Source organism: Pseudomonas sp. VE 267-6A (assembly GCF_024126555.1).
Taxonomy (GTDB): domain Bacteria; phylum Pseudomonadota; class Gammaproteobacteria; order Pseudomonadales; family Pseudomonadaceae; genus Aquipseudomonas; species Aquipseudomonas palmensis.
Map to the genome: position 1 here is coordinate 1 of NZ_JAMYBY010000022.1, position 55608 is coordinate 55608.

The 55608-nt window shown below is 64.8% G+C and carries 49 protein-coding genes, 2 tRNA genes and 1 pseudogene (1 of these 52 only partly in view); 25 read left to right on the top strand and 27 right to left on the bottom strand.

What is annotated here, in order from left to right:
* Both NJH59_RS22050 and NJH59_RS22055 read right to left on the bottom strand, forming a co-directional pair.
* Window positions 1-84 (bottom strand) — tRNA-Leu (locus NJH59_RS22050).
* Between the two features lie 83 nt (window positions 85-167).
* Window positions 168-254 (bottom strand) — tRNA-Leu (locus tag NJH59_RS22055).
* 264 nt (window positions 255-518) lie between these two features.
* Between NJH59_RS22055 and rnr the strand changes: the two genes are divergently transcribed.
* From rnr to azu, 11 genes are all read left to right on the top strand, one after another.
* Window positions 519-3158 (top strand): ribonuclease R, encoded by a 2640-nt coding sequence (rnr, locus tag NJH59_RS22060; RefSeq protein WP_253087314.1) that lies wholly within the window; start codon window positions 519-521, stop codon window positions 3156-3158.
* Window positions 3155-3907, top strand: a complete 753-nt coding sequence (rlmB, locus tag NJH59_RS22065) for a 23S rRNA (guanosine(2251)-2'-O)-methyltransferase RlmB (protein WP_043863525.1) — start codon at window positions 3155-3157, stop codon at window positions 3905-3907. Before rnr ends, rlmB begins: the two co-directional genes overlap by 4 nt.
* Before the next feature lie 264 nt (window positions 3908-4171).
* Window positions 4172-4597: a 30S ribosomal protein S6 gene (rpsF, locus tag NJH59_RS22070; RefSeq protein ID WP_043863524.1), complete on the top strand. Its 426-nt coding sequence runs from the start codon at window positions 4172-4174 to the stop codon at window positions 4595-4597.
* Window positions 4598-4625: 28 nt separating this feature from the next.
* Window positions 4626-4856, top strand: coding sequence for a 30S ribosomal protein S18 (rpsR, locus tag NJH59_RS22075; protein ID WP_003171373.1), 231 nt, complete (start codon window positions 4626-4628; stop codon window positions 4854-4856).
* Between the two features lie 36 nt (window positions 4857-4892).
* Entirely contained in the window at window positions 4893-5783 is an 891-nt protein-coding gene (locus NJH59_RS22080; RefSeq protein WP_043863523.1) for a hypothetical protein, read from the top strand.
* Between the two features lie 21 nt (window positions 5784-5804).
* Window positions 5805-6251 (top strand): 50S ribosomal protein L9, encoded by a 447-nt coding sequence (rplI, locus tag NJH59_RS22085; RefSeq protein ID WP_043863522.1) that lies wholly within the window; start codon window positions 5805-5807, stop codon window positions 6249-6251.
* 110 nt (window positions 6252-6361) lie between these two features.
* Window positions 6362-7759 carry a replicative DNA helicase gene (gene dnaB / locus NJH59_RS22090; RefSeq protein WP_043863521.1) on the top strand — a complete coding sequence of 466 codons (1398 nt, stop codon included), beginning with the start codon at window positions 6362-6364 and terminating at the stop codon, window positions 7757-7759.
* A 101-nt stretch (window positions 7760-7860) separates the two neighbouring features.
* Entirely contained in the window at window positions 7861-10164 is a 2304-nt protein-coding gene (locus NJH59_RS22095; RefSeq protein WP_043863520.1) for a YgiQ family radical SAM protein, read from the top strand.
* Window positions 10165-10344: 180 nt separating this feature from the next.
* The gene (locus NJH59_RS22100; RefSeq protein ID WP_253087315.1) at window positions 10345-12816 is read left to right on the top strand and encodes a circularly permuted type 2 ATP-grasp protein; all 2472 of its coding nucleotides are present in this window, start codon (window positions 10345-10347) and stop codon (window positions 12814-12816) included.
* Entirely contained in the window at window positions 12816-13718 is a 903-nt protein-coding gene (locus tag NJH59_RS22105; RefSeq protein WP_100632902.1) for a transglutaminase family protein, read from the top strand. The genes NJH59_RS22100 and NJH59_RS22105 overlap by 1 nt, the downstream gene beginning before the upstream one ends.
* A 295-nt stretch (window positions 13719-14013) precedes the next feature.
* Complete coding sequence (gene azu, locus NJH59_RS22110) at window positions 14014-14460, top strand: azurin (protein WP_043863517.1); 447 nt, start codon at window positions 14014-14016, stop codon at window positions 14458-14460.
* 101 nt (window positions 14461-14561) lie between these two features.
* Here azu and nadE read toward each other — a convergent pair whose 3' ends face one another.
* Entirely contained in the window at window positions 14562-15389 is an 828-nt protein-coding gene (gene nadE / locus NJH59_RS22115) for an ammonia-dependent NAD(+) synthetase (RefSeq protein WP_043863516.1), read from the bottom strand.
* A gap of 3 nt (window positions 15390-15392) precedes the next feature.
* Window positions 15393-16595 carry a nicotinate phosphoribosyltransferase gene (gene pncB / locus NJH59_RS22120; RefSeq protein WP_043863515.1) on the bottom strand — a complete coding sequence of 401 codons (1203 nt, stop codon included), beginning with the start codon at window positions 16593-16595 and terminating at the stop codon, window positions 15393-15395.
* A gap of 458 nt (window positions 16596-17053) precedes the next feature.
* On the opposite strand from pncB, the gene NJH59_RS22125 reads away from it, so the two are divergent.
* The 6 genes from NJH59_RS22125 to NJH59_RS22150 all read left to right on the top strand — a co-directional run bounded on the left by NJH59_RS22125 (window position 17054) and on the right by NJH59_RS22150 (window position 23706).
* The gene (locus tag NJH59_RS22125; protein WP_253087316.1) at window positions 17054-18190 is read left to right on the top strand and encodes a branched-chain amino acid ABC transporter substrate-binding protein; all 1137 of its coding nucleotides are present in this window, start codon (window positions 17054-17056) and stop codon (window positions 18188-18190) included.
* 162 nt (window positions 18191-18352) lie between these two features.
* Window positions 18353-19267, top strand: a complete 915-nt coding sequence (locus tag NJH59_RS22130; protein ID WP_043863513.1) for a branched-chain amino acid ABC transporter permease — start codon at window positions 18353-18355, stop codon at window positions 19265-19267.
* A gap of 2 nt (window positions 19268-19269) precedes the next feature.
* Window positions 19270-20553: a high-affinity branched-chain amino acid ABC transporter permease LivM gene (gene livM, locus NJH59_RS22135; protein ID WP_043863512.1), complete on the top strand. Its 1284-nt coding sequence runs from the start codon at window positions 19270-19272 to the stop codon at window positions 20551-20553.
* Window positions 20550-21425, top strand: a complete 876-nt coding sequence (locus NJH59_RS22140; protein WP_054916169.1) for an ATP-binding cassette domain-containing protein — start codon at window positions 20550-20552, stop codon at window positions 21423-21425. Before livM ends, NJH59_RS22140 begins: the two co-directional genes overlap by 4 nt.
* Window positions 21422-22138 (top strand): ABC transporter ATP-binding protein, encoded by a 717-nt coding sequence (locus tag NJH59_RS22145; RefSeq protein ID WP_043863511.1) that lies wholly within the window; start codon window positions 21422-21424, stop codon window positions 22136-22138. The genes NJH59_RS22140 and NJH59_RS22145 overlap by 4 nt, the downstream gene beginning before the upstream one ends.
* Before the next feature lie 803 nt (window positions 22139-22941).
* On the top strand, window positions 22942-23706 hold the full coding sequence (locus NJH59_RS22150) for an SDR family oxidoreductase (RefSeq protein WP_043863510.1): 765 nt from the start codon (window positions 22942-22944) through the stop codon (window positions 23704-23706).
* A gap of 66 nt (window positions 23707-23772) precedes the next feature.
* Here NJH59_RS22150 and NJH59_RS22155 read toward each other — a convergent pair whose 3' ends face one another.
* The 3 genes and pseudogenes from NJH59_RS22155 to NJH59_RS22165 all read right to left on the bottom strand — a co-directional run.
* Window positions 23773-24882, bottom strand: coding sequence for an AGE family epimerase/isomerase (locus NJH59_RS22155; protein ID WP_253087317.1), 1110 nt, complete (start codon window positions 24880-24882; stop codon window positions 23773-23775).
* Between the two features lie 90 nt (window positions 24883-24972).
* Entirely contained in the window at window positions 24973-25605 is a 633-nt protein-coding gene (locus NJH59_RS22160; RefSeq protein ID WP_043863508.1) for a TetR family transcriptional regulator, read from the bottom strand.
* Window positions 25606-25729: 124 nt separating this feature from the next.
* Window positions 25730-25993: pseudogene (locus NJH59_RS22165) on the bottom strand (phage infection protein); the annotation flags it as partial.
* Window positions 25994-26170: 177 nt separating this feature from the next.
* On the opposite strand from NJH59_RS22165, the gene NJH59_RS22170 reads away from it, so the two are divergent.
* Complete coding sequence (locus NJH59_RS22170; RefSeq protein WP_058541582.1) at window positions 26171-28243, top strand: AsmA family protein; 2073 nt, start codon at window positions 26171-26173, stop codon at window positions 28241-28243.
* A gap of 85 nt (window positions 28244-28328) precedes the next feature.
* Here the strand turns inward: NJH59_RS22170 and NJH59_RS22175 are convergent, their stop codons facing one another.
* Together NJH59_RS22175 and osmE are read right to left on the bottom strand one after the other, a co-directional pair.
* Window positions 28329-28859, bottom strand: a complete 531-nt coding sequence (locus NJH59_RS22175) for a ferritin-like domain-containing protein (RefSeq protein WP_043863506.1) — start codon at window positions 28857-28859, stop codon at window positions 28329-28331.
* A gap of 85 nt (window positions 28860-28944) precedes the next feature.
* Window positions 28945-29289 carry an osmotically-inducible lipoprotein OsmE gene (gene osmE / locus NJH59_RS22180; protein ID WP_043863505.1) on the bottom strand — a complete coding sequence of 115 codons (345 nt, stop codon included), beginning with the start codon at window positions 29287-29289 and terminating at the stop codon, window positions 28945-28947.
* A 134-nt stretch (window positions 29290-29423) separates the two neighbouring features.
* On the opposite strand from osmE, the gene NJH59_RS22185 reads away from it, so the two are divergent.
* Window positions 29424-30314 (top strand): triacylglycerol lipase, encoded by an 891-nt coding sequence (locus NJH59_RS22185; RefSeq protein ID WP_054916166.1) that lies wholly within the window; start codon window positions 29424-29426, stop codon window positions 30312-30314.
* On the opposite strand, the gene NJH59_RS22190 is transcribed toward NJH59_RS22185, so the two are convergent.
* Entirely contained in the window at window positions 30274-31185 is a 912-nt protein-coding gene (locus NJH59_RS22190) for a DMT family transporter (protein WP_043863503.1), read from the bottom strand. The genes NJH59_RS22185 and NJH59_RS22190 overlap by 41 nt on opposite strands.
* Window positions 31186-31298: 113 nt before the next feature.
* On the opposite strand from NJH59_RS22190, the gene NJH59_RS22195 reads away from it, so the two are divergent.
* Window positions 31299-32084 carry a helix-turn-helix domain-containing protein gene (locus NJH59_RS22195; protein ID WP_253087318.1) on the top strand — a complete coding sequence of 262 codons (786 nt, stop codon included), beginning with the start codon at window positions 31299-31301 and terminating at the stop codon, window positions 32082-32084.
* A gap of 75 nt (window positions 32085-32159) precedes the next feature.
* Window positions 32160-32444 carry a PsiF family protein gene (locus NJH59_RS22200; protein ID WP_043863501.1) on the top strand — a complete coding sequence of 95 codons (285 nt, stop codon included), beginning with the start codon at window positions 32160-32162 and terminating at the stop codon, window positions 32442-32444.
* A 14-nt stretch (window positions 32445-32458) separates the two neighbouring features.
* On the opposite strand, the gene NJH59_RS22205 is transcribed toward NJH59_RS22200, so the two are convergent.
* Both NJH59_RS22205 and NJH59_RS22210 read right to left on the bottom strand, forming a co-directional pair.
* Complete coding sequence (locus tag NJH59_RS22205; RefSeq protein WP_253087319.1) at window positions 32459-33403, bottom strand: hypothetical protein; 945 nt, start codon at window positions 33401-33403, stop codon at window positions 32459-32461.
* Window positions 33396-33947, bottom strand: coding sequence for a hypothetical protein (locus NJH59_RS22210; protein WP_253087320.1), 552 nt, complete (start codon window positions 33945-33947; stop codon window positions 33396-33398). Before NJH59_RS22210 ends, NJH59_RS22205 begins: the two co-directional genes overlap by 8 nt.
* 166 nt (window positions 33948-34113) lie before the next feature.
* Between NJH59_RS22210 and NJH59_RS22215 the strand changes: the two genes are divergently transcribed.
* Complete coding sequence (locus tag NJH59_RS22215) at window positions 34114-35121, top strand: AI-2E family transporter (RefSeq protein WP_054916161.1); 1008 nt, start codon at window positions 34114-34116, stop codon at window positions 35119-35121.
* A 44-nt stretch (window positions 35122-35165) separates the two neighbouring features.
* Here NJH59_RS22215 and NJH59_RS22220 read toward each other — a convergent pair whose 3' ends face one another.
* From NJH59_RS22220 to NJH59_RS22230, 3 genes are read right to left on the bottom strand one after another with little or no spacing between them, the layout of a single operon-like run.
* On the bottom strand, window positions 35166-36104 hold the full coding sequence (locus tag NJH59_RS22220; RefSeq protein ID WP_043863497.1) for a hypothetical protein: 939 nt from the start codon (window positions 36102-36104) through the stop codon (window positions 35166-35168).
* Window positions 36101-37015 carry a hypothetical protein gene (locus tag NJH59_RS22225; protein WP_253087321.1) on the bottom strand — a complete coding sequence of 305 codons (915 nt, stop codon included), beginning with the start codon at window positions 37013-37015 and terminating at the stop codon, window positions 36101-36103. Before NJH59_RS22225 ends, NJH59_RS22220 begins: the two co-directional genes overlap by 4 nt.
* A gap of 27 nt (window positions 37016-37042) precedes the next feature.
* Complete coding sequence (locus tag NJH59_RS22230; protein WP_043863495.1) at window positions 37043-38308, bottom strand: Hsp70 family protein; 1266 nt, start codon at window positions 38306-38308, stop codon at window positions 37043-37045.
* A gap of 166 nt (window positions 38309-38474) precedes the next feature.
* Between NJH59_RS22230 and cbpA the strand changes: the two genes are divergently transcribed.
* A complete protein-coding gene (gene cbpA, locus NJH59_RS22235; protein ID WP_043863494.1) occupies window positions 38475-39437 on the top strand; it encodes a curved DNA-binding protein in 963 nt (320 codons plus the stop codon).
* Between the two features lie 2 nt (window positions 39438-39439).
* Window positions 39440-39745: a chaperone modulator CbpM gene (locus NJH59_RS22240; protein WP_043863493.1), complete on the top strand. Its 306-nt coding sequence runs from the start codon at window positions 39440-39442 to the stop codon at window positions 39743-39745.
* Window positions 39746-39844: 99 nt separating this feature from the next.
* Here the strand turns inward: NJH59_RS22240 and NJH59_RS22245 are convergent, their stop codons facing one another.
* The 6 genes from NJH59_RS22245 to urtA form a co-directional block, all read right to left on the bottom strand.
* A complete protein-coding gene (locus NJH59_RS22245) occupies window positions 39845-40366 on the bottom strand; it encodes a GNAT family N-acetyltransferase (protein WP_058541576.1) in 522 nt (173 codons plus the stop codon).
* 32 nt (window positions 40367-40398) lie between these two features.
* Window positions 40399-41097 (bottom strand): urea ABC transporter ATP-binding subunit UrtE, encoded by a 699-nt coding sequence (gene urtE, locus NJH59_RS22250; protein ID WP_043863491.1) that lies wholly within the window; start codon window positions 41095-41097, stop codon window positions 40399-40401.
* A 103-nt stretch (window positions 41098-41200) separates the two neighbouring features.
* A complete protein-coding gene (gene urtD / locus NJH59_RS22255; RefSeq protein ID WP_167400197.1) occupies window positions 41201-42061 on the bottom strand; it encodes an urea ABC transporter ATP-binding protein UrtD in 861 nt (286 codons plus the stop codon).
* Window positions 42058-43137, bottom strand: coding sequence for an urea ABC transporter permease subunit UrtC (gene urtC, locus NJH59_RS22260; RefSeq protein ID WP_043863489.1), 1080 nt, complete (start codon window positions 43135-43137; stop codon window positions 42058-42060). Before urtC ends, urtD begins: the two co-directional genes overlap by 4 nt.
* On the bottom strand, window positions 43137-44639 hold the full coding sequence (gene urtB, locus NJH59_RS22265) for an urea ABC transporter permease subunit UrtB (RefSeq protein ID WP_229589705.1): 1503 nt from the start codon (window positions 44637-44639) through the stop codon (window positions 43137-43139). The genes urtC and urtB overlap by 1 nt, the downstream gene beginning before the upstream one ends.
* Before the next feature lie 127 nt (window positions 44640-44766).
* The gene (urtA, locus tag NJH59_RS22270; RefSeq protein WP_253087322.1) at window positions 44767-46032 is read right to left on the bottom strand and encodes an urea ABC transporter substrate-binding protein; all 1266 of its coding nucleotides are present in this window, start codon (window positions 46030-46032) and stop codon (window positions 44767-44769) included.
* A gap of 247 nt (window positions 46033-46279) precedes the next feature.
* Here urtA and NJH59_RS22275 point away from each other — a divergent pair, with 247 nt between their 5' ends.
* Window positions 46280-46810, top strand: a complete 531-nt coding sequence (locus tag NJH59_RS22275; protein WP_043863486.1) for a hypothetical protein — start codon at window positions 46280-46282, stop codon at window positions 46808-46810.
* Here the strand turns inward: NJH59_RS22275 and cycA are convergent.
* The 6 genes from cycA to NJH59_RS22305 all read right to left on the bottom strand — a co-directional run.
* Window positions 46801-48222, bottom strand: coding sequence for a D-serine/D-alanine/glycine transporter (gene cycA, locus NJH59_RS22280; RefSeq protein ID WP_054916158.1), 1422 nt, complete (start codon window positions 48220-48222; stop codon window positions 46801-46803). The genes NJH59_RS22275 and cycA overlap by 10 nt on opposite strands.
* A gap of 178 nt (window positions 48223-48400) precedes the next feature.
* Window positions 48401-49414 (bottom strand): iron ABC transporter permease, encoded by a 1014-nt coding sequence (locus NJH59_RS22285; RefSeq protein ID WP_043863484.1) that lies wholly within the window; start codon window positions 49412-49414, stop codon window positions 48401-48403.
* Window positions 49411-50355 (bottom strand): ABC transporter substrate-binding protein, encoded by a 945-nt coding sequence (locus NJH59_RS22290; RefSeq protein WP_253087323.1) that lies wholly within the window; start codon window positions 50353-50355, stop codon window positions 49411-49413. The genes NJH59_RS22285 and NJH59_RS22290 overlap by 4 nt, the downstream gene beginning before the upstream one ends.
* Window positions 50352-51140, bottom strand: coding sequence for an ABC transporter ATP-binding protein (locus NJH59_RS22295; RefSeq protein ID WP_253087324.1), 789 nt, complete (start codon window positions 51138-51140; stop codon window positions 50352-50354). The genes NJH59_RS22290 and NJH59_RS22295 overlap by 4 nt, the downstream gene beginning before the upstream one ends.
* Window positions 51141-51237: 97 nt before the next feature.
* A complete protein-coding gene (locus tag NJH59_RS22300) occupies window positions 51238-53376 on the bottom strand; it encodes a TonB-dependent receptor (protein WP_253087325.1) in 2139 nt (712 codons plus the stop codon).
* Between the two features lie 198 nt (window positions 53377-53574).
* Window positions 53575-55608: the 3' portion of a TonB-dependent copper receptor gene (locus tag NJH59_RS22305; RefSeq protein ID WP_253087326.1), read on the bottom strand. 27 nt of this gene lie beyond the right edge of the window; only the last 2034 of its 2061 coding nucleotides appear in the window; the start codon falls outside the window, past its right edge — the gene reads right to left on this strand; the stop codon is at window positions 53575-53577.

A 55608-nucleotide genomic window follows, 5' to 3' on the forward strand; every position in this document is an offset into this window, starting at 1 on the left:
TGCCCAGAAGAAGACTCGAACTTCCACGACCGTAAGGTCACCAGCACCTGAAGCTGGCGTGTCTACCAATTTCACCATCTGGGCAAAGTTGAAGCATTGAAACATGAAACGGTGTAGCGTGTGTTGCGTAAATTCCAGACAGGCAAGCTAATCTGAAACTTGAAAATTGGTGCCCAGAAGAAGACTCGAACTTCCACGACCGTAAGGTCACCAGCACCTGAAGCTGGCGTGTCTACCAATTTCACCATCTGGGCATATCGTCGAGGCTTCATGATGCTTCACATCGCGCCGCTTCTCAACTATAACGACGCTGTCCGTCGTTGTGGTGCGCACTATACGGATGCCCTCGAAGGCTGTAAAGCCCCGTTCAGAAAAAATCTCAAAAATTTCAAGTCGTTGTTCCTTGGGCTGTTTTGGCATCACTCAAGGGCCCTGACGGGGCTGTCAAAGCCTCGGATTTCCGGTTTCAATACGGCTATGCCAAACTAACCCTATATAGACAAGGTGAACCCCTACTAATGGCCGATTGGCAGACCCTCGACCCCGAGGCCGCTCGTGAAGCGGAAAAATACGAAAACCCCATTCCTAGCCGTGAGCTGATCCTCCAGCGCCTTGACGAGCGCGGCTCTCCCGCCGCCCGCGAGCAACTGGTGGAAGAGTTCGGCCTGCAGACCGAGGACCAGATCGAGGCCTTGCGTCGCCGCCTGCGCGCCATGGAGCGCGACGGCCAGCTGATCTACACCCGGCGCGGCACCTATGCCCCGGTAGACAAGCTGGACCTGATCCTGGGTCGCATCTCGGGCCACCGCGACGGTTTCGGTTTTCTCGTCCCCGACGATGGCAGCGACGACCTGTTCCTGAGCCCGGCGCAGATGCGCCTGGTGTTCGATGGCGACCGAGCGCTGGCGCGCGTGTCCGGGCTTGACCGGCGCGGCCGGCGTGAAGGCGTGGTGGTCGAAGTGATCTCCCGTGCCCACGAAAGCATCGTGGGGCGCTACTTCGAGGAAGGCGGGGTGGGCTTCGTGACCCCCGACAACCCCAAGGTCCAGCAGGAAGTGCTGGTGACCCCGGGCCGCAATGCCGGCGCCAAGGTCGGCCAGTTCGTCGAGGTGAAGATCACCCACTGGCCGACCCAGCGCTTCCAGCCGCAGGGCGATATCGTCGAAGTGATCGGCAACTACATGGCGCCGGGCATGGAAATCGACGTGGCGCTGCGCAGCTACGACATTCCCCATGTATGGCCCGAGGCGGTCATCAAGGAAGCGCGCAAGCTCAAGCCTGAAGTCGAAGAGAAGGACAAGGAACACCGCATCGACCTGCGTCACCTGCCGTTCGTCACCATCGACGGCGAAGACGCACGGGACTTCGACGATGCCGTGTACTGCGAAAGCCTGGGCAAGTTGCGCCTGTTCTCCGGTGGCTGGCGCCTGTTCGTGGCGATTGCCGACGTGTCCAGCTACGTGCGCCTGGGCTCTGCCCTGGACAACGAAGCCCAGGTGCGCGGCAACTCGGTGTACTTCCCCGAGCGGGTGATCCCGATGCTGCCCGAGGAACTTTCCAACGGCCTGTGCTCGCTGAACCCGAACGTCGACCGGCTGGCGATGGTCTGTGAAATGACCATCAACAAGTCCGGCCAGATGGTCGATTACCAGTTCTACGAAGCGGTCATCCACTCCCACGCGCGCCTGACCTACAACAAGGTCAGCAGCATGCTCGAACATGCCCGTACCCGTGAAGGCAAGGCGCTGCGCGAGCAGTACAGCCACGTGGTGCCGGACCTCAAGCAGCTGTATGCGCTGTACAAGGTGTTGCTGGCGGCCCGTCACACCCGTGGCGCGATCGACTTCGAAACCCAGGAAACCCGCATCATCTTCGGTGCCGAGCGCAAGATCGCGGAAATTCGCCCGACCGTGCGCAACGATGCGCACAAGTTGATCGAAGAATGCATGCTCGCGGCCAACGTGGCGACGGCCGAGTTCCTCAAGAAGCACGAGATCCCTGCGTTGTACCGCGTGCACGACGGTCCGCCGCCGGAGCGCCTGGAAAAACTGCGCGCCTTCCTCGGCGAGCTGGGGCTTTCGCTGCACAAGGGCAAGGATGGTCCGTCGCCCAAGGACTACCAGGCGCTGCTGTCGCAGATCGCCGGTCGCCCTGACTTCCACCTGATCCAGACCGTGATGCTGCGCTCGCTGAGCCAGGCGGTGTACAGCGCCGACAACAACGGCCACTTCGGCCTGAACTACGAGGCGTACACCCACTTCACCTCGCCGATCCGGCGTTACCCCGACCTGCTGACCCACCGTGCCATCCGCAGCGTGATCCGTTCGCGCCAGGAAACCCCGCACGTCAAGCGGGCCGGCGCGATGAGCATTCCCAAGGCGCGCATCTACCCGTACGACGAGGCGGCCCTGGAGCAGCTGGGCGAGCAGTGCTCGATGAGCGAGCGACGCGCCGACGAAGCCACCCGCGACGTGACCAACTGGCTCAAGTGCGAGTACATGAAGGATCGCGTGGGCGAAAGCTTCCCGGGTGTGATCACCGCGGTGACCGGTTTCGGCCTGTTCATCGAGCTGACCGACATCTACGTCGAAGGCATGGTGCACGTCAGTGCCTTGCCGGGTGACTACTACCACTTCGACCCGGTACACCACCGCCTGGCGGGCGAGCGCACCGGTCGCAGCTTCCGCCTGGGCGACACGGTCGAAGTGCGCGTGATGCGCGTGGACCTCGAACAGCGCAAGATCGATTTCGAGATGGCCGAAAACACCCTGAATGCGCCGATCGGTCGCAAGCAGCGTGGTGCCGAGCCTGCCGCCAAGGGCAAGACGGGCGCTGCCTCGGCCAAGTCCAATGGTGCCGCCAAGCCCTACAGCGCGCCGGCCAAGGCCGCCAAGGTCGAGGCGGCGCCGGCCGAGCCGCCGCGCCGCAGCCGCAAGAACGAAACCTCCGAAGCCTATTTCCCGGCCGATGCCGCAGCCAAGAACGCCGAAGTGCGCAAGAGCCGGGAAATGAAGAAGGCGTTGCTGTCCGATGCCGAGAACGCCGTGGGCAAGCCTGCGGCCAAGGGCTCGAAGACGTCTTCGGAGAAACCGAGCAAGCACCGCAAGGGGCCGCCAAAAGCCGGTTCCGCTTCACGTAAACCCAAGGGCAAGTCATGAGTCAGCTGGAAAAGATCTACGGTGTGCATGCGGTGGAGGCCCTGTTGCGCCACCACCCCAAGCGGGTCAAGCAGATCTGGCTGGCCGACAGCCGCAGTGAACCGCGGGTGCAGGCCCTGCTGGAGCTGGCCGCACAGAACCGAGTGACGGTCGGCCAGGCTGAACGCCGCGAGATGGACGCCTGGGTCGAGGGCGTGCACCAGGGCGTGGTCGCCGAGGTCAGCCCGAGCCAGGTGTGGGGCGAGGCGATGCTCGAAGAGCTGCTGGACCGCACCGAAGGCGCGCCGCTGATTCTGGTGCTGGACGGTGTGACCGACCCGCACAACCTGGGCGCCTGCCTGCGCACCGCCGATGCGGCCGGTGCGCTGGCGGTGGTGGTGCCCAAGGACAAGTCGGCGACCCTGACCCCGGCGGTACGCAAGGTGGCGTGTGGCGCTGCCGAGGTGATTCCGCTGGTGGCCGTGACCAACCTGGCGCGTACCCTGGAGAAGCTCCAGCAGCGCGGCCTGTGGGTGGTGGGCACGGCGGGGGAGGCCGAGCAGGAGCTGTATCAGCAGGACCTGACCGGCCCGACCATCCTGATCATGGGCGCCGAGGGCAAGGGCATGCGCCGCCTGACCCGCGAGCACTGCGATTTTCTGGTGAAGCTGCCGATGGCCGGCAGCGTCAGCAGCCTGAACGTGTCGGTGGCCACGGGCGTGTGCCTGTTCGAGGCGGTGCGTCAGCGTCAGGCCAAGCGCAAGGCCTGATAAGGCGTTGCCACTTTCGCGGGTCAAGCCCGCTCCCACAGGGCTTTCGGTGGCCTGTGTGGGGGCGGGCCTGGCCCGCGATGCTTTCAAGGCTGTTCAAATAATCACCAATTGCCTTGCGTGCGCCCCGGCGCTTCTCTACAATTGCGCCCCTTGCCCCGCTGGCAGGCGCGCATGCGCCCACCGCACAAGGCAAGACAAACAGTGTCATTCACTCCTTGTCTGACCACCCTGGTGGCAGACTACAACCCGTAAGGAGCATTCATGCGTCATTACGAAATCATCTTTCTGGTCCACCCTGACCAGAGCGAGCAAGTCGGCGGCATGGTTGAGCGTTACACCAAGCTGATCGAAGAAGACGGCGGCAAGATCCACCGTCTGGAAGACTGGGGCCGTCGTCAACTGGCCTATGCAATCAACAATGTTCACAAGGCTCACTACGTGATGCTGAACGTTGAGTGCACCGGCAAGGCCCTGGCCGAGCTGGAAGACAACTTCCGCTACAACGATGCCGTGATCCGTAACCTGGTCATCCGTCGCGACGAAGCCGTTACCGGCCAGTCCGAGATGCTCAAGGCTGAAGAAAACCGCAGTGAGCGCCGTGAGCGTCGCGACCGTCCTGAGCACGCTGACAACGCCGAAGGCGATGACAGCGACAACAGCGACAACAGCGATAACGCTGACGAGTAATCCACGGACCTTTTGAGGAGCCTATTACATGGCACGTTTCTTCCGTCGTCGTAAATTCTGCCGCTTCACTGCTGAAGAAGTGAAAGAGATCGATTACAAAGATCTCAACACCCTGAAAGCTTATGTATCCGAAACCGGCAAGATCGTTCCAAGCCGTATCACCGGTACCAAAGCTCGTTATCAGCGTCAGCTGGCTACCGCTATCAAGCGCGCCCGCTTCCTGGCCCTGCTGGCCTACACCGACAGCCACGGCCGCTGAGACCGGGTCGTCGACAGGTAGCAAGGGATAAAGTGCATGCGAGCGTTAGCTGATTTCATCATGCGCGGTCGCGTGCAGGCCACTCTGGTAGTGGTCGGTTGTGCGGCATTGCCGCTGTTGTTCTGGTTGAGTGCCGCCGCCGGGAGCCTGGTGTTCCTGCGGCGCGGTTTCAAGGACGCCTCCGGGATCCTCGCCTGGGCATTGCTGCCCGCGCTGGTCTGGTGGTTCTTCGGTGAACCGCGCACCTTGATGGTGTTGCTGGGAACCTTCGGTCTGGCTGCGTTGCTACGCGCCGGACAGTCCTGGAGCCGGGTGCTGTTGTTCAGCATCGCCTGGGGCCTGGTGTATGGCGTCATCCTGGGTTCGGTGTTCCGCGAACCGATCGAAGCGCTGGCGCAGGTGCTTGAAAAAGCCCTGCCGCAGATGCTCGACGGTCTCTACCAGCAGTTGACGGTAGAAGAGCGGGCCCGACTGGGGAGCGTGATCGCACCGGTGCTTACCGGCCTGATTGCGGCATTGCTGCAGGCAGTCAGTCTGCTGGCCCTGATGTTGGGTCGCTACTGGCAAGCCGCGTTGTACAACCCGGGAGGCTTTGGCAGCGAGTTTCGCGCCATACGGCTCCCGCTGGTACCGGCGCTGTTGCTGCTGGTGTGCATGCTGATAGCGCCGAATTTCGGCAGCGAACTGGCGATGTTGACACCGTTGTGCAGCGTACCGCTGGTGTTCGCCGGGCTGGCCCTGATTCACGGGCTGGTCGCGCAGAAGCGCCTGGCCAGGTTCTGGCTGGTGGGGATGTACGTGACGCTGGTGCTGTTCATGCAGCTGATTTATCCGTTGCTCGTGGTTCTGGCCATTGTCGACAGCCTGATTGATTTTCGCGGTCGTTCTGCATCGAAAGATGCCGGTGACGCGAACGGTGAAGGTTAAAAGTTAAGAGGTTTATACCTAATGGAACTGATCCTGCTGGAAAAAGTCGCCAACCTGGGCAACCTGGGCGACAAGGTAAATGTTAAGGCCGGTTACGGTCGTAACTTCCTGCTGCCATTCGGCAAGGCTACCGCTGCGACCGCTGCCAACCTGGCTGCGTTCGAAGAGCGTCGCGCCGAGCTGGAAAAACTGGCTGCTGACAAGAAAGCTTCGGCTGAAACCCGCGCTGCCCAACTGGCCGAGCTGGAAGTGACCATCACTGCCACCGCCGGTGACGAAGGCAAGCTGTTCGGTTCGATCGGCACCCACGACATCGCTGACGCCCTGACCGCCTCCGGCGTTGAAGTGGCCAAGTCTGAAGTGCGTCTGCCGAACGGCACCATCCGCAACGTTGGCGAATTCGACGTAGCCGTGCACCTGCACAGCGACGTAGAAGCCACCGTTCGCGTGGTTGTCGTCGCAGCCTAAGCTGGACCAATCGACTGGCACCCTGGGTGCCAGCCGGTTAACATCGGGCACGATCCTGCATTGCAGGTCGTGCCCTTTGTCTTTTTCAACACCCTGATTCCCAAGTGGCCATGAACGAGATAACCGCCCCCGAGCAATATGATCTGCAAACCGCTGCCCTGAAGGTGCCGCCGCATTCCATCGAGGCCGAACAGGCCGTACTCGGTGGCCTGATGCTGGACAACAACGCCTGGGAGCGCGTGCTCGATCAAGTCTCCGACGGCGACTTCTACCGGCATGACCATCGCCTGATCTTCCGCGCCATCTACAAGCTCGCCGACCTCAACACCCCGTTCGACGTGGTGACGCTGCACGAGCAGCTCGACAAGGAAGGCCTGAGCTCCCAGGTCGGTGGCCTGGGTTACCTGGGCGAGCTGGCCAAGAACACCCCGTCGGTGGCCAACATCAAGGCCTATGCGCAGATCATTCGCGAGCGCGCCACACTGCGCCAGCTGATCAGTATCAGCAGCGAGATCGCCGACAGCGCGTTCAACCCCCAGGGCCGCAACGCCGCCGAGATCCTCGACGAGGCCGAACGGCAGATCTTCCAGATCGCCGAAGCACGGCCCAAGACCGGTGGCCCGGTAGGGGTCAACGAACTGCTGACCAAGGCCATCGACCGCATCGACACGCTGTTCAACTCCGACAGCGCCATCACCGGTATTTCCACCGGCTACACCGACCTGGACGAGAAGACCAGCGGCCTGCAACCGGCCGACCTGATCATCGTGGCCGGCCGTCCGTCGATGGGTAAGACCACCTTCGCCATGAACCTGGTGGAGAACGCCGTGTTGCGCAGCGACAAGGCGGTGCTGGTGTACTCCCTGGAGATGCCAGGCGAATCGCTGATCATGCGTATGCTCTCCTCGCTGGGGCGCATCGACCAGACCAAGGTGCGTTCCGGCCAGCTGGACGACGACGACTGGCCGCGCCTGACTTCGGCGGTCAACCTGCTCAATGACCGCAAGCTGTTCATCGACGACACCGCCGGCATCAGCCCGTCGGAAATGCGCGCACGTACCCGGCGCCTGGTGCGTGAGCATGGCGAGATCGCCATGATCATGATCGACTACCTGCAACTGATGCAGATCCCGGGCTCCAGCGGTGACAACCGTACCAACGAGATTTCCGAGATCTCGCGCTCGCTCAAGGCCCTGGCCAAGGAATTCAACTGCCCGGTCATCGCCCTGTCGCAGCTCAACCGCTCCCTCGAGCAGCGCCCCAACAAGCGCCCGGTGAACTCCGACTTGCGTGAATCGGGTGCGATCGAGCAGGACGCCGACGTGATCATGTTCGTGTACCGCGACGAGGTGTACCACCCCGAGACCGAGCACAAGGGCATCGCCGAGATCATCATCGGCAAGCAGCGTAACGGCCCCATCGGCTTCGTGCGCCTGGCGTTCATCGGCAAGTACACGCGCTTCGAGAACCTGGCACCGGGCAGCTACAACTTCGACGACGACGAATAAGGTACCGATGGCCAATTCCGACTTCTGACGTCGGAATTGGTCAAAATTTGTGCTATATTCCGCGCCCGCGATTTCCCTGATACCAAGAACCGGTCACTGACATGCAAGCAGCCAAACCACTTTTCGACTATCCCAAGTACTGGGCCGAATGCTTCGGGCCAGCGCCATTCCTGCCGATGAGCAGGGAGGAGATGGATCAGCTCGGCTGGGATTCCTGCGACATCATCATCGTGACCGGTGACGCCTACGTCGACCACCCGTCGTTCGGCATGGCCATCATCGGCCGGCTGCTCGAAGCCCAGGGCTTCCGGGTGGGCATCATTGCCCAGCCGAACTGGCAGAGCAAAGACGACTTCATGAAGCTGGGCGAGCCGAACCTGTTCTTCGGTGTCGCGGCCGGCAACATGGACTCGATGATCAACCGCTACACCGCCGACAAGAAGATCCGCTCGGACGACGCCTACACCCCGGGCGGCCTGGCCGGCAAGCGCCCCGACCGTGCCAGCCTGGTCTACAGCCAGCGCTGCAAGGAAGCCTACAAGCACGTGCCGATCGTGCTGGGTGGCATCGAGGCCTCGCTGCGCCGCATCGCGCACTACGACTACTGGCAGGACAAGGTGCGGCACTCGATCCTGATCGACGCCTGCGCCGACATCCTGCTGTACGGCAACGCCGAACGCGCGATCGTCGAAGTCGCCCAGCGCCTGTCCTACGGCCACAAGATCGAAGATATCACCGACATCCGCGGTACCGCCTTCGTGCGCCGCGACACCCCGCAGGGCTGGTACGAAGTGGACTCCACGCGTATCGACCGGCCGGGCAAGGTCGACAAGATCATCAACCCGTACGTGAACACCCAGGACACCCAGGCCTGCGCCATCGAGCAGGAGAAGGGCCCGGTCGAAGACCCGCAGGAAGCCAAGGTGGTGCAGATTCTGGCCAGCCCGCGCATGACCCGCGACAAGACTGTGATCCGCCTGCCGTCCTACGAGAAGGTGCGCAGCGATGCGGTGCTGTACGCCCACGCCAACCGCGTGCTGCACCTGGAAACCAACCCGGGCAACGCCCGTGCGCTGGTGCAGAAGCACGGCGAGGTGGACGTGTGGTTCAACCCGCCGCCCATCCCGATGACCACCGAAGAGATGGACTACGTGTTCGGCATGCCCTATGCGCGCGTCCCGCACCCGGCGTATGGCAAGGAGAAGATCCCGGCCTACGACATGATCCGCTTCTCGGTGAACATCATGCGTGGCTGCTTCGGTGGCTGCACCTTCTGCTCGATCACCGAGCACGAAGGCCGCATCATCCAGAACCGTTCCCACGACTCGATCATTCGCGAGATCGAAGAAATCCGCGACAAGGTGCCGGGCTTTACCGGGGTCATCTCCGACCTGGGCGGGCCGACCGCCAACATGTACCGCATTGCCTGCAAGAGCCCGGAAATCGAATCTGCGTGCCGCAAGCCGTCGTGCGTGTTCCCCGGCATCTGCCCCAACCTGAACACCGACCACTCGGCGCTGATTCAGCTGTACCGCAGTGCGCGTGACCTGCCGGGGGTGAAGAAGATCCTGATCGCCTCGGGCCTGCGCTACGACCTGGCAGTCGAGTCGCCGGAGTACGTCAAGGAGCTGGTCACCCACCACGTGGGCGGCTACCTCAAGATTGCCCCGGAGCATACCGAGGAAGGCCCGCTGAACCAGATGATGAAGCCTGGTATCGGCAGCTACGATCGCTTCAAGCGCATGTTCGAGAAGTACTCCAAGGAGGCGGGCAAGGAGCAGTACCTGATCCCGTACTTCATCGCGGCGCACCCGGGCACTACCGACGAAGACATGATGAACCTGGCCCTGTGGCTCAAGGGCAATGGCTTTCGCGCCGACCAGGTGCAGGCGTTCTACCCGTCGCCGATGGCCTCGGCCACTGCCATGTACCACTCGGGCAAGAACCCGCTGCGCAAGGTCACCTACAAGAGCGACGCGGTGACCATCGTCAAGAGCGAGGAGCAGCGCCGCCTGCACAAGGCGTTCCTGCGGTACCACGACCCCAAGGGCTGGCCGATGCTGCGCGAAGCCCTGCAGCGCATGGGGCGTGCCGACCTGATCGGGCCGGCCAAGCACCAGTTGATCCCGCTGCACCAGCCGGCGACCGACAGCTATCAGAGTGCGCGGCGCAAGAACTCGACGCCGGCGGGCAGCCACAAGGTGGCCAAGGAAACCAAGATCCTGACCCAGCACACCGGCTTGCCGCCGCGTGCCAGCGACGGTGCCAAGCCGTGGGACAAGCGCGAGCAGGCCAAGGCGGCCGCCTTTGCGCGTAACCAGGAAGCGGCCAAGGCACGCAAGGACGCCGCCAAGGGTGGCAAGGGCAAGGGCAAGAAGACCCGCGAGCCGGTGTTGCCACGCTGATACGCGTCGCGGCCATCGCGGGTCAAGCCCGCTCCCACAGGTACAGTGCAGATCCGTAGGCCACTGACTATCCTGTGGGAGCGGGCTTGACCCGCGATGAGGCCCGCAAGGCCACATCCATCCTTCTCCCCATCCCCGCCACACGCTACCCTGCATCACCTGCCGTCACCGAGCACGCCCATGGCTGACCCGCTGGCCTCACCAAGCCCTGCCTCCTACCACGAGATGTTCGCGGCGGATGGCAGCGTGCGCCCGCATTGGCAGCGCCTGCACCAGCACCTGCAACGCAGCGGCCCCACCCAGCTGGCCCAGCGCCAGGCCCAACTGGCGCGCCATCTGCAGGAAAACGGCGTCACCTACAACATCTACGCCGACCCCGACGGCACCGATCGCCCGTGGGAGCTGGACCTGCTGCCGCAGCTGATCCCCGCGCAGGAGTGGCAGGCGCTGGCGGCGGGCATCGCCCAGCGCGCGCACCTGCTCAACGCGGTACTGGCCGACATCTATGGCCCGCAGCGCCTGATCGGCGAAGGCCTGCTGCCGTCCGAGCTGGTGTTCGGCCACAACAATTTTCTCTGGCCGTGCCAGGGCATCACGCCGCCCGGCTCGACCTTCCTGCATGTGTACGCTGCCGACCTTGCCCGCGGCCCCGATGGGCGCTGGTGGGTCACCGCCGACCGCACCCAGGCGCCCTCCGGGGCCGGCTTCGCGCTGGAGAACCGCACGCTGGTCACGCGCACCCTGCCGGACCTGTACCGCGACCTGCACGTGCAGCACCTGGCCGGCTTCTTTCGCAACCTGCAACAGAGCCTGCTGCGCCTGGCACCCAGCGGCCAGGAACCGCCACTGGTGGTACTGCTGACCCCGGGGCGCTTCAACGAAAGCTATTTCGAGCACCTGTTCCTCGCCCGCCAGCTGGGTTACCCACTGGTCGAAGGCAGCGACCTGACCGTGCGCGATGCCACGGTTTACCTCAAGACCCTGGGCGGGCTGCGTCGGGTGCACGCGATCATGCGCCGCCTGGACGACGATTTCTGCGACCCGCTGGAACTGCGTACCGACTCGGCCCTCGGCGTGCCCGGCCTGCTCGACGCGGTACGCCAGGGCCGCGTGCTGGTGGCCAATGCGCTGGGCAGCGGGGTGCTCGAATCTCCCGGCCTGCTCGGCTTTCTGCCGGCCATCAACCAGCACCTGTTCGGCGAGGTCCTGAGCCTGCCGTCGATCGCCACCTGGTGGTGCGGCGAGCCGCCTGCGCTGGAGCAGGCCCTGGCCAGGCTGCCGGAACTGCTGATCAAGCCGGCGTTCCCCTCGCAGAGTTTCGCTGCGCTGTTCGGGCGCGACCTGGACGAGGCGGCGCGCGATGCCTTGGCCGGGCGCATCCGTGCACGCCCGTATGCCTACGTGGCACAGGAACTGGCGCAGTTGTCCCAGGCGCCGGTATGGCAGGGCACGCTGCAGGCGCGGCCGATCGGCATGCGGGTATATGCGGTGGCCACCGCCGATGGCTACCGGGTGCTGCCCGGCGGCTTGACCCGGGTGGCCGCCCTGGCCGATGCCGAGGTGGTGTCGATGCAGCGCGGCGGGGCCAGCAAGGACACCTGGGTACTCGGCGAGGCGGCCCCGGTCGGCGAACAGTGGCAGGCCAGCCGCACCCTTGGCGTGGCCGATCTGATCCGCCAGGACCCGTACCTGCCGTCGCGGGTCGTGGAAAACCTGTTCTGGTTCGGCCGCTATTGCGAGCGCTGCGACACCAGCGCGCGCCTGCTGCGCATCCTGCTCAGCCGCTACCTGGATGGCGAACATCCGTCCACCTGGCAGGCGGCGGTGGCCCTGGCCGAAGAGCTTGAGCTGCTGCCCCCCGAGGGCACCCTGGCCGAGCGCCTGCGCGCCGCCTTGCTCGATGCCGACTGGGCGTTCAGCCTGCGCGCCAACCTGCAGCGCCTGCAATGGACCGCCGCCCAGGTGCGCGGCAAGCTCTCGCGGGAGAACTGGCAGGCGCTGGTGGAGTTGCAGCACGAAGCCCAGGCGCTGGGTGGGCAGACGGCGGACTTCGGCGAGCTGCTGGATTTTCTCAACCGCCTGGTGATGTCGCTGGCGGCGCTGTCCGGCTTTGCCCTGGACGACATGACCCGCGATGAAGGCTGGCGCTTTCTGATGATCGGGCGGCGCATCGAGCGCCTGCAGGGCTTGAGCCTGAGCCTGGCCAGTTTTCTGCGCGGCCCCGGCGCCTTCGACCAGGCGGGCCTGGAATGGCTGCTTGAACTGGGCAACAGCAGCATCACCTACCGCTCGCGCTACCTGGCGGTGGCGCAGTTGATTCCGGTGCTGGACCTGCTCCTGCTCGACCAGCAGAACCCCCATGCGGTGCTGTTCCAGCTCAAGCTGCTGGTGCGTGCCCTGGAGCGATCCAGCGATGAGTTCGGCAGCCCGCCAGACCCGACCCTGGCCCTGCTGGCCGAGCGCCTGTACCACTTCGACCTGGGCAGCCTGGAGCACGCGCTGTTCGGCAAGGCCAGCGTGCGCGCGGTGCTCGATGGCCTGGCCGAGTTGCTGGGCGAGATCGCCAAGGCCAGCCTGCAGGCCTCCGAGCGACTGGCGCTGCGCCACTTCGTGCATGTCGATGACATCAGCCAGCAGACGGTGTCGGCCTGATGAGCGCGCGCTACCAGGTACTGCACGACACCCATTACCGCTATGACAGCCCGGTGTCCCTGGCCCAGCAACTGGTGCATCTGTGGCCACGGGCCTGTGCCTGGCAGCAGTGCGAAGACCGGCAATTGCAGGTCGACCCGCTGCCGACCCGGCGGCGCGACGAGCTCGACGGCTTCGGCAACCCGCTGACCCGGCTGGCGCTGGAGCGCCAGCATGATCAACTGCGCGTGGTGACGCGGGTGCAGGTGAACGTGCTGTCGCGCGCCGCGCCGGTGCTGGCTGCCTCGCCGCCGTGGGAACAGGTGTGCCAGGCGCTGGCGTATTCGGGGCAGGCGCTACCTGCGGCCACGCTGGAGGCGTGCCGCTTTCGTTTCGAATCGCCGTATGTGCGGCTGAAGCAGCGTTTCGTCGCGTTTGCCGAGCCGTGTTTCGCCCCGGGCCAGCCGTTGCTGCTGTGCGTGCAGGCCCTGATGCAGCAGATTTTCAGCCAGTTCACCTTCGATGCCGGTGCCACCCAGGTGGCTACCCCGCTGGTGGAGGTGCTGCAGCGTCGCCGCGGCGTGTGCCAGGACTTCGCCCACCTGATGCTCGCGTGCCTGCGCTCGCGCGGGCTGGCGGCGCGCTATGTCAGCGGCTACCTGCTGACGCGCCCGCCGCCCGGGCAGGCCCGGCTGATCGGGGCCGATGCCTCGCATGCGTGGGTGTCGGTGTATTGCCCGGTCAACGGCTGGGTGGATTTCGACCCCACCAACAACCTGCTGCCGGCGCTGGAGCACATCACCCTGGCCTGGGGTCGGGATTTTTCCGATGTGTCACCGCTGCGTGGGGTGATTCTGGGCGGGGGCAGCCATGACCCGCAGGTGCAGGTGACGGTGTTGCCGCTGGATGAAGGCCCGGCGTGACGGCCCATCACTCCGGCCGCGCGAATTCGACGTTGCTGCCAGTGGCACCGCAGGCATAGGCAGCCAGCAGGCTGCGCATCAGACTACCAAGGGACATGTCCTGTACTCCTAATTGAGAGGTTGTCTCATCGTCCCTGAATGGCGCATGATGGTCCCGCGGATTTTGTGTATACAATCCATAGCGAAAATTTACTACCAGCGCGCCTAACCTGCCCCTTGACTCATATCAGGCCGGTGGGGGACGCTCTGGGGCAGTATAGAAACGGATAAAAAACCCCTGCCAAGGAGATTCACGATGTTTGCCAAAGCTGTTGCGGTATCCCTGCTGACCCTCGCCAGTGCCCAGGTCTTCGCTGCCGATTGCAAGGTCACGGTCGATTCCACCGACCAGATGTCCTTCAACACCAAGGCCATTGAGATCGACAAGAGCTGCAAGACTTTCACCGTCGAATTGACCCACTCGGGCAACCTGCCGAAGAACGTCATGGGCCACAACCTGGTGATCAGCAAAGAAGCTGACATGCAGCCAATCGCCACCGACGGCCTGAGCGCCGGTATCGACAAGGATTACCTGAAGGAAGGTGATGACCGCGTGATCGCCCACACCAAGGTGATCGGTGCTGGCGAGAAGGACTCGGTGACCTTCGATGTTTCCAAGCTCAAGGCTGACGAGAAGTACGGCTTCTTCTGCTCGTTCCCTGGCCACATCTCGATGATGAAAGGCACTGTTACCCTGAAGTAACGCGGCGTTGCCAATCGCGGGTCAAGCCCGCTCCCACAGGTACAACACTGGTCTTGAAGGCAGTGATGTACCTGTGGGAGCGGGCTTGACCCGCGATGCTTTTACGGGGCGAACGGCATCTCGCGCTTGTGATGCGTCTTCTCGTACGTGCGCCTGATGATCTCGAACGCTTCCTCGCTCACTGCCTCGCCGTGCAGAAACGCATCGATCTGCGCATAGGTCACCCCATGCGATGCCTCGTCCGGCTTGCCCGGCGCCAGGTCTTCCAGGTCGGCGGTCGGCACCTTCTCCACCAGTGATTCCGGCGCACCAAAGCTGCGTGCAATGTCGCGCACCTGATGTTTCACCAGCCCGCTCAACGGCGCCAGGTCGCAGGCCCCGTCACCGAACTTGGTAAAGAACCCCATCACCGCCTCGGCCGCGTGATCCGTGCCGATCACCAGCCCGCCACGTGCCCCGGCAATGGTGTACTGCGCCACCATGCGCATGCGCGCCTTGGTGTTGCCCACCACGAAATCCACCAGCGCCGGCTTGCCGTCCCTGAGCGCCTCGACCTCGGCCGCCAGCGCCTGCACCGCCGGCGCGATGTTCACCGTATGGCATTCGTCAGGCTGGATGAAATCGATGCACGCCTGGGCGTCATGCTCGTCATGCTGCACCTGGTACGGCAGGCGTACGGCGATGAAGCGGTAATGCACATCGCCCGTCTGTTCGCGCAGCTCGTTGATCGCGCGCTGGGCGAGCAGGGCGCCGGTCAGCGAGTCGACACCACCGCTGATGCCCAGCACCAGGGTCTTGAGCCCGGCGTTCTTCAGGCATTGCTGGATGAAGGCCACGCGCCGGGCCTTCTCGGCTTCGAGCGCGGCCGCGTCGGCGAACGGCGGCTGAACCTTGAGCTGCTGCGCAATCTCTCGCTGGACGGCTTGCATGGGTTACTCCTTGGGCACTTTGAATACGTGGCGCAGGTAGGCGACGAAGTTGGCGTCGCGGCATTGGGTCTTGGCCGCTTCATCGGAAATCTTCGCCACGGGCTGGCCGTTGCAGTCGGTCATTTTAAGTACGATGCTCATCGGCGCCACGCCGGGAATGTCACAGGTGAGGTTGGTGCCGATGCCGAAGCTGACATTGATGCGCCCGCGCAAGGCGCGGAATATCTCCAGGGTCTTGGTCAGGTTCAGCCCGTCCGAGAACACCAGCGTCTTGGTCATCGGGTCGATCCCCAGCTTGCGGTAATGCGCGATGGCCTTCTCTGCCCATTGCACCGGATCGCCGGAGTCATGGCGCAGGCCGTCGAAGAGCTTGGCGAAGTACAGGTCGAAGTCGCCGAGGAATGCATCCATGGTGATGCAGTCGGTCAGTGCTATTCCCAACAGCCCGCGGTACTCGCGCACCCAGCAGTCTAGGGCGGCGATCTGGCTGTCGATCAGCCGCGGGCCGAGCTGCTGGTGGGCCATGATCCACTCGTGGGCCATGGTGCCCAGCGGTTTGATATCCAGTTTGCGTGCCAGATGCACGTTGCTGGTGCCCACGAAGCGCGCCGGGAACTCCGCCGTCAGCACCTTCACCACCTGTTCCTGGACCTTGTAGGAGAAGCGTCGGCGGGTGCCGAAGTCGGCCACCTGCAGTTCGGCCAGCTCCTCGCTGCTGGCATTGGCGCGCAGCCAGTCGAACTTGCGGTACAGCTGGTCGCGTGCATCCACCAGCTTGATCTGTGGATAACGGTGCTGGTTGCGCACCTCGCTGATGATCGCCAGCAGCGGCACCTCGAACAGGATCACGTGCAGCCACGGACCGTGCAGGCGCAATACCAGTTCATCGTGCTCGATGGCCAGGTGCAGGTAGCGCAGGTTGAAGCGAAACAGCCCCAGAAAGCGCAGGAAGTCCGGCTTCATGAAGCTGATCTGCTCCAGGAAGCCCAACTGCTCGGCACTGATGCTCAGCTCGCTGAGGCGCTCGATCTGTGCGCGGATCTGCGCCAGATAGGGGCGCAGGTCTTCGCCGTTGCGGCAGCGGAACTCCCACTCCACATCCACGTTGGGGTAGTTGTGCAGCACCGCCTGCATCATCGTCAGCTTGTAGAAATCGGTATCGAGCAGGCTCTGCACGATGCGGTTGGCGAAGGCACTTTCGCTCATAAAGGACTCCAGGTCGGGCGTGCGCCCATCCGGGGCCGCCAATGCAGCCCATTGTGCCAGTCTTTTTGCCGCTGAGGCCGGCGCCGACGGGGTAATTCGGTAGCAGGCTATGGGTAGCGGCGGTTTTCGCATTGGCCAGCTAGCCTCTTATGGTGCCCGCTGTAGCAGATGCGCACCAAGGATGTGCAGTTCGGTTACGTATCTTGTTACAGGCTGGTTGCACGTAAACACAGGTCAGGGTTGCAATGATGGCACTCAAGGGTTGCGCTTCAAGCGGTTCGTGGGTGGCGCCAGGTGCAGGGCAGGAGGTTGCACGGCCCGTGGAAAAGGCGCGAAAGCGGCGCCTGCCGAACCTGATCGCGAGTTTTTACAGAATAAAAATCCAATGGCACGGCCCTTGCTCATCGCAATTGCTGAACGTTGTAGTGCCAACCAAAAAAACTCAGGAGCACCACCTCATGTCGCAGACGTTTTACAAGAAAGGCTTTCTGGCCCTCGCCGTTGCCACGGCGATGGGCGTGTCTTCGTATGTACAGGCCGACGTCAAGATCGGTGTAGCGGGCCCGATGACCGGTGCCAACGCGGCGTTTGGCGAGCAATACATGAAAGGTGCGCAGGCGGCCACCGACAAGATCAATGCCGCGGGCGGCATCAACGGCGAGAAGATCGTGCTGGTCAAGGGCGACGATGCCTGCGAGCCCAAGCAGGCGGTGGCCGTGGCCAACCGCCTGGTCGACCAGGACAAGGTCATCGGTGTGGTCGGGCACTTCTGCTCGTCCAACACCATCCCGGCGTCGGAGGTGTACGACGAGGCCGGGGTCATCGCCATCACCCCCGGCTCGACCAACCCGCAGGTCACCGAACGTGGCCTGAGCGCCATGTTCCGCATGTGCGGGCGCGACGATCAGCAGGGCATCGTGGCCGGCGACTACATCGTCGATGTGCTCAAGGGCAAGAAGGTTGCCGTGCTGCACGACAAGGACACCTATGGCCAGGGCCTGGCCGACGCCACCAAGGCGCAGTTGACCAAGCGCGGCGTCACCCCGGTGCTGTACGAGGGCCTGACCCGTGGCGAGAAGGACTTCAGCGCCGTGGTCACCAAGATCCGCTCCACCGGTGCCGACGTGGTCTACTTCGGCGGCCTGCACCCCGAAGCCGGCCCGCTGGTACGCCAGTTGCGCGAGCAGGGGCTCAAGGACGTCAAGTTCATGTCCGATGACGGCATCGTTACCGACGAACTGGTGGCCACCGCCGGCGGCAAGCAGTACGTCGATGGCGTGTACATGACCTTTGGCGCCGACCCGCGCCTGCTGCCCGACAGCAAGGCGGTGGTGGACGAGTTCCGCAAGGCCGGTACCGAGCCCGAAGGCTACACCCTGTACGCCTACGCCTCGATCCAGGCCCTGGCCGCCGCGTTCAACGGTTCCAAGTCGAACAAGGGTGAAGACGCTGCCAAGTGGCTCAAGGCCAACCCGGTGCAGACCGTGATGGGCGAGAAGAAGTGGGACGCCAAGGGTGACCTGACCGTGTCCGACTACGTGGTCTACCAGTGGGACAAGGACGGCAAGTATCACCAACTGGAAAAACAAAAATAACAACGGCCGGCACCCCGGGCACTCGCTGCCCGGGGCGCGCCCCGGTTTTTGCCGTACCTGTCTTTTCTCGTAGATCTGCACAACCCGGCGCCGCTTGTACCGCCTCAACGGCGGTGCAACGTGGTCGGCGCTTGTGCAATCTCAAATACGTGAGATTGCGTTATGGATGGTATTTTCCTGCAGCAACTGATCAATGGTCTGACCCTGGGGTCGGTCTATGGTCTGATCGCCATCGGCTACACAATGGTCTATGGCATCATCGGCATGATCAACTTCGCGCACGGCGAGGTGTACATGATTTCCGCCTACCTGGCGGCTATCAGCCTGGCATTGCTGGCGTATTTCGGTATCGAGTCCTTTCCCCTGCTGATGCTCGGGACGCTGATCTTCACGGTGGTGGTCACCGGCGTGTATGGCTGGACCATCGAACGCATCGCCTACAAACCCCTGCGCAACTCCACCCGGCTGGCACCGCTGATCAGTGCCATCGGCATTTCGCTGATCCTGCAGAACTACGCGCAGATCAGCCAGGGCGCCCGCCAACAGGGCGTGCCGACCCTGCTCGAAGGCGCCTGGCGCCTTGAAGTGGGCACCGGCTTCGTGCAACTGACCTACACCAAGATCTTCATCCTGGTGGCAGCCTTCGTCGGCATGGCCGCGCTCACCTACATCATCAAGTTCACCAAGCTGGGGCGCATGTGCCGGGCCACCCAGCAGGACCGCAAGATGGCCTCGATCCTGGGCATCAACACCGACCGGGTGATCTCCTACGTGTTCGTCATCGGCGCGGTGATGGCCGCGCTGGCCGGCGTGCTGATCACCATGAACTACGGCACCTTCGACTTCTATGCCGGCTTCATCATCGGCATCAAGGCCTTCACCGCGGCGGTGCTGGGCGGTATCGGCTCGCTGCCGGGCGCGATGCTCGGGGGCATCATCCTGGGGATTTCCGAGTCGCTGTTCTCCGGGCTGATCAACTCCGACTACAAGGACGTGTTCAGCTTCTCGCTGCTGGTACTGATCCTGATCTTCCGTCCCCAAGGCCTGCTGGGTCGCCCACTCGTGGCCAAGGTGTAAGTATGTCTGCTGCCAAAAACGCTTCCATCGATATCAAGCGCAGCCTGGTCGATATGGTTCTCGCCGGGCTGATTTCCCTGATCGTGTTCGGCCCCATCGTCGGCGTGGTGCTCGACGGCTACAGCTTCAACATGCAGCCCGCGCGTGTCGCCTGGCTGGTGGCGGGGGTGATGCTGGGGCGCTTCGTGCTCAGCCTGTTCCTGCAGACCAGCAAGGGCCAGGCCATCCTGCAGGGCTTCGAGAGCAGTGGCTCGGGTGTGCATGTGCTGGCGCCGGACTACAAGTCGCGCCTGCGTTGGATCATCCCGGCACTGATCGTGATTGCCATCGTGTTCCCGTTCTTCGCCAACAAGTACCTGCTTACCGTGGTCATCCTCGGGCTGATCTACGTGCTGCTGGGCCTGGGGCTGAACATCGTGGTGGGCCTGGCCGGGCTGCTCGACCTGGGCTACGTGGCGTTCTACGCCATCGGTGCCTATGGCCTGGCGCTGGGCTACCAGTACCTGGGGCTGGGCTTCTGGACGGTGCTGCCGCTGGCGGCGATCGCCGCGGCACTGGCCGGCTGCATACTGGGCTTTCCGGTGCTGAGGATGCACGGGGACTACCTGGCTATCGTGACCCTGGGCTTTGGCGAGATCATCCGCCTGGTGCTCAACAACTGGCTGTCGTTCACCGGCGGGCCCAACGGCATGCCGGTACCGTCGCCGACCTTCATGGGCCTGGAATTCGGGCGCCGGGCCAAGGACGGCGGGGTACCGTTCCACGAGTTCTTCGGCATCGACTACAACCCCAACGTGAAATTCCTGTTCATCTACATCGTGCTGTTCCTGGTGGTGCTGGCGGTGCTGTACATCAAGCACCGGCTCACCCGCATGCCGGTGGGGCGCGCCTGGGAAGCGCTGCGCGAGGACGAGATCGCCTGCCGCTCGATGGGCCTGAACCATGTGCTGGTCAAGCTCTCGGCGTTCACCCTGGGTGCGTCCACCGCAGGCCTGGCCGGGGTGTTCTTCGCCAGCTACCAGGGCTTCGTCAACCCGTCCTCGTTCACCTTCTTCGAGTCGGCGCTGATCCTGGCCATCGTGGTGCTCGGCGGCATGGGCTCGACGGTCGGGGTGGTGATCGCCGCCTTCGTGCTTACCGTGGCGCCGGAGCTGCTGCGCAGCTTCTCCGAGTACCGCGTGCTGCTGTTCGGCGTGCTGATGGTGTTGATGATGATCTGGCGACCGCGTGGGCTGATCCGCATCAGCCGCACCGGTGTGGTCCCGCGTAAAGGAGTGGCGCCATGAGCGACGAAGTGATTCTTTCGGTCGACAACCTGATGATGCAGTTCGGCGGCATCAAGGCGCTCAGCGACGTGAGCCTGAAGGTCCGGCGCAACGCCATCTTCGCGCTTATCGGCCCCAACGGCGCGGGCAAGACCACCGTGTTCAACTGCCTTACCGGGTTCTACAAGGCAAGCGGCGGCAAGATCGAGCTGAACCTGCGCGGCACCCGCACCAATGTCATCCAGCTGCTGGGCGAACGCTTCCAGGCGGCCGACTTCGTGTCGCCCAGAAGCTTTGCCAGCCGCCTGTACTACAAGATGTTCGGCGGCACCCACCTGGTCAACCGGGCGGGGCTGGCGCGTACCTTCCAGAACATTCGCCTGTTCAAGGAAATGTCGGTGGTGGAGAACCTGCTGGTGGCCCAGCACATGTGGGTGAACCGCAACCTGCTGGCCGGGGTGCTCAACACCAAGGCCTACCGTCAGGCCGAGAGCGACGCCCTGGACCATGCCTTCTACTGGCTGGAGGTGGTCGACCTGGTGGACTGCGCCAACCGCCTGGCCGGCGAGCTCTCGTATGGCCAGCAGCGCCGCCTGGAAATTGCCCGGGCCATGTGCACGCGCCCGCAGATCATCTGCCTGGACGAACCCGCCGCCGGCCTCAACCCGCAGGAAACCGAAGCGCTCAGCCGCATGATCCGCGTGCTGCGCGACGAGCATGACCTGACGGTGGTACTGATCGAACATGACATGGGCATGGTAATGAGCATTTCCGACCATATCGTGGTGCTGGACCACGGCAACGTGATCGCCGAGGGCGCGCCGCAGGAGATCCGCAACAACCCGACGGTGATCGCGGCCTACCTGGGCGCCGATGAAGAGGAGCTGGCATGAGCGTACCGATCCTCGAACTGAAGGACCTGGACGTGTTCTACGGCCCGATCCAGGCGCTGAAAAAGGTCTCGATGCACATCGACGAAGGCGAGACGGTAAGCCTGATCGGCTCCAACGGCGCGGGCAAGTCCACGCTGCTGATGTCGATCTTCGGCCAGCCGCGCGCGGCGTCGGGGCAGATCCTCTACCGGGGCACCGATATCACCCACAAGTCGTCCCACTACATCGCCTCCAACGGCATTGCGCAGTCGCCGGAGGGGCGCCGGGTGTTCCCGGACATGTCGGTGGAAGAGAACCTGATGATGGGCACCATCCCGATTGGCGACAAGTTCGCCGGCGAGGACATGCAGCGCATGTTCGAGCTTTTTCCGCGGCTCAAGGAACGGCGCAACCAGCGGGCGATGACCATGTCCGGTGGCGAGCAGCAGATGCTGGCGATTGCCCGGGCGCTGATGAGCCGGCCCAAGTTGCTGTTGCTGGATGAACCGTCGCTGGGGCTGGCGCCGATCGTGGTCAAGCAGATCTTCTCGACCTTGCGCGAGCTGGCCAAGACCGGCATGACCATCTTCCTGGTGGAACAGAACGCCAACCATGCGCTCAAGCTGTCGGACCGCGCCTACGTGATGGTCAACGGGCAGATCCGCATGACCGGCACCGGCCAGGAACTGCTGGTCAACGAGGAGGTGCGCAACGCGTATCTGGGTGGGCACTGACACTGCCCAACCACACAGACCCCGGCTTGCCGGGGTTTTTTTGTGCGTATTGCGGCCCAATCGCGGGTCGAGCCCGCTCCCACAGGGGCAGCGGTGAACCTTGTGGGAGCGGGCTTGAATCGCGATCGGGCCGCAGATCGGCCTTGCGGCAGATTGTGGAAAAGTTATTTGAAGGTGTGCAGGTAACGCGACACAACGTCGCTCCAGGCACTTGTTTTCAAAGGCATTGAAGTTGTCCCCGATTCGTGTGGAACCGACTGTGGGTAACTTGGTAGTACATGGCTGAAGACCATGTAATACAAGGCTTACAGAGGTGTGGTTGTTTTTTGAGCAGCGGTTTTTCAGACGCTGCAGCGGGCATTTGTCAAGGCTTTTATGGCGAGGTCGATTGCCCCTCATTTCACCTGTGCAGCCTGTGGATAACTCTGTGGGCAAGCACTGGAAAGACTGGTGCAGGCAGCGAGATCAAAGGCCTCGGGCCATCACTGCAGTTATCCTTTTGCATCTCTGGCTGTCGCGTTGTTCAAGGGGCGGCCGCCAGGTCAAGCGAAATACTTCCCACGCCAGGCCACAGCCCGCTCAAACCGTGGGCCGCAGCCTGTGCAGTTGCCCCCAGTCTGTGTGGAAGGGCCTGTGGATAACGTGCGTACAGCTCGCGCCGGGCCTTGCGGGGCAAGGCTTTCAGGGTTTTGATCGTTTTTTGTACAGTTGATTTTCGGCTTGCTGCGCAGCGCCGTGGCGGGGCATGCTGCACGCCCTGTCGATCAGTTGCCCGTGGGCACGTTTTCCCGAGGAGATTTTCCATGACTTCCACCGTATTCATCACGGGCGCCACCTCCGGTTTTGGCGAAGCCTGCGCACGTCGCTTCGCCGAGGCGGGCTGGTCGCTGGTGCTGACCGGTCGGCGCCAGGAGCGCCTGGAGGCGCTGTGTGCGGAGCTGTCCAAGCAGACCGAAGTGCATGGCCTGGTACTCGATGTGCGTGACCGCAAGGCCATGGAAGCGGCCATCGAAGGCTTGCCGCCGACCTTTGCCAAGCTGCGCGGGCTGATCAACAACGCCGGCCTGGCCCTGGGTGCCGACCCGGCGCCCAAGTGCGACCTGGACGACTGGGAGACCATGGTCGACACCAACATCAAGGGCCTGATGTACAGCACCCGCCTGCTGCTGCCGCGCCTGATCGCCCACGGGCGTGGCGCGACGATCCTCAACGTCGGGTCGGTGGCGGGCAACTATCCGTACCCGGGCAGCCATGTGTATGGCGGTACCAAGGCGTTCGTCGGGCAGTTCTCGCTGAGCCTGCGCTGCGACCTGCAGGGCACGGGCGTGCGGGTCAGCAACATCGAGCCGGGGCTGTGCGAGAGCGAGTTCTCGCTGGTGCGCTTCGGGGGTGACAAGGCGCGCTACGACGCCACCTATGCCGGTGCCGAGCCGATCCAGCCGCAGGACATTGCCGAGACCATCTTCTGGATTCTCAACCAGCCGGCGCACATCAACATCAACAGCCTCGAGCTGATGCCGGTGAGCCAGGCGTGGGCGGGGTTCTCGATCGATCGTTCGAAGGCCTGAGTGCACTTTCGCCGGCAAGGCCGGCTCCTGCAACTCATGTAGGAGCCAGCGTTGCTGGCGAAGGCATCAGAGGGCGCGCTGCAACCCTTCCAGGCAGGTCGCCAGGTGGTACGGCGTGGTCGACGGCATATCGTGCCGGCTCACCGCGCCACTGGCGTCGCGGCATTCATGCCAGCCGCCGTCATGCAGAAAGTTCTGCTGCAATGCCTGCAGTTGCGCCAGCACCTTGCCCGCGCTGTCGGGCCGCAGCGCCAACGCACGCAGGTATTCGGCCTGGGCCCAGATGCGCTGGGTGGCGTCACGCACGCTGCCGTCGACATTGAGCATCGCCAGCACCGCACCGTCCTTTACCCCCTGTTGCTCGGCATAGCCGAATGCGCGGCTCAACGAGCCATGCAGCGCGCCGCCGCGCAGCAGCGGTGAGGATTCGAGCAGATAGAACCACTCGAACTGGTGCCCGGGTTCGAACCAGTTATCCACAGCGCCGCGCGGTTTCTCCAGCATCACCCCATGTGTTGGGTCGATGAAGTGCGCCTGCATGGCCTCGGTGAGGTTCACCAGCGCGTCCTGTACCACCGCGTCGTGACGCACCGACAGGGTGGCGAGGAAGGCTTCGGCCAGGTGCATCAGCGGGTTCTGCAACGGCCCGCTGCCCAGCGTCGACCAGTCTTCGGCCAGGCTGGCCTCGTACAGGCCGTGCTCGGTGGCAAAGCGCTCCAGCACCACTTCAAGGGCTGCATTCAAGGTCGACTCGGCCATTGCTTCGTTCACCTTGCCCCAGTAATGCGCGCAGGCGAACACGATGAAGGCGTGGGTGTAGAGGTCCTTGGTGCGGTCCAGCGGGTTGCCCTGGGCGTCGATGCTGTAGAACCAGCCGCCGTGCTCGGCGTCGTGAAAGTGGCGTTGCAGGGTGCGCAGCAGGGCGGCGGCACGTTGCGCGGCGCCAGGCTGCTCGATGCGGCTGCTGAACAGGTACAGCTGGCGCGCGCAGGCCATGGCACGGTAGCGCTGTACCGGCAGGGGCCGGTGCTGCGGGTCGAGGGCTTCGAATGGCAGGGCCATGTCCGCGTTCCAGCCCGGGCCTTGCCACAGCGGCACGATGCGCTGGGCGAAGTGCTGCTGGACGCTGTCGAGCAGGGCAGGGAGTTCAGGCTGGGCGGTACGAAGGTCGGGCATGGAGAGGCGTCGTCGCGGTGGGCGTTTGTGGCGCATGGTAGCAGGAATTGCGGTTCGGCTTGAGCACCCCTTCGCTGGCAAGCCGAGGGCTCAGCGCAGATCGCCGAGCCCTTGCCAGTACTTGGCCCCGACAAAGATGAAGCGCAACTGCTGGGTGATCTTCGCCTGCGCGCTCAACTGCCCCGGTACCGGCTCGGCCGGCGAGTCGATTAGCTCGGGCAGGGTGGCGAACACGGTCTTGACCACCAGGTCGGCCATCACCCCCAGTGCCGCGTCGTCCAGATGCCGCCAGCGCGGCATGCGTTTGAGGTCCGCCGCCAGGTCCGAGCTGATCCCTTCGCGCAGCTTGGCGATGGCCTGGCGCACCGGCTGCGAGCCACCGTACTGCTCGCGGGCCAGGAACAGGAACTGCGCCCGGTTGGCCGCCACCACATCGAGAAAGATGCGCACCGAAGCATCGGTGATGCCGCCCAGTTCGAATTCGTTGTGGCGCACCAGGCGGATGGTCTGGCGGAAGGTTTCGTCCACCTCGTTGACCAGTGCCAGCCCCAGCTGGTCCAGGTCGCAGAAGTGGCGGTAGAAGCCGGTGGGCACGATGCCGGCGGTCTTGGCTACCTCGCGCAGGCTGATGCTGCCGAAGCCTCGGCCGCTCTCCATCAGGTGGCGGGCGGCATCCAGCAGGGCCTGTCGGGTCTGTAGCTTTTGTTCGGCGCGCGGCAGCATGGCGAGTATCGGTTCACAGTCATACAGCCCTGCACTCTAGGGCCTGGGCCGCAAAAAACAAAGCCCGGTCGATGGACCGGGCTGTGGGCGCGGGCACTGGCGCATGGGCTCAGCTCGCGCGGCTGTTGCGTTCGATCAGACGGTCCGAGCCGCCTTCGGCGATGCGAGTGCTGCGTTCGACAAGGCGGTCGGAACCACCTTCGGCAACGCGGTTGCTGCGCTCGATCAGGCGGTCAGAACCGCCTTCGGCCAGGGTCTTGAGGGGCTGTGCAATGACGCTGGCGCTGTCGCGGGCTTCGGCCGAGAGGTTCTGTTCGGTGGCGGGTACGGCGAAGGCGTTGGCAGCCAGCAGGCTGAGGGCAAAACTGAGCAGCAATGGGCGTTTCATGATCTGGCGCTCCTTGGGAGGGCTGGTAAGTGGGTACGGCGCCAATGCTACGCTTGGGGGTCAGATAAAGAAGTTCATAAAGATAATGGTAACAATCGACGGCATTGATAGTCGGAAGTGTTAAGTGCCCTCAACGGGCATGGCTGTTCGCCATGCTGTCATCAGGAGATTCGTGCAATGACGCGCCCTGCCAAAATTCTCACCTGGACCTTCGCCACTGTGCTGTTGTTGCTGGCGGTCCTGATCATCGTCATCGCCACCTTCGACTGGAACCGCATCAAGCCCACCCTCAACGAAAAGGTCTCCGAGGCCTTGCACCGACCTTTTGCGATCAATGGCGACCTGGCCGTGCGCTGGCAGCGCGATCGCGACGAGGGCGGCTGGCGCGCCTGGGTGCCATGGCCGCGCTTCATCGCCCAGGACCTGACCCTGGGCAACCCCGAGTGGCTCAAGGCGCCGCAGATGGTCGGCCTGCAGCGCGTGGAGTTTCGCCTCTCGCCGCTGCCGCTGCTGGCCCAGCGCATCGTGATCCCGCGTATCGACCTGACCCTGCCGGTGGCCAGCCTCAAGCGCCTGGCCGATGGCCGCGCCAACTGGACCTTCGATTTCGGGCCCAAGGACGAGAACGCCGAGCCGTCCAAATGGGTGCTGGATATCGGCGCCATCGGCTTCGACAAAGGCGAGGTGGCCTTCGACGACCAGACCCTCAAGACCGTGGTGAAGGTGCAGGTCGACCCGCTGGGCAAGCCCATCCCGTTCACCGACATCGTCGGCAAGGCCAGCGCCGACAAGGCGGCGAGCCAGGGTTCGGCGCCCCAGGACTACGCCTTCGGCTTCAAGGTCGACGGCCGCTACAAGGGCCAGCCGTTGAATGGCAGCGGCAAGATCGGCGGGCTGCTGGCACTGCAGGACGCCACGCAGCCGTTTCCGCTGCAGGCTGACGTGCGCATCGCCGACACGCGCGTCGCAGTGGCCGGCACCCTGACCGACCCGCGCAACCTTGGCGCGCTCGACCTGCGCCTGCGCCTGTCGGGCGCAAGTCTGGGCAATCTGTACCCACTGACCGGCGTGACCCTGCCCGACTCGCCGGCCTATTCCACCGACGGCCACCTGATCGCCAAGCTGCACGAGCCGGGCGGGGCGGTGTTCCGCTACGAGGGCTTCAACGGCAAGATCGGCGACAGCGATATCCATGGCGACATGGCTTTCGTCGCCAGCCAGCCGCGGCCAAAGCTCACCGGCAAGCTGGTGTCCAACCAACTGCTGTTCAAGGATCTTGGCCCGCTGATCGGCGCCGACTCCAACGCCGAACAGAAGGCCCGTGGTGGCGCGAGCAAGCAGCCGGCCGGCAAGGTGCTGCCGGTGGAGGAGTTTCGCACCGAGCGCTGGCGCACCATGGACGCCGACGTGAGCTTCAGCGGCAAGCGCATCGTGCACAGCGAAGAACTGCCCTTCAAGGACCTGGCCGCGCACTTCGTGCTCGATGACGGCGTGCTGCGCCTGGAGCCGCTGAGTTTCGGCGTGGCCGGCGGCAAGCTGGATGCGCAGATCCGCCTGGATGGCCGCGCGGTGCCGATGCAGGGGCGTGCGCGCCTGAGTGCGCGCAACTTCAAGCTCAAGCAGCTGTTCCCCACCTTCGAACCGATGAAGACCAGCTTCGGTGCGCTCAATGGCGATGCCGACATCAGTGGCCGCGGCAACTCGGTGGCGGCCTTGCTGGGCACCTCCAATGGCGACCTGCGGCTGCTGATCAACGATGGCGCGATCAGCCGTGGCCTGATGGAGATCGCCGGGCTCAACGTGGGCAACTACGTGGTGGGCAAGCTGTTTGGCGACAACGAGGTGAAGATCAACTGCGCGGCGGCGGACTTCGGCATCAAGGACGGCCTGGCCAGTACGCGCCTGTTCGTGTTCGACACCGAGAACGCGATCATCTACATCGATGGCACGGCCAACTTCGCCACCGAGCAACTGGACCTGAAGATCAACCCCGAGTCCAAGGGCCTGCGCCTGTTCTCGCTGCGCTCGCCGTTGTACGTGCGCGGGCCGTTTGCCAAGCCGAGTGCGGGCGTGCAGGCGATTCCGCTGGCGTTGCGCGGGGCGGGGATGGTGGCGTTGGGGGTGGCGGTAGCGCCGGCGGCGGCGTTGCTGGCGCTGGTGGCGCCCAGTGGCGGGGACGAGAACCAGTGCACGCCGTTGCTGGAGCAGATGCGTTCGGGCAAGGCGCCCAAGACCGTCAAGGCTGGCTAAACGCATCGCGGGTCAAGCCCGCTCCCACAAGGATCACCACGGACCCTGTGGGAGCGGGCTTGACCCGCGATGAAGTCGCTGCGGTTTACAGCCCTTTGAGCAGATCCGCCATATCGTCCGCGTGCTCTTCTTCCTGGGCCAGGATGTCTTCGAAGATGCGCCGGGTGGTCGGGTCGCTGTCACCGATGTACTGGATGATCTCGCGGTAGCTGTCGATGGCGATGCGCTCAGCGACCAGGTCTTCGAGCACCATTTCCTTGAGGGTCTTGCCTGCCACGTACTGCGCGTGGGAGTTCTTGCTCAGGTTGTCGGGGTTGAAGTCCGGTTCGCCGCCCAGCTGCACGATGCGCTCGGCCAGCTTGTCGGCGTGCTCCATCTCCTGGTTGGCGTGCTCCAGGAACTCTTCGGCGGCCACGTTGGCCTTGATCCCCTCGGCCATGAAGTAGTGGCGTTTGTAGCGCAGTACGCACACCCACTCGGTGGCCAGCGACTCGTTCAGCAGGCGCAGGATCTTTTCGCGGTCGGCGGTGTAGCCTTCGGTCACCGCACCGTCTTCCACGTGCTGGCGGGCGCGGTGGCGCAGGGTTTGTACATCGGTCAGTTCAACGTTGCTCATCATGTTCTCCAAGCTGAAAACGGGATTTCACGCTCTGACGGCGCGTCGGGTGCACAGTGTGTGATTGATTGGCGCGCTAAAAGTTTTACGCGCCGGGAAGGGCCTGTTCGTCCTTCTGGCGTTGCTCGCACGTCTTGAAGCCCTTGGCATCCACATGCCCGGTGGCATCGAAACGCACGTAGTAAGCCTGTTGCTTGCCCTCATGGTTTAGCACGTAGTTGTTGCATGTGCCGCCGTGGGGCAGGTCGATGACGGAGGAAGGGCTGCCGCCGATGGCGATCACCTGCTGCATGGTCATGCCGTTGCCCACCTGCTTGACCAGCGGCTGTTCGCGGTAGGTCACGTAGTCCACAGGGTTTTCAGGGCGGTTGCTGCCGCAGCCTACCAGGGTGGCGCTTGCCAGCAGGGCTGCCAGGGCGTGCTTGTACATGGTCTCGCTCCCTTGTGAAGGCCGTCATGGCCTGATAAGGGTTGGAACCGCAGCGCACGCCGGGAGTTCGATTGCAGTTGCCATTGTTGTGCCTGTAGGGTGGTGCGCACTGCCACGGATCGGGAGGGGCCGCCATGTCGCAAGCGCTTGCAACGCGTTATCCACTGGTACTGGTGCCGGGCATGCTCGGCTTCGTGCGCCTGGTTCTGTACCCGTACTGGTTCGGCATTGTCGCGGCCCTGCGCCGGGGCGGGGCCACGGTGTTCCCGGTGCAGGTCTCGCCGGTCCACGGCAACGAGGTGCGCGGTGAACAGCTGCTGCGCATCATCGACGACCTGCGCCGCCGCACCGGCGCCGACAAGGTTCACCTGCTGGGCCACAGCCAGGGTGCGCTGACCGCCCGTTATGCGGCGGCCAGGCGCCCGGAATGGGTGGCCTCGGTCACCTCCATCGCGGGCCCCAACCACGGCTCCGAACTGGCCGACTACCTGGACAAACACTACCCCGGCGATTCCGCCCGCGGGCGCCTTCTCAAGTGGGTGCTGCACGGTCTGGCACGGCTGATGGGCTGGCTGGAAACCGGCTGGCGCGGGGCAGGCCTGCCCATCGACGTGCACGCCTCGCACCAGTCGCTGACGTTCGAGGGCGTGGCCCTGTTCAACCAGCGTTATCCACAGGGCCTGCCGCTGACCTGGGGTGGCCAGGGGCCGGCCGAGGTCGACGGGGTGCGCTACTACTCGTGGTCGGGCACCTTGCAGCCGGGCATCACCGACAGCGGGCGCAACCGCTTCGATGGCAGCAACCGCTTCTGCCGCCTGTTCGCGCGCACCTTCGTGCGTGAACCGGGCCAGTGCGACGGTATGGTCGGGCGGTTCAGCTCGCACCTGGGCCAGGTGATCGGCGACGACTACCCGCTGGATCACCTGGATATCGTCAACCAGTCACTCGGCGCGGTGGGCAAGGGCGCCGACCCGGTACGGCTGTTTACCGAGCACGCGGCGCGTCTGAAGGCGGCGGGGCTTTGAGGCGGCGCAGCGGGGTGGTCCAGCGTTCGGCCAGAATCACCCCGGCCAGGGTCAGCACGCCGCCCACCAGGTGATACGGCGCCAGGCGTTCGTCGAGCACCAGTGCCGCGATCACCGCGGTCAGCGCCGGCAGCAGGTTGAAGAACAGCGTGGTGCGGCTGGGCCCCAGGCGCACCACCGCCTGCATCCACACCAGTGGCGCCACGATCGAGGCCAGCACGCAGGCATAGAGCACCAGGCCGATGTTGTCCACGCTCAGCCCGGCCTTGGGCGAGAACAGGTACAGCGGCAACAGCACCACGATCGCCACCAGCACCTGCAGGTACAGCAGTTGCAGCGGCGGCAGGCGCAGTTGCCACTTTTTCAGCAGGGTGCTGTACACCGCATAGGCCAGGGTGGCGATCAGCATCATCGCGTCTCCCAGGTTCAGGCCGTGGGCCAGCAGCGCGGCCGGGTCGCCGCCGGACACCACCACCAGCACCCCGGCGAACGACACCAGTGCACCCAGCAGCGCGCCGGCGCTCAGGCGCTGGCCCAGGGTGGCGATGGCCAGGGCCAGCGACATCAGCGGCATCAGCGACAGGATGATGCCCATGTTGGTGGCGCTGGTGATGGCGGCGGCAAAGTACGCCAGGCTCTGGTACACCGCCATGCCCAGCACCCCGAGGATGACGATCTTGCCCAGGTGCGGACGGATCGCCGCGCGGTTGCGCAGCACTGCCCGCAGCAGGAACGGGCTGAGCAGCAGGCCGGCGAGCACCCAGCGGTAGAAGCCGATCTCGGCAGGGAAGATGGCGCCGACGGCCAGCTTGTTGACCACGGTGTTGCCGGCCCAGATCAGAATGGCCAGCAGGGGGAACGCATAATTCATGCAACAGGGACTCTTTGAAGATGACGGCGGTCATTATCCGCCTGTCTGTCTGGATGTTTATACTGCGATCCAGACAACCCGCCCATTGATCCAGACAGCATTCGACCGACAGCATGGCACGCAAATACCTCGACATCCCGCAGCTGGACGCGCTACCGGCACCGGTGTACTTCCGCTATGACGAGTTCGGCGCCGATACCCACAGCGCCGCGCACCGTCACGCCTGGGGCCAGCTCAACTACACCGCCCACGGGGTGATGCAGCTGGAGATCGACGGTCGGCGCTTTTTCTCGCCGCCCAACTACGCGGTATGGGTGCCGCCGGACACCGAGCATGGTTGCTACAACCCCCAGGCCGTGGTGTACCGCTCGGTGTACATCACCCGCGAGCTGAGCCAGAGCCTGCCTGCGCAGCCGTGCAGCCTGGTGATCAGCGACATCCTCAAGGCCATCCTCGGCGATTTTGCCCGGCGCGACGTCAAGGTACCGCGCACCGATGCCGACCAGCGCCTGGCCCAGGTGCTGGTGGACCAGTTGCACTGCGCGCCGGTGCACACCGGCTACCTGCCGTATGCCCAGGGCCCGGGCCTGCGCAGCGTGCTGCAGGCCCTGCAGCGCAGCCCTGGGGACAACCGTCCGCTGGGCGACTGGGCGGCCAGCGTGCACGTGAGCGAGCGCACCCTGGCCCGCCAGTTCATCCGCGAGCTGGGTATCAGCTTTGGCGAATGGCGCCAGCGTCTGCGGTTTCTGCGGGCCATCGAGGCCCTGGAGGGCGAGCAGAGCATCCAGCAGATCGCCTTCGACCTGGGCTACGGCAGCCCATCGGCTTTTATCGCGATGTTCCAGCGCCAGGCCCAGTGCACCCCGGAGCAGTACCGACGCCAGGCGCGCCGCGGCTGACAGGGGTTTGTAAAAATTCTTGTCTACACTGGTGTCGAGGCTGCGCGGATGGCGTGGCGACCAGGAGAATGCCCCATGAAAATGTTGCGTGTGCCGTTGCTGCTGCTTGGCGTCCTGATGTGTTCGCAGGGGTTCGCCGCCACCGCACAGCAGGAGAAGATGAAGACCTGCAATGCCGACGCTACCTCCCAGGCGCTCAAGGGTGACGCGCGCAAGGCGTTCATGAGCACCTGCCTGAAAAAGGCCGAGCCCGCGACCCAGCAGGAGAAGATGAAGACCTGCAATGCCGACGCCACCACCCAGGCGCTCAAGGGCGACGAGCGCAAGGCGTTCATGAGTACCTGCCTGAAGAAGAAATGAGCCCTCGCTGAGGCTCAGTCGCGTGCCGGCAGGCCCACATACACCAGCCGGTCCACGCCCTCGCCAAAGAAGAACGAGAACGGCCGCCCCAGTGCGTCCATGCGCTGGTTGCACTCGGCGTGCAGTTCCCGGGCACGCGCATGGGTCATCTCGGCCATCGGCGCCGATACCAGTGGCGGGCCGATCACGAAGTGCAGGTGAATGTTGTCGGGGTTCAGGTAGTCGAGCCAGTTGCGGGTGCTGAACGCCACCTGCAGGGTGCCGTTATCGACCAGTCGGCGCAGCGCCGCGTCTTCGAACTGCAGGTGCACTGGCACCTGGGCAGCCTGGAAGTCGCGGTTGCGCACGTGCAGCAGGCCCTGACGGCCCGAGCCGAGCTCGCCTGGCCCGGTGGCGAGCATGTAGAACGGCAGTGTCGGAGTCATGCCGGCCTCCAGGGTGCAGAGCATCTGGTCATCGGCCTGCGGCAGCACCTTGAGGTAGGGGTTGCTGTGCGGCGGGGTACCGATGCCCTGGCCAAGGGCAATGTGCAGGTTCTGCGGGGTCAGCACGGTGGTGTCGAAGTGACGCGGCGGCGCGCCCGTGCCCTGGCGCTGGCCGGTCAGCCCCTGGGCCTGGTCGGCGTCGAAACGCAGCTTCATGTTCAGGGTCACCGCATTGCGTGCCGGGATGATGGCTTCGAACACCTCGCGAATCTCGTCCAGCTGCTGTGGGCTCAGTGAGTCGTCCGTCAGGCGCAGGTGCACCACCTTGTCGTTGTACTCGTCCATCTCCATCACCAGGCTGTCGGTGGGGATGTGGTGCGCGGCCAGCAGCGCGAAGATCGATTCACGGTAGCTGTAATGCACGTCCCGGCTGTAGTACAGGTCGCCCACCGGCGCCTGGAAGTGCAGCAACAGAAAGTCCTTGTCACAGCCTGCGAGCAACAGCGCGAGCGCGCACAGCAGTACCTTACGCATGGGGTTCCTTGGCCGTGTCGGCGTGTTCCTGCAGCGGCAGCAGGCGAGGCTGCCACAGGCGCAGGGTTTCGATGAGGGTGGGCCGACCATTGACGCTAAGAATGATGGCCACGCCCCGGCTGAACATCACCTCCACCTCGTTGTGCGGGTCGGTCTTGTCCTCGATGTCCTCCAGCGGCATGTGCACCGCGATGCCCTGGATGCGGTGGTGTATTTCGCCGAAGTGCTGCAGCGAGTAGCCCCAGGTGTCCAGCGGGCCTTGCAGGCGGTACACCGCGGCGCGCTTGCCGGTGACGTGGGCCAGTTTCTTCCAGGGCAGGTCGGTGGTGCCGACCAGCTTGCGCAGCATGTAGGCCGGGCCGCCGAGAAACGCCAGGGCCTCGCGCTCGCCGTCGTTCAGCTGGCGTATCGGGGTGGCGCGGCGCAGGTACCTGACGCGATTGAGCCAGGTCATGAAGAACGTCCAGAAGATCGGCGTGATGCGCCAGACAATCAGCACGCAGAGAATCGGCACCAGTATTTCGAGGATATCTTTTTCGCGCATGCGCGCTCCTGCGATTGCGCATGGGCGCGCGGTCATTCCGTGAGGGCGGGCATCATAGAAAGATTGCCCTGGCAACGCCAGCGCGCCGCGCCCCGCGTGCCCCTATGCCTGCTCGTAGAAGGCTGGCAGACTGCCGTCTTTGTGGTCTTTCTGCCTCCGAGGTTGTATGACATTTACCCAGCGCCAGATCGTCCTGGCGAGTTGGCTCATCGTGTTCACCGGGTTGCTGCTGGCGCTGCCGCTCAAGCTGCTGCCCAGCCTGCTGGCCGGCCTGCTGGTGTTCGAGCTGGTCAACATGCTCACGCCCAAGTTGCAGCACCTGATTGCCGGGCAGCGTGCGCGCTGGGTGGCGGTGGCGTTGCTGGGCACGCTGATCGTGAGCGTGCTGAGCCTGCTGTTTGCCGGGGCCATCAGCTTTCTGCTGCACGAGGCGGAGAATCCCGGCGCGTCGCTGGACAAGTTCATGCTGCTGGTGGACCAGGCGCGCGGGCAGTTGCCGCCGTTCATCGACGCCTACCTGCCGGCCAGTGCGGCGGAGTTCAAGGTGGCCATCGGCGAATGGTTGCGCACCCACCTGGCCGACCTGCAACTGGTGGGCAAGGGCGCGGCGCACATGTTCGTGACCTTGCTGATCGGCATGATCCTGGGCGCCATCGTGGCCTTGCAGCGCATCCCCGACCTGACCCAGCGCAAACCGCTGGCCGCGGCCTTGTTCGAGCGCCTGTCGCTGCTGGTGCAGGCGTTTCGCAACATCGTGTTCGCGCAGATCAAGATCTCGCTGCTCAACACCGCCTTTACCGGGGTATTCCTGGCGGTGGTGCTGCCGCTGTTCGGGGTGCACCTGCCGCTGACCAAGACGCTGATCGTGCTGACCTTCCTGCTGGGGCTGCTGCCGGTGATCGGCAACCTGATGTCCAACACGCTGATCACCATCGTCGGCCTGTCGCTGTCGATCTGGGTGGCGGTGGCGGCGCTGGGCTACCTGATCGTGATCCACAAGGTCGAGTACTTTCTCAATGCGCGCATCGTGGGCGGGCAGATTCGCGCCAAGTCGTGGGAGCTGCTGCTGGCGATGCTGGTGTTCGAGGCGGCGTTCGGCTTGCCGGGCGTGGTCGCGGGGCCGATCTACTATGCGTACCTGAAGAGCGAGTTGCGCCGGGCCGAGCTGGTGTAAGGCCTACGGGCCTCTTCGCCAGCCTTGCTGGCGAAGAGGCCAACTCATTTCTGTGGATAAGTGACCGCTTCCACGCGATCCAGCCCCGCACCCATGAAGAAGGTGTACGGCCGCCCGAGCTTCATCTGCTCGGCGTAGCACTGGCTGTTCAGCGCCTTGACCCGATAGTCGATCTGGTAGGCACGCATCAGCTCGTGCTCGCCCAGGTCCGCCAGCTTGAACGCGATGCTCAGGCTCTTGCGGTTCTGCTCGTCAGCCGGCAGCAGCGCGAGTTCACCCTTGTCGACCTGCTGCTGCAGGCTGGCCTGCTTGAAGCGGTAGCGGGCACTCACCTTCCACAGGCTGAAGGCATCCGCTTCGCCTGTTTCGGCAAACTCCAGCACCACCCGCTGCGGGTCATCGCCCTTGGCCGCGTAGACGTCGGTCATGCCCGGGTAATACTGGCGCGGGCTGATGTACAGCAGGCAACTGACCTCGGCCTGCACCTGTTCGTTGACATCCATCGTGGTGCCCGGCCATTGCTCCGGCATCGCGGCCACCGTGCTCACTTCGTCGCCCGGTTCGGCGGGCAGGGTGAACGAGGCGGGCATCGCCTCCAGGGCCTGCAGCTGGCTTGGGGTCAGGCGCTGGCGCTCGGCGGCGGTGGGTTGCAGGGTGACTTCGATAGCGAAGGTGACAGCGTTGCGCGCCTGCACGATGTCCTCGAACAGCCCGCGCAGGGCGGCCTGCTGCTGTTCATCCAGCGGTTGCAGCAGCACCACATGCACCAGGCGCTTGTCCTCGGCATCCACGTCGAAACGCAGGCGCTTGGGGTCGACCTGGCGCTGTTCGAGGGCCTCGCCGATCATCTGCAGGTTGATCGGGTCCAGCCCCCAGCGGGCGGTGCCGACGTCAGTCTGAAAGCGCACGCTCATGAATGTTTCATCGCCGCAGCCGCCCAGCAGCAGCGCGCTCGACAGTGCCAGGGTTCTGGCCAGGTTCATTGGGTTTCTTCCTTGTAGGTCACCGATTCGAGCCGGTCCAGGCCGTCCCCGACCCGAAAGCTCAGGGGGCGTGGCAAGTGATTGGCAGCGCTTTCGCACGAATGGATCAGCTGCGAAGCATTGGGTTGCAACGGAAAACTGCGGTACAGCCGCTGTTGCCCCAGGTCCGAAAAACCCAGCATCACCACCAGTGGGTCCACCGACAGGTAGTTCGGCTCGATGAGCCACAGTTCGCCTTTGTCGATCCTGCCTTGCAGGCCGGCGTCGGTCAGCCGGTAATGCGCCGGGTAGTGCGCTTCGCCCAGCTCGACGCTGACCTGATTGGCCGTGTCCAGCGTCATCTGCCACAGGCCGGTGATGCCTTCTGGCAACGGCTTTACCGGCAGCGCCTGCAGTTGGCAGGTGACCTTGGAGTTGATGCGTTCGGTCACGTCCCGCGGCACGTTGTCGTCGTCCCTGGGCATCAGCGCCATGGTCAGCACCGTCGGGCTGAGCTCCAGCGGGATCAACAGCGGTTGCGGCAGCGCGTCGATCCGCTGGCGCTCTGCCGCGCTTAGGGCCTGGCGTTGCTCGGGGGGGATGTCCAGGGTGAGTTCGATCTGCAGCGTGTTCGCCACGCGTGCCTGCAGGATCTCGTCGAACGGTTCGCGCAACGCCTTGCGCTGCGCCTCGCTCAGCGGCTGCAGTTCCCTCACGTACACCAGGTGTTGGTCTTCGAGGTCGACCCGCCAGCGCAGGCTTTTCGGGTCGATCTGGCGTTGCACCAGGGCCTCGTCGATCATCTGCTGCTTGCGCGCGTCCAGGCCGGTGCCCGACGAGCCGGCCGAGTCCTCGAAGCGCAGGGTCATCAGGTCGTCGTTGCAACCGGCCAGCAGCAAGGCGCTGATCAGCGCCAGGGGTTTGAAACTCATCTGTTCACGTCCTTGTGGGGCGGCGGGCTAGCCGTAACGCTTGCGGGCTTCGATCGCCAGGCCGCTACCGATGCTGCCGAAGATGTTGCCCTCGACGTGGCGCGCGTTGGGCAGCATGGCCGCCACGCTCTGGCGCAGGGCAGGGATGCCGCTGGAGCCGCCGGTGAAGAATACCGTGTCGACCTGCGCCACCCCTACACCGGCCTTGTTCAGCAGCTCGCCGACGCTGCCACGCACACGTTCGAGCAGGCTGTCGATGGACGCCTCGAACAGCGCACGGGTCAACTCCACACTCAGCTCGGGCTGCACGCGCTTGAGGTCGACCAGGCGGCTGTCGCTGTGGGTCAGCTCGATCTTGGTGGCTTCCACTTCCATCGCCAGCCAGTGCCCGGCGCGCTGTTCGATCAGCTTGAACAGGCGGTCGATGCCGTCGGTGTCCTCGATGTCGTAGCGCATGCTGCCCAGCGCCAGCTGGGATTTCTGCGAGTACACCGAGTTGATGGTGTGCCAGGTGGCCAGGTTCATGTGGTGGCTGGTGGGCATGAAGGCACCGCTTTTCATGCGGCTGCCATAGCCGAACAGCGGCATCACGCCCTGCAGGCTCAACTGCTTGTCGAAGTCGGTACCGCCGATGTGCACGCCACCGGTGGCCAGGATGTCGGCGTGGCGGTCATCGAGCATGTGGCGCTCGGGGGCCAGGCGTACCAGCGAGAAGTCCGAGGTACCACCGCCGATGTCGACGATCAGCACCAGCTCTTCGCCCTGGATGCTCGACTCGTAGTCGAAGGCTGCGGCGATGGGTTCGTACTGGAACGACACGTCCTTGAAGCCGATCTTCTTCGCCACCTCGGCCAGGGTGTCTTCGGCCTCCTGGTCGGCGGCCTGGTCGTCGTCGACGAAATGCACCGGGCGGCCCAGCACCACCTCGTCGAAGTCGCGCCCGGCATTGGCCTCGGCACGCTTCTTCAGCTCGCCGATGAACATGCCCAGCAGGTCCTTGAACGGCAGCGCGGTGCCCAGCACGCTGGTGTCGTGCTTGATCAGCTTGGAGCCCAGCAGGCTCTTGAGCGAGCGCATCAGGCGGCCTTCGTAGCCCTCCAGGTACTCGTGCAGGGCAAGCCGGCCATAGACCGGGCGCCGCTCCTCGATATTGAAGAACACCACCGAGGGCAAGGTGATCTTGCCGTCTTCCAGGGCAATCAGCGAATCCACGCCGGGACGGTGCCAGCCGACGGTGGAATTGGAGGTGCCGAAGTCGATACCGCAGGCGCGGGCCGGGGATGCGTGACTCATGGGTGTGCTTCCGGGGGAAAAACGGCCGCGCAGTTTATGCCAGCCATCGGCAGAATCAAGACCGAATATCTGCTCGACAGCAATCCTTTGTCCGACTTGAAAGGCTATGCTTGACCCCAATCTTCACAGCAGTGATGCATTCGATAACCGATGGTGAATCGTAAAGATGGACTTCAAAGACTATTACAAGATCCTTGGCGTAGAGCCCACGGCGGATGAAAAGGCGATCAAGACCGCCTACCGCAAGCTTGCGCGCAAGTATCACCCGGACGTCAGCAAAGAGCGCGACGCCGAAAACCACTTCAAGGAAGTGAACGAGGCCTATGAGGCCCTGAGCAGCCCTGAAAAGCGCGCCGAATACGACGAGCTGCGCAAGTACGGCCAGCACGGCCGGCCCTTCCAGGGCCCGCCGGGCTGGGAAAGCCGTGGCGGTGGCGGTGGCGGTGCCGACTTTGGCGGCGGCGACTTCTCGGACTTCTTCAGTTCCATTTTCGGCTCGGCCGGACGTGGCAACGGCAACCCCTTTGGCCGTGGCCAGCAACGCAGTGCCGGTCGGCGAGGGCAGGACGTGGAAATGGAACTGGCGATTTTCCTCGAGGAAACCCTGGCCAACGAGTCGAAGAAGATCAGCTTCCAGGTGCCGCAGTACAACGCGGCCGGGCAGCGCACGGGCGACACCACCAAGACCCTCAACGTCAAGATCCCTGCCGGGGTGACCGACGGCGAGCGCATCCGCCTCAAGGGCCAGGGTGCACCGGGCGTGGGCGGCGGCGCCAATGGCGACCTGTACCTGATCATTCGCCTGGCACCCCACCCGCTGTTCGATGTCGAAGGTCATGACCTGATCATCACCGTGCCGCTGGCACCGTGGGAGGCTGCGCTGGGCACCAAGGTCGAGATGCCGACCCTGACCGGCAAGGTCAACCTGACCATCCGCCCCGACAGCCAGAGCGGCCAGCGCCTGCGCATCAAGGGCATGGGCCTGAGCAACAAGCAGGGCCAGCGTGGCGACCTGTATGCGCAGCTGAAGGTGGTGATGCCGACGCAATCGAGCGCCGAAGCCCGCGAACTGTGGACCAAACTGTCGGAGAAGGCCGGGTTCAACCCGCGAACTCAATGGAGTAAGTGACCATGAGCAGTACCCTGATCGTTCAACTGGACATGCGAACCCTTTGTCAGGAGGCCGATGTACCGGCAGCCTACGTGATCGAGATCGTCGAACACGGCATCGTTGAACCTTCGGGGCGAACGCCGGAGGAATGGGTGTTCGACGACCGTGCCCCGGTGCTGGCCAAGCGCGCGGCCAAGCTGCACCAGGAGCTGGAGCTGGAGTGGGAAGGGGTGGCGCTGGCGCTGGAGCTGCTGGAGGAAGTGAAGCAGTTGCGCAGTGAGAATTCGATGTTGAAGCAGCGCCTGGGAAGGTTTGTGCAAGGCTGACCGGCCCAATCGCGGGTCAAGCCCGCTCCCACCGATACGCCGTTGGCCTCCAAGCCAGCGCTGTACCTGTGGGAGCGGGCTTGACCCGCGATGAGGCCCTCAGCCCTGTGGGGGCTGCGCCCCCGGTGCCAGCATCAGTTGCATGAAGGTCAGATCCAGCCACTTGCCGAACTTCACCCCCACCTGCGGCATCTGTCCGTTCAGGGTGAAGCCCAGCCGCTCGTGCAGGCGGATCGACGCCGTATTGCCGCTCTCGATCGCCGCCACCATCACATGCTTGCCACAGCCCCTGGCACGCTCGATCAGCGCCTGCATCAGCAACGGCCCCAGGCCCTGGCCGCGCTGGTCGCTGCGGATGTACACCGAATGCTCCACGGTGTGGCGAAACCCCTCGAACGGGCGCCAGTCGCCGAACGAGGCATAGCCCAGCACGTCCCCTGCCTCATTCACCGCCACCAGAATCGGATAACCCTGCGCCTGGCGCGCCGCGAACCACGCCTGGCGATTGCCCAGGTCGACCGTCTGCTCGTTCCAGATCGCCAGGGTGTTGAGCACCGCATCGTTGTAGATATCACGGATGGCCGGCAGGTCGGCGTGCACGGCGTCGCGGATGTGATTCATGACAGGCTCTCGAAACGGGACAGGCGCACAGATTAAATCGTAACCAGGCCGCGTACACCTTCGGCCTCCATGTTTTCCCCGCGGCCCTGCTGCACGATCTCGCCGCGGGACATCACCAGGTACTGGTCGGCCAGTTCGGCGGCAAAGTCGTAGAACTGCTCCACCAGCAGAATCGCCATGTCGCCACGCGCGGCCAGTTGGCGGATCACCGCACCGATCTCCTTGATCACCGATGGCTGGATGCCTTCGGTGGGCTCGTCGAGGATCAGCAGGCGCGGGCGGCTGGCCAGGGCGCGGCCGATGGCCAGTTGCTGTTGCTGGCCACCGGACAGGTCGCCGCCGCGGCGGTGTTTCATCTGCAGCAGTACCGGGAACAGTTCGTAGATGAAGGCCGGCACCTCCCGCGCCTGGCTGGCGCCGAAGCGTGACAGGCCCATCAGCAGGTTCTCCTCCACCGTCAGGCGCGGGAAAATCTCGCGGCCCTGGGGCACGTAGGCGATTCCGGCGTGCACGCGCTGGTGCGGCTTGAGCGTGGTGATGGCCTGGCCCTCCCAGTGCACGCTGCCTTCGCGGGCGGGCAGCAGGCCCATCAGGCAGCGCAGCAGAGTGGTCTTGCCCACGCCGTTGCGGCCCAGCAGGCAGGTGACCTCTCCGACCTTGGCCTGGAACGACAGGCCACGCAGGATGTGGCTGCCGCCGTAGTACTGGTGCAGGGTGTCGATTTTCAGCATGTACCTTGTCCTTTTTTGTCTGTACCGGCCTCTTCGCCGGCAAGGCCGGCGCCTACCAGAGCCGCGGTGTCTCTGTAGGAGCCGGCGTTGCCGTCGAAGCTTTTCAGCGCCCCAGATAAACCTCGATCACCCGATCATCGGCCTGCACCTGTTCCAGCGAACCCTCTGCCAGCACGCTGCCCTGGTGCAGCACCGTCACATGGTCGGCAATGCTGCCGACAAACCCCATGTCGTGCTCCACCACCATCAGCGAATGCCGGCCGGCCAGGCTTTTGAACAGCTCGGCGGTGAATTCGGTCTCGGCGTCGGTCATGCCCGCCACCGGTTCGTCCAGCAGCAGCAACTGCGGGTCCTGCATCAGCAGCATGCCGATCTCCAGAAACTGCTTCTGCCCATGGGACAGCAACCCCGCCGGGCGCTGCGCCGACCCGGTCAGGCGAATGGTCTGCAGCACCTGGTCGATACGGTCGCGCTGTTCGCCGCCGAGTCTTGCGCACAGGCTGGCCCATACCGACTTGTCGGCCTTCTGCGCCAGTTCCAGGTTTTCGTACACGCTCAAGGCCTCGAACACCGTCGGCTTCTGGAACTTGCGCCCGATGCCGGCCTGGGCGATCTGCACCTCGCTCATGCGCGTCAGGTCCAGGGTCTCGCCGAACCAGGCCTTGCCGGTGGTGGGGCGGGTCTTGCCGGTGATCACGTCCATCAGCGTGGTCTTGCCCGCCCCATTGGGCCCGATGATGCAGCGCAACTCGCCCACGCCGATGTACAGGTTCAGCGCATTCAGCGCCTTGAAGCCGTCGAAGCTCACGCTGATGTCCTCCAGCGTCAGCACCGTGCCGTGGCGCACGTCCAGCCCTGGCTGGCGTGCCTGGCCCAGGCCGATGGCATCGCGACCGCTGCCGGCGTCGATGATCGGTTCGAGCATGAACTCGGGGTGTACGGCAGGCAGTGGTACGCTTCTCATTGTTCACCCCTTTTCTTCAGCAGACCGACCACGCCCCTGGGCAGGTAAAGCGTTACCAGAATGAACAGCGCACCGAGAAAGAACAGCCAGAACTCGGGGAACGCCACGGTGAACCAGCTCTTCATGCCATTGACCACGCCGGCGCCCAGCAGCGGCCCGATCAGCGTGCCGCGCCCGCCCAGGGCTACCCACACGGCGGCCTCGATGGAGTTGGTGGGCGACATCTCGCTGGGGTTGATGATGCCCACCTGCGGCACGTACAGCGCACCCGCCAGGCCGCACAGCACGGCGCTCAGCACCCACACGAACAGCTTGAAGCCGCGTGGGTCGTAGCCGCAGAACATCAGGCGGTTCTCGGCGTCGCGCAGCGCCGTGAGCACGCGCCCGAACTTGCTGCGCGCCAGGCGCCAGCCCAGGTACAGGCTGCCCGCCAGCAAGGCCACGGTTAGCAGGAACAGCACTGCGCGGGTGCCCTGGGCGGTGATCTCGAAACCCAGGATGCTGCGAAAGTTGGTGAAGCCGTTGTTGCCGCCAAAGCCGGTCTCGTTGCGAAAGAACAGCAGCATGCCGGCAAAGGTCAGGGCCTGGGTCATGATCGAGAAGTACACGCCCTTGATCCGCGAACGGAACGCGAAGTAGCCGAACACCAGCGCCAAAAGCCCCGGCGCCAGCACCACCAGGCACAGTGCCCAGGCAAAGTGCTGGGTGCCGGCCCAGTACCACGGCAGCTCGCTCCACGACAGAAAGGTCATGAACGCCGGCAGGCCGTCGCCGGCCGCTTCGCGCATCAGGTACATGCCCATGGCGTAGCCGCCCAGGGCGAAGAACAGGCCATGGCCCAGCGACAGCAACCCGGCGTAGCCCCACACCAGGTCCAGCGCCAGGGCAACGATGGCGTAGCACAGGATCTTGCCCACCAGGGTCAGGGTGTAGGCCGACACCTGCAGGCTGTGGCCGGCTGGCAGCAACGACAGCAGTGGCAGGGCGATCAGCACCAGCAGCACCAGGGCGCCGACGGCCAGGGTCAGGCGCGGGCCGGCCTTTTGTGTAGCAGTGACAAGCAGTGGCTGGTTCATCAGTCGATTACCCGTCCCTTGAGGGCGAACAGGCCTTGCGGACGCTTCTGGATGAACAGAATGATCAGCGCAAGGATGAGGATCTTGCCGAGCACCGCACCGATCTGCGGCTCCAGCAACTTGTTGGCTATGCCCAGGCCGAACGCGGCCCACAGGCTGCCGGCCAGTTGCCCGACGCCACCGAGCACCACCACCAGGAACGAGTCGATGATGTAGCTCTGGCCCAGGTCCGGGCCGACGTTGCCGATCTGGCTCAGGGCCACACCGCCAAGGCCGGCGATACCCGAACCCAGGCCGAAGGCGAGCATGTCCACGCGCCCGGTGGGCACGCCGCAGCAGGCGGCCATGTTGCGGTTCTGGGTGACGGCGCGCACGTTCAGGCCCAGGCGGGTGCGGTTGAGCAGCAGCCAGGTGAGCAGCACCACGCACAGGGCGAAACCGATGATCACCAGGCGGCTGTAGGGCAGCACCAGGTTGGGCAGTACCTGCAGGCCGCCGGAGAGCCAGGCCGGGTTGGCCACCTCGACGTTCTGCGCGCCGAACAGCAGGCGGATGGCCTGGATCAGGATCAGGCTGATGCCCCAGGTGGCCAGCAGGGTTTCCAGCGGGCGCCCGTACAGGTGGCGGATCACCGTGCGTTCGAGCAGCATGCCGACCCCGGCACTCACACCGAAGGCCACCGGCAGTGCCAGCAGCGGGTAGAAGTCCAGCGCGCCGGGGGCGTAGCGCTGCACCAGCACTTGCACCACGTAGGTGCTGTAGGCGCCGAGCATCAGCATTTCGCCGTGGGCCATGTTGATCACCCCCAGCAGGCCGAAGGTGATCGCCAGGCCCAGGGCTGCCAGCAGCAGTATCGAACCCAGCGACAGCCCGCTGAAGGCCTGGCCGAGCAGCTCGCCGATCAGCAGCTTGCGCTTGACCTGGGCCAGGCTGGTTTCGGCGGCGGTGCGCACCGTGGGGTCGGTTTCCACACTGGGGTCGAGCAGGCTTTCGAGGCGGGTGCGGGCCATCGGGTCGCCGGTTTCGCCCAGCAGGCGCACGGCGGCCAGGCGTACGGCGGGGTCTGTCGCGACCAGTTGCAGGTTGGCCAGGGCCAGGCCCAGGGCTGCGTGCACGGCGGCGTCGGGCTCGCTGGCAAAGCGCCGGTCGAGGAAGGCGACCTGAGCGGGCTGCGCGCTTTTCTGCAGTTGCTGGGCGGCGGCCAGGCGGACTCTGGCGTCATCGCTGAGCAGTTGATGGCTGGCCAGGGCGTTGTCCACCAGGCCGCGCAGGCGGTTGTTCAGGCGCAGCTTGCGGCTGTCGTCCGGGCCCAGGCGGCCTTGCTGCAGCGAACTCAGCAGTTCGAGGCGCGCGGGGTCGGGTTGCGCCGCCCAGCCCTGCAGCAGGCTGGCCTGTTCGTTGGGCTTGGCGGCGATGAAGTAGTCGGCGTCGCCAGCGGCCCGGGCTGCCAGAGGCAGCAGCAGGAGCAGGGCGAGCAACAGCGAGTGGAGTGCCTTGGGCATGGCGGCTTCCTCGAAAGGTTAGGTGACTGTCAGGGCCTCTTCGCGGGTCAAGCCCGCTCCTACAGAGTTCGGTGATCCCTGTGGGAGCGGGCTTGACCCGCGATGGGCCGCACGGCGGCCCCCTGCCTCAGTTGCCTTTCACGGCATAATCCGGCCGCTTGTCGTTGCCCGGAATGAACGGGCTCCACGGCTGCGCGCGCAGCGGCTGCTCGGTCTGCCACACCACGCTGAACTGCCCGTCATCCTGGATCTCGCCGATCATCACCGGCTTGTGCAGGTGGTGGTTGGTCTTGTCCATGGTCAGGGTGAAGCCCGACGGCGCCTTGAACGTCTGCCCCGCCAGCGCCTCGCGCACCTTGTCCACATCGGTGCTCTTGGCCTTTTCCACCGCCTGGGCCCACATATGGATGCCCACATAGGTGGCCTCCATCGGGTCGTTGGTCACCGCCTTGTCGGCGCCCGGCAGGTTCTTCGCCTTGGCATAGGCCTTCCAGTCGGCCACGAATTGCGTGTTGACCGGGTTGTCCACCGACTCGAAGTAGTTCCATGCCGCCAGGTGCCCCACCAGCGGCTTGGTATCGATGCCGCGAAGCTCCTCTTCACCCACCGAGAACGCCACCACCGGCACGTCGGTGGCCTTCAGGCCCTGGTTGGCCAGTTCCTTGTAGAACGGCACGTTGGAGTCGCCGTTGACGGTGGAGATCACCGCCGTCTTGCTCCCGGCCGAGAACTTCTTGATGTTGGCCACGATGGTCTGGTAATCGCTGTGGCCGAACGGGGTGTACACCTCCTCGATGTCCTTGTCGGCCACGCCCTTGCTGTGCAGGAACGCACGCAGAATCTTGTTGGTGGTGCGTGGGTACACGTAGTCGGTGCCCAGCAGGAAGAAGCGCTTGGCCGCGCCACCGTCCTCGCTCATCAGGTATTCCACCGCCGGTATCGCCTGCTGGTTGGGCGCTGCCCCGGTGTAGAACACGTTGGGCGACATCTCTTCACCTTCGTACTGCACCGGGTAGAACAGCAGCCCGTTGAGTTCCTCGAACACCGGCAGCACCGACTTGCGCGACACCGAGGTCCAGCAGCCGAACACCACCGCGACCTTGTCCTGGGTCAGCAACTGGCGGCTCTTCTCGGCGAACAGCGGCCAGTTGGAGGCCGGGTCGACCACCACCGGCTCCAGCAGCTTGCCGTTGACCCCGCCCTTGGCGTTGATCTGCTCGATGGTCATCAGGGCCATGTCCTTGAGCGAGGTCTCGGAGATCGCCATGGTGCCCGACAGTGAATGCAGGATGCCGACCTTGATGGTCTCGGCGGCCTGGACCGTCCAGCTCAGGCCCATCGCGGCAATCGACGCGCTGAGGGTGAATGCCTTGATCAGACTGCGACGCTTCATAGTGCTCTCTCCATGGGATCGAATGGTTCTGCTGGGCAGACCGCGACTTTGCGCAGAGAGCTTTAGCAAGGGCTGTGCCGATGTCGTACACAGGCTTGCCAGCGGCGTGTTCACAAGGCGCAGGGCAGGGTGGGTGCACCGGGATGGCGCTTGCCGTGGTGCAGTACGCGCAAGACTGCACAGCAATAGTTCACGGCGATGCCTTATGCTTGCGCCCTCACTTCAACTCGGCTCAAGGATTTTCGCCATGGAAGCGTCATCGCTGTACTTTCGCTGCAACATCACCCCGGCCCAGTACCAGGCCGCGGTGACCTCACCTGCGGCGGGCGCTGGCGAGTTCGATGACTGGCAGCAATGGCTGGACGCCGCCGAGGTGCACGGGGTACGTGATCTTGACCAGAAGGCGCCTGAAAATGCGGTGGCGCTGGGCGATTTGCTTCAGGGCTGGGTCGACTGCATGTACGGCAGCCTGATGCAGTACGACGAGGCGTCGCAGGTCTGGCAGTTCGCGTTGGTGGAGTTCACCAACAATTACGGCGAGATGATCCAGTTGCTGGCCCCTCTGCGTCAGATGGCGAAGTACGCCAAGCCGGAGTCGGACAGCTTCCTGCTGGTCTATTCGTATATCTGGGGTGATGGCGACAATGCGTTCCTCACCCTGGGCCAGCAGCGCAGCCAGTTTGCCAGCGGCCCTTCGCCCGAACAGCGGGCCGAGGCCGATGGCGTGCTGGAAGGGCTTGCCCAAGCCCTCCAGCAGCAGGAGTACGACTACGACTGACGCGGCGTGGTAGCGGGCACCGGCACACGCGCCTGGCGCTTGCGGCGCACGGTCTGGTAGGTCACGGCCAGCAGCACGAACCACAGCGGCGTCACCAGCAGGGCCTGGCGGGTATCGCTCTCCAGGCACAGCAACACCAGGATGAAGGCGAAGAACGTCAGGCATACCCAGCACATGAAGCGCCCGCCCGGCATCTTGTACTTCGAGGCCTGGTGCAGCGGCGCACGCTCCTTGCGGTAGGTGAGGTACGACAGCAGGATCAGCGTCCACACGAACATGAACAGGATCGCCGACACCGTGGTCACCAGGGTGAAGGCCTCGATCAGGTCGGGGATCACGTACATCAGGGCCGCGCCCAGCAGCAGGCAGGTGCACGAGAAGTACAGGCCGTTGGCCGGCACCTTGCGGCTGGACAGGGTCTCGAAGCTTTTCGGCGCATCGCCCTGCTGGGCCAGGCCGAACAGCATGCGGCTGGTGGAAAACACTCCGCTGTTGGCCGAGGAGGCCGCCGAGGTCAGCACCACGAAGTTGATGATGCTCGCCGCCGCCGGCAGCCCGGCCAGCACGAACAGCTCGACGAACGGGCTCTTGCCCGGCACCACGTCGCGCCACGGGGTGACGGCCATGATCGCGATCAGCGCCAGCACGTAGAACATGATGATGCGGATCGGGATCGAGTTGATCGCCCGCGGCAGGGTGCGCTCGGGGTTCTTCGCCTCGGCGGCGGTGGTGCCCACCAGTTCGATGCCGACGAAGGCGAACACGGCAATCTGGAAGCCCGCGAAAAAGCCCATCAGGCCATGGGGGAACATGCCCGCGTCATTCCACAGGTTGCTCAGCTGTGCACTGGTGCCGGTGGGTGACTGGAAGCCGACGAACACCATGTACAGGCCGGTGCACACCAGCGCCATGATCGCGATGATCTTGATCAGGGCGAACCAGAACTCGATTTCGCCGAACAGCTTCACCGTGATCAGGTTCAGCGACAGCAGCACGCCGACGCAGGCCAGGGCCGGCGCCCATTGCGGCAGGTCAGGGAACCAGAACTGCGAGTAGGCGGCGATTGCGATCACGTCGGCAATGCCGGTGATGATCCAGCAGAACCAGTAGGTCCAGCCGGTGAAGTAGCCGGCCCAGGGGCCGAGCAGGTCGGCGGAGAAATCGATGAACGACTTGTAGTTGAGGTTCGACAGCAGCAGTTCGCCCATGGCACGCATGACGAAGAACAGCATGAAACCGATGATCATGTAGACGAAGATGATCGACGGGCCAGCCAGGCTGATGGTCTTGCCCGAGCCCATGAACAGGCCGGTGCCGATGGCCCCGCCAATCGCGATGAGCTGGATATGGCGGTTGGTGAGGTTGCGTTGCAGGTCGTGGGCCGGGGTGTCCGGCGGTTGCTGGTTGGTCATGGGTGGCATTCCATTGAGGAGTCAGTCTTCTTGTGCGTGAAGCGCTCGCTAGGCTATCACGGGCTTTTGCCCTGGCGAGGTGGCAATACGTCTCAAGTTGGTACGTTCGCACCGCTTTGTTGATCGCGGTCAAGGCAGGATTTCCCGGCCAGGCAAGGGCTCAGTGCCAGGCAGCAGTTCAGCGCCGGCGCATCATGCCGATGAAGAACAGCCCGCCGATGGCCGCCGTGGCGATGCCGATGGGCAGGTCTTCAGGGGCGATCAGGGTGCGTGCGGCCACATCCACCCAGATCAGGAATAGGCTGCCCAGCAGCAGCGACACCGGCAGCAGCCGGCGGTGCTCGGCGCCCACCAGGCGTCGCGCAATGTGCGGCACCATCAGGCCGACAAAGCCGATGGAACCGCTGATCGCCACCAGCACGCCGGTCAGCAGCGAGCAGATCAGAAACGCCAGCAGGCGCACCGAGCGTGCGTTCAGGCCCAGGGTCACGGCGGTCTGCTCGCCGGCCATCAGCGCATTGAGCGCGCGTGCCATGCCCAGCAGCAGGCCCAGCCCCAGCAGCACGCTGGCTGCCGGCACCGCCAGCAGCTCCCAGCGCGCCAGGCCCAGGCCGCCGAGCATCCAGAACATCACCGCCGAGCTTGCACGATGATCGCCCATGAACAGCAGCAGGTTGGCCAGCGCCATCATCACGAAGGCCACGGCCACCCCGCACAGCAACAGGCGGTCGCTGTCCAGGCGGCCATGCCGGCTGGCAATCGCCAGCACCAGCAGCATGCTGCACAGCGCGCCGACAAAGGCTGCCAGCGGCAGGGTCAGCACGCCGATCAGTTCACCAACATGCAGCACCACCAACACCGCACCCAGGGTGGCGCCGGAGGTCACGCCGAGCAGGTGCGGGTCGGCCAGCGGGTTGCGCGTGACCGCCTGCAGCACCGCGCCGATCATCGCCAGGCCGCCGCCCACCAGCGCGCCCAGGAGCATGCGCGGCACCCGGATCAGCCACACGATATGTTCCTGGCCGGCGGTCCAGGCGGGCACCTCGGGGGCAATACCGAACACCTTGAACAGCAGCACCCGGGCGACCACCTCGACCGGCACCGGGGCCGAACCGAACCCCAGCGAGAGCACGCACGACACCAGCAGCAGGCCGCTCAGCGCCAGCAGCATCAGGCGATAGCGAGTGTTCATGCGCCGTGCAGGCCCTTGGCGATGGCCTCGATCGCCTCGACGTTTTCCAGGCTCGGCGTGGCGGCCACATAGGGGATGACCACGAAGCGCCGGTTACGCACCGCGTCGACCGATTGCAGGGCCGGGTGCTGTTCCAGAAACTGCTGCTTCTGCGCGGCGGTGATCTCGCCGTAGTCGACGATCACGATCACCTCGGGGTTGCGTTCGACCACGCTTTCCCAGTTCACGCGGGTCCAGCTGGCCTCGATGTCATCGAGGATGTTGCGCCCGCCGGCGGCGTTGATCAGCGCCTCGGGCATGCCCAGGCGCCCGGAGGTCATGGCGCGGTCTTCGCCGCTGTCATACAGGAACACCCGCGGGCGCTGCGCCGGCAGGTGCTGCTGCACGCTGGCCACGCGCTGCTGCATCTGCTCGATCAGCTGGCTGGCGCGGGCCTGCACGTCGAAGATCCGGCCCAGGTTGCGCAGGTCGTTGTAGGTGTCGTCCAGGCTCGCCGGCGGACGCTTCATCACGAACGCGCACGACTCGGTCAGCTCGTACACCGCGATGCCCAGCGGCGCCAGGCTCTGCGGGGTGAGGTCGCCGCCCACGCGCATGCCGTAGTCCCAGCCGGCGAAGAAGAAGTCGACGTTGGCGTTGAGCAGGGTTTCCACCGAAGGGTACTTGCTGGCCAGCTCCGGCAGGCCGTCGAGTTCCTTGCGCAGCGCCGGGGTCACTGCCTTCCAGCCGCTGACGCCGCTGTAGCCGACCATCTTCGTGCGCAGGCCCAGGGCGAGCATCATCTGGGTCATGTTGATGTCGTGGCTCAGGGCGCGTTCGGGGGCCTTGGCGAAGGTCACGTCGCGGTTGCAGCTGTGCACCGTGAGCGGGTAGTGCGTGACCTCGGCCAGGGCCGGGCCGGCGACCAGCAGCAGCGCGGCAAGCAGGGCGGATCGAATCATTGGGGGGCTATCCAGGTGATGCGTGGATGGTCGGCCAGCGGGTGGTGGTCGATCAGCGCCTGAACGCCGAACACCTCGCGCAGCAGCTCGGCGGTGAGGACCTGGTGCGGCGTGCCACTGGCCACGATGCGGCCGTGGTCGAGTACGTACAGGCGGTCGCAGAAGGCCGCGGCCAGGTTCAGGTCGTGGATGCTGGCCAGGGTGGCGATGCGCAGCTGGCGCACCTGGTGCAGCAGGGCCAGTTGATAACGCGGGTCGAGGTGGTTGGTCGGTTCGTCGAGGATCAGTACGCGCGGTTGCTGCACCAGGGCGCGGGCCAGGATCACGCGCTGCTTTTCACCGCCCGAAAGGGTGGCGAAGGCGTGGTCGTCGAAGTCGTGCAGGCCGACATCGAGAAGCGCCTGCTGCACACGCTGGCGGTCTTGGCGGCTGTCGCCGTCGAACAGGCCCTGGTGCGGAATGCGCCCCATGGCGACCACTTCGGCCACGCTCAGGCCAAACGCGTCGGGAAACTCCTGCAGCACCACCGCGATGCGCTGGGCACACCAGCGCGGCGATTGTTGCCAGAGGTTGTGGTCGTCGAGGGTGATGTGCCCGCGTTCGGGCGCGTTGAAGCGGTAGGCGCACCGCAGCAGGCTGGTCTTGCCGCTGCCGTTGGGGCCAATGAGGCCGACGAATTCGCCGGGGCGCACCTGCAGGTCGACGCCACGCAGCTGGAACTGGTGGTGGCAGTGGCCGTGGCCTTTGGGGGACCAGTGCAGGTTGTGGATATTCAGGGTGGTCATGTGTCGTCTATTCGGGCCTCTTCGCCGGCAAGGCCGGCTCCTGCAGGACCGGTGTGGTGTGTAGGAGCCGGCCTTGCCGGCGAATGGGGCGACGCGGTCAGAAGGTGTAGTCGGCCGTCACGAAGAACGAGCGCGGCTCACCCAGGATCCATTGCTGGCCGTCATTGTACTGACTTTGCGCGTACCGACGGTCGAACAGGTTGTTCAACTGCAGGCCCAGCGTGGTATCGCTGAGCACCTGCCACGCCACCGAGGCATCCACCACCGTGTAGCTCGGCAGCCGGGTAGTGTTGCCCATGTCGGCATAGCGCCCGTCCACATAGCGCACCCCGGCGCCGGCGCGCAGGCTGTCGGTCAGGCCCTTGCTCAGCCACAGGTTGGCGGTGCGCCCCGGTACGTCGGTGGGGCGGTTGCCGGCCCGCGATACCATCACGCCGTTCACCTCCTGCTCGAATTCGTCATAGCGTGCACGCACGAACGCGGCGTTGGCCTGTACCTGCCAGTCGTGCGGCAGCTGCAGGTCCAGGCTGGCCTCGATGCCGTCGGACGACTGCTTGCCCACCTGCAGTTGCCGGCCGGTGCCGATCTGCGACGGGTCGTCGGTGAGCAGGTCCTTCTTGACGATGTGGTATGCCGCCAGGGTCCATTCGCCACGCTGCTGCCAGAACTGCTGCTTGACCCCGACCTCGGTCTGGCGCGCCTTGGCCAGGCCGTACTGCTGCTGGTCGGGGCTCAGCGAGATCAAGCCGCCAACGCCATCGGTGCTGGTGGCGTGCTGGGCATACAGCGACGTTTCGGGGGTGAGGGCGAACACCAGCCCGGCCTTCCAGTTGTTGCCGTCCAGGCTGGTGTCGCTGCGTGTGTTGCCGGTCACTTCGCTGCGCAGGTCGTTGCGGTCCAGGTGCACCACGTCGCGGCGCACGCCCGTCACCAGCGACAGGCGCTCGGTGAGCTGCAGGCGGTTTTCGGCGAACAGCGCGAACTGGTGGGTCAGGCTGTCGAACTGCGGACGGTACGCCGAATCGCTGGCAAAGCCGCTGCGCTGCGGGTGGCGCAGGTCGATCGGCTCGCCGCCGACGATGCTGTCGTTGAACGGCGCGTTGCTGTTGAGCTGGAAGCGGATGCGGTTGTAGTCGGCGCCCACCAGGGTCTGGCTGTCGAGGCCGAACAGGCTGTGCCTGAAGGTGAAGGTCTGGCGATCACCCAGCTGCTCCTGCTGGTGCTTGATGCCGAAGTTGCCACTGCGCAGCAGTTGCTGGCTGGCCGCATTCCAGGTGTAGTTCTCGGCGTTCTGCCAGCGGCGGTTGGCCTTGAGGTAGTACAGCTCGTTGGTGGAGCTGACGCTGTCGCTGATCTGCCACTCGGTGGTCAGGCGCGTCCACTGGTCGTTGTAGTGCTGCTTGTCGTTGCTGATGTTGTAGTTCTTGTCGCGCAGGCTCTCGCGCAGGTGGCCGTTGATCAGCGGCGTGCCGAAGTAGTTCATCGGCTTCTGATCGCCATAGTCGTGCGCCAGGGTGAAGGCCAGGTCGTCATTGGCCTGCCAGCGCAGCGCCGCACTGATGGCGGTGCTGCTGGAGTCGCCGTGGTCGATCCAGCCGTTGCTGCGCAGCTGGTTGATGTTCAGGCGGTAGCTCAGGCTGTCGGTGAGCGAGCCGCCGCTGTCGAGGGCGGTCTGCTGGCTGTCGTGGCTGCCGTAGCCCAGGCGCAGGTGGTTGACGATCTCGCCCTCGAAGGGCTTTTTCGGCACCACGTTGACCACCGCACCGGTGGCGCCTTCGCCATACAGCACCGAGGCCGGGCCGCGCAGAACGTCGATGCGTTCCACCGACCAGGTGTCCACCGGGAAGGTCACGGTGCCCATGCCGGTGTACATGCGGTTGCCGTCGAACAGCTGCATCACCGAGCTCTGCCCGGTGAAGCCGCGGGCCTGCAGCGAGGTGCCGCCATCGCCCGGGGTGCCGGTGCGGCTGATGCCGGTGCTGCGCGACACGCCGTCCTGCACGCTGCGATCGCCACGTGCACGTACCTGCTCGCCGCTCAGGCTCTCGACGCTGCCCGGGGTTTGCAGGGCGTTCAGGTTCAGGCGCGAACCGGCGCTGGTCGGGGTATCGAGGCTGACCCGCTGTTCGGCGTCGGCCGTGGCGGTGATGGTGCCGGCTGGCAGGGTCAGGGTGTTGGCCAGGGCGCAATCGCACGCGGCCAGCAGGCTCAGGGAGCCGATCAGGTACTTGTTCATCGGAAGGGGAATCGCTTGTCCATAAGGCCCGGGCGCGTCGGTGCGCCGGGTTCGAGGCGGGTGTTTTTCGGGGCGTATAATGTAACATTTTGCCGATTGGCGGTAGCGCAGCGTGCTCATGTGCTGCATGAGCAGGGCTCAGGTTGGCGCCGCCGGTCTGCCAGAGGGCACGGCCAGTGGCCGCGCCCGGGTGGTGCATCAGAAGCTCAGGTCGACCTTGGTCCAGAGGGTACGCCCTGGCTCGTTGATCGCCTGCGGATCACTGGCCGGGTAGCCGAAGCCGGCGTTGCCCGCCAGGTTCAGGTGCTCGGCGTAGGCCTTGTCGAACAGGTTGTCGACGCCGGCACTGAGCTTGATGTTCTTGCTCACGCGGTAGGCGCCGTTGAGCGAGAACACGCCGAAGCCTGCGCTTTTCTCGTAGTCCTTGCCCACCACGTTGCCGGAACCCTCGGCGATGCGGTTCTGCGCCGAGACCAGGCGCCACAGCGCACCGGCGCTCCAGGCATCGCGGCTGTAGGTCAGGCCCAGGCGGCTTTCCAGCGGCGGCATCTGCGGCAGCGCCTTGCCATCGCTGCTGTTCTTGCCCCAGGCGTAGGCCAGGGTGGCGTCGGCTTTCCAGTTGGGCGCGAACTGATAGGCCGCGCCCAGCTCGCCGCCCATGATACGGGCATCGATGTTCTGCGCCTGGGAGCTGAGCATGCCCATCATGCCGGGACGGTAGTCGAACAGGATGTAGTCGCGCACCTGGCCGACATAGCCCGAGGCCCAGGCTTCGAGCTGCTCGGTCTTGTACTGGATGCCCACGTCGAGCTGGGTGGTCTTCTCCGGCTTGATCGAGTCGAACGCATTGAGCGAGCCGGCCGGGCCCGACTTGGGCGAGAACAGCTCCCAGTAGTCGGGGAAGCGCTGGGCATGGCCCAGGCCCACATAGGTGGTGGCCGGGAGGTCGAGCAGGTCGTGCTCGTAGCGCACGAACCCGCTGGGCAGGGTGTCGGCGCGGGTGTTGCCGCGGGTGGCGCTGGCTTCACGAAAATCCTTGGCCGAGGCGCGGTCCAGGCGCGCGCCGCTGACCAGGCGGTCCTGGCTGGAGGTTTCCCAGGTCAGCTCGCCGAACACGCCGTAGTTGTGAAAGTCCGCGTCCTTGGTCCAGGGCTCGGCCTTGTGCGCATCCACGCCCATGCCGCCGCGCTGGCGATGTTCGTTGGTCTGCGCATCGACACCGCTGACCAGGGTCACGTCCTCCCAGCGCCAGGTGGCCTTGAGCCGCCCGCCGAGGGTGCGGCGGTCGACGTTGCTGACCATCGGCCCGGCCATCATGCCGCTGGTGGGCGAGGTGCGCAGGCTGTAGTTGTCCATCACGTGGTCGGCGTAGTTGTAGTAGACCTGGGCTTCGAGCTTGTCGAGCACCCCGCCCAGGTTGGATTTCTCAAAGCGCAGGCCCAGGCTTTCGCGCTTGAACTGCGAACCGTCCATGCCGCGCCCGGCATAGCGCGCCTCGCCATCGCCCTTGCCGGCAGTGAGTTCGAGCAGGGTGTCGGCATCCGGGGTCCAGCCCAGGGCCACGTCACCGTTCCACTTGTCCCAGCGCGAGGGCACGGTGTCGCCGTTGCCGTCCTTGTAGTCGTCGGAGCGCGACTGGTTGCCGACAAAGCGTGCATAGCCCTTTGCGTTGCCTGCCGCAGCATCCAGCACCTTGTCGAAGCGCCCGTTGGAGCCGGCCAGCAGGCTTGCGTTGACGCGGCTGCCGAGCTCGCCGAACTGTTCGGGCTCGCGGTCGAAGAGGATGGTGCCGGCCGAGGCGCCGGGGCCCCACTGCACGCTCTGCGGGCCCTTGATCACGGTGAGGCGGTCGTAGGTTTCCGGCGAGATGTACGAGGTGGGTGCGTCCATGCGGTTGGGGCAGGCGCCGAGCATCACGCCGCCGTTGGTAAGGATGTTCAGGCGCGAGCCGAACATGCCGCGCAGCACCGGGTCGCCGTTGGTGCCACCGGCGCGGATGGCCGAGAAGCCCGGGATGGTCTTGAGGTAGTCGGCGCCGTCGCTGGCCGGTACCGGCTGGCGTGGGTCCTTGGGGTTGGTGACGATGGTCAGCGGCGAGCTGGGCGCCACGGCAGTGATCACCGTGGGGCTCAGTTCGGCGTGGTCGTGGCCTTCGTGGCCGCTGTCGGCGGCCAGGGCCACGTGGCTGAACAGGGTGCCGCACAGCAGGGCGATGGTGCCTTGCAGCGACAG

What these genes read in the sequence shown, in the direction of transcription:
- rnr (WP_253087314.1), top strand. Translation starts at nt 519, where the DNA reads ATGGCCGATTGGCAGACCCTCGACCCCGAGGCCGCTCGTGAAGCGGAA.
- rlmB (WP_043863525.1), top strand. Translation starts at nt 3,155, where the DNA reads ATGAGTCAGCTGGAAAAGATCTACGGTGTGCATGCGGTGGAGGCCCTG.
- rpsF (WP_043863524.1), top strand. Translation starts at nt 4,172, where the DNA reads ATGCGTCATTACGAAATCATCTTTCTGGTCCACCCTGACCAGAGCGAG.
- rpsR (WP_003171373.1), top strand. Translation starts at nt 4,626, where the DNA reads ATGGCACGTTTCTTCCGTCGTCGTAAATTCTGCCGCTTCACTGCTGAA.
- NJH59_RS22080 (WP_043863523.1), top strand. Translation starts at nt 4,893, where the DNA reads ATGCGAGCGTTAGCTGATTTCATCATGCGCGGTCGCGTGCAGGCCACT.
- rplI (WP_043863522.1), top strand. Translation starts at nt 5,805, where the DNA reads ATGGAACTGATCCTGCTGGAAAAAGTCGCCAACCTGGGCAACCTGGGC.
- dnaB (WP_043863521.1), top strand. Translation starts at nt 6,362, where the DNA reads ATGAACGAGATAACCGCCCCCGAGCAATATGATCTGCAAACCGCTGCC.
- NJH59_RS22095 (WP_043863520.1), top strand. Translation starts at nt 7,861, where the DNA reads ATGCAAGCAGCCAAACCACTTTTCGACTATCCCAAGTACTGGGCCGAA.
- NJH59_RS22100 (WP_253087315.1), top strand. Translation starts at nt 10,345, where the DNA reads ATGGCTGACCCGCTGGCCTCACCAAGCCCTGCCTCCTACCACGAGATG.
- NJH59_RS22105 (WP_100632902.1), top strand. Translation starts at nt 12,816, where the DNA reads ATGAGCGCGCGCTACCAGGTACTGCACGACACCCATTACCGCTATGAC.
- azu (WP_043863517.1), top strand. Translation starts at nt 14,014, where the DNA reads ATGTTTGCCAAAGCTGTTGCGGTATCCCTGCTGACCCTCGCCAGTGCC.
- nadE (WP_043863516.1), bottom strand. Translation starts at nt 15,389, where the DNA reads ATGCAAGCCGTCCAGCGAGAGATTGCGCAGCAGCTCAAGGTTCAGCCG.
- pncB (WP_043863515.1), bottom strand. Translation starts at nt 16,595, where the DNA reads ATGAGCGAAAGTGCCTTCGCCAACCGCATCGTGCAGAGCCTGCTCGAT.
- NJH59_RS22125 (WP_253087316.1), top strand. Translation starts at nt 17,054, where the DNA reads ATGTCGCAGACGTTTTACAAGAAAGGCTTTCTGGCCCTCGCCGTTGCC.
- NJH59_RS22130 (WP_043863513.1), top strand. Translation starts at nt 18,353, where the DNA reads ATGGATGGTATTTTCCTGCAGCAACTGATCAATGGTCTGACCCTGGGG.
- livM (WP_043863512.1), top strand. Translation starts at nt 19,270, where the DNA reads ATGTCTGCTGCCAAAAACGCTTCCATCGATATCAAGCGCAGCCTGGTC.
- NJH59_RS22140 (WP_054916169.1), top strand. Translation starts at nt 20,550, where the DNA reads ATGAGCGACGAAGTGATTCTTTCGGTCGACAACCTGATGATGCAGTTC.
- NJH59_RS22145 (WP_043863511.1), top strand. Translation starts at nt 21,422, where the DNA reads ATGAGCGTACCGATCCTCGAACTGAAGGACCTGGACGTGTTCTACGGC.
- NJH59_RS22150 (WP_043863510.1), top strand. Translation starts at nt 22,942, where the DNA reads ATGACTTCCACCGTATTCATCACGGGCGCCACCTCCGGTTTTGGCGAA.
- NJH59_RS22155 (WP_253087317.1), bottom strand. Translation starts at nt 24,882, where the DNA reads ATGCCCGACCTTCGTACCGCCCAGCCTGAACTCCCTGCCCTGCTCGAC.
- NJH59_RS22160 (WP_043863508.1), bottom strand. Translation starts at nt 25,605, where the DNA reads ATGCTGCCGCGCGCCGAACAAAAGCTACAGACCCGACAGGCCCTGCTG.
- NJH59_RS22170 (WP_058541582.1), top strand. Translation starts at nt 26,171, where the DNA reads ATGACGCGCCCTGCCAAAATTCTCACCTGGACCTTCGCCACTGTGCTG.
- NJH59_RS22175 (WP_043863506.1), bottom strand. Translation starts at nt 28,859, where the DNA reads ATGAGCAACGTTGAACTGACCGATGTACAAACCCTGCGCCACCGCGCC.
- osmE (WP_043863505.1), bottom strand. Translation starts at nt 29,289, where the DNA reads ATGTACAAGCACGCCCTGGCAGCCCTGCTGGCAAGCGCCACCCTGGTA.
- NJH59_RS22185 (WP_054916166.1), top strand. Translation starts at nt 29,424, where the DNA reads ATGTCGCAAGCGCTTGCAACGCGTTATCCACTGGTACTGGTGCCGGGC.
- NJH59_RS22190 (WP_043863503.1), bottom strand. Translation starts at nt 31,185, where the DNA reads ATGAATTATGCGTTCCCCCTGCTGGCCATTCTGATCTGGGCCGGCAAC.
- NJH59_RS22195 (WP_253087318.1), top strand. Translation starts at nt 31,299, where the DNA reads ATGGCACGCAAATACCTCGACATCCCGCAGCTGGACGCGCTACCGGCA.
- NJH59_RS22200 (WP_043863501.1), top strand. Translation starts at nt 32,160, where the DNA reads ATGAAAATGTTGCGTGTGCCGTTGCTGCTGCTTGGCGTCCTGATGTGT.
- NJH59_RS22205 (WP_253087319.1), bottom strand. Translation starts at nt 33,403, where the DNA reads ATGCGTAAGGTACTGCTGTGCGCGCTCGCGCTGTTGCTCGCAGGCTGT.
- NJH59_RS22210 (WP_253087320.1), bottom strand. Translation starts at nt 33,947, where the DNA reads ATGCGCGAAAAAGATATCCTCGAAATACTGGTGCCGATTCTCTGCGTG.
- NJH59_RS22215 (WP_054916161.1), top strand. Translation starts at nt 34,114, where the DNA reads ATGACATTTACCCAGCGCCAGATCGTCCTGGCGAGTTGGCTCATCGTG.
- NJH59_RS22220 (WP_043863497.1), bottom strand. Translation starts at nt 36,104, where the DNA reads ATGAACCTGGCCAGAACCCTGGCACTGTCGAGCGCGCTGCTGCTGGGC.
- NJH59_RS22225 (WP_253087321.1), bottom strand. Translation starts at nt 37,015, where the DNA reads ATGAGTTTCAAACCCCTGGCGCTGATCAGCGCCTTGCTGCTGGCCGGT.
- NJH59_RS22230 (WP_043863495.1), bottom strand. Translation starts at nt 38,308, where the DNA reads ATGAGTCACGCATCCCCGGCCCGCGCCTGCGGTATCGACTTCGGCACC.
- cbpA (WP_043863494.1), top strand. Translation starts at nt 38,475, where the DNA reads ATGGACTTCAAAGACTATTACAAGATCCTTGGCGTAGAGCCCACGGCG.
- NJH59_RS22240 (WP_043863493.1), top strand. Translation starts at nt 39,440, where the DNA reads ATGAGCAGTACCCTGATCGTTCAACTGGACATGCGAACCCTTTGTCAG.
- NJH59_RS22245 (WP_058541576.1), bottom strand. Translation starts at nt 40,366, where the DNA reads ATGAATCACATCCGCGACGCCGTGCACGCCGACCTGCCGGCCATCCGT.
- urtE (WP_043863491.1), bottom strand. Translation starts at nt 41,097, where the DNA reads ATGCTGAAAATCGACACCCTGCACCAGTACTACGGCGGCAGCCACATC.
- urtD (WP_167400197.1), bottom strand. Translation starts at nt 42,061, where the DNA reads ATGAGAAGCGTACCACTGCCTGCCGTACACCCCGAGTTCATGCTCGAA.
- urtC (WP_043863489.1), bottom strand. Translation starts at nt 43,137, where the DNA reads ATGAACCAGCCACTGCTTGTCACTGCTACACAAAAGGCCGGCCCGCGC.
- urtB (WP_229589705.1), bottom strand. Translation starts at nt 44,639, where the DNA reads ATGCCCAAGGCACTCCACTCGCTGTTGCTCGCCCTGCTCCTGCTGCTG.
- urtA (WP_253087322.1), bottom strand. Translation starts at nt 46,032, where the DNA reads ATGAAGCGTCGCAGTCTGATCAAGGCATTCACCCTCAGCGCGTCGATT.
- NJH59_RS22275 (WP_043863486.1), top strand. Translation starts at nt 46,280, where the DNA reads ATGGAAGCGTCATCGCTGTACTTTCGCTGCAACATCACCCCGGCCCAG.
- cycA (WP_054916158.1), bottom strand. Translation starts at nt 48,222, where the DNA reads ATGACCAACCAGCAACCGCCGGACACCCCGGCCCACGACCTGCAACGC.
- NJH59_RS22285 (WP_043863484.1), bottom strand. Translation starts at nt 49,414, where the DNA reads ATGAACACTCGCTATCGCCTGATGCTGCTGGCGCTGAGCGGCCTGCTG.
- NJH59_RS22290 (WP_253087323.1), bottom strand. Translation starts at nt 50,355, where the DNA reads ATGATTCGATCCGCCCTGCTTGCCGCGCTGCTGCTGGTCGCCGGCCCG.
- NJH59_RS22295 (WP_253087324.1), bottom strand. Translation starts at nt 51,140, where the DNA reads ATGACCACCCTGAATATCCACAACCTGCACTGGTCCCCCAAAGGCCAC.
- NJH59_RS22300 (WP_253087325.1), bottom strand. Translation starts at nt 53,376, where the DNA reads ATGAACAAGTACCTGATCGGCTCCCTGAGCCTGCTGGCCGCGTGCGAT.